The following is a 44143-nucleotide window of genomic DNA, read 5'->3' as shown; positions in this document are numbered from 1 at the left end:
GTACCCGCCCTAAGACCTGCCCCCTCCCCCAAACCCCCTCCACAGACCCCCAAGAGACTGGCAGAAAACAAAAAAAGAGGGCCGCTGGGCCGGGGGAGACCCTCCCCCCCCCTCCCCCGCTGTCGGTCACGCCGTGGCACGTGCAGGTCGGGGACGGGTACGCCGCCACCTACGCCGTGTGCGGGTATCCCGCCGAAGTCGGCCCGGCCTGGCTGGACCCGCTGCTGTCCTACCCCGGCCGCGTAGACGTCGCCGTGCACTTGGACCCGGTCGCTGCGCAGCTGGCCGCGCCGATGCTCAAACGGCAACGCGCCCGCCTCGAATCGACCCGGCGGCTCGACGCCAACCAGGGCCGGTTGGGTGACCCGACGGTGGACGCGGCGGCGGCCGACGCCGCCGACCTCGCCGAACGCGTCGCCCGGGGCGCGGCGAAGCTGTTCGACACCGGCATCTACGTCACCGTCCACGGACGCGACCTCGAGGAGCTGCGGACCGTCACCGCGGGCGTGAAGTCCGCCGCAGCCAGCGTGCTGCTCGACCTGCAACCGGCGACGTTCCGCCACCAGCAGGGCTGGGTCTCCACCCTGCCGATCGGTGTGGACCCGCTGAGAATGCGCCGCATCCTGGACACCACCGCCCTCGCTGCGGCGTTCCCGCTCGCCTCAGCCGACCTCGCCGCCGCCGCGCCGGGCGTCGTCGCCCCACCCGAGGGGGTGCTGTACGGGGTCAACACCACCTCCAACGGCGTGGTCGTCTGGAACCGGTGGGGTCAGGACAACCACAACTCGGTCGTCCTGGCCCGGTCCGGGGCCGGCAAGAGCTACTTCGTCAAGTTGGAGGTCTTGCGCAACCTCTACCAGGGCACCGGCGTATCGGTCATCGACCCCGAGGACGAGTACGCGCCGCTGGCCGAGCACGTCGGCGGCACCGTCGTGCAGCTCGGTCAGCCGGGCGTGCGGGTCAACCCGCTCGACCTGCCCACCGACAACCGGGCCGACACCCTGACCCGGCGCGGCCTTTACCTGCACACGTTGATCGCGGTCATGGTCGGCGCGACACCGCCACCTGCCGAGAAGGCCGCCCTCGACCGGGCGATCACCGCCACCTACGCGGCGGCGGGGATCAACGGCGACCCGGCCACCTGGACCAAGCCCGCGCCGCTGCTGCGGGACCTCGCCGACACCCTCGCCGCCGACGATGACCCGGCCGCCGTGCAGCTGGCCGCGCGTCTGGCCCCGTGGACCCGGGGTAACTTCGCCAGCCTGTTCGATGGGCCGACCACCACGAGTCCGCGCGGACACCTCGTGGTCTGGTCGCTGCGGCATCTGCCCGACGAGCTGCGCACGGTCGGGACGCTGCTGGCGCTCGACTCGATCTGGTCGGGCATCGACACTGCGTCCACCGGCGGCCGCCGGCGGCGGCAGCTCGTCGTCGTCGACGAAGCCTGGCTGCTCATGCGCGACGGTGAGGGCGCACGGTTCCTGTTCCGGATGGCGAAGGCCGCCAGGAAGCGGTCGGCCGGGCTGTGCGTCATCACGCAGGACGCCGCCGACGTGCTGTCCACCGATCTCGGCCTCGCCGTGGTCGCCAACGCCGCGACTCAAGTCCTGATGCGGCAGAGCACCCAGTCCATCGACGCGGTGTCCGAGGCGTTCTCCCTGACCGCCGGTGAGTCGCGGCTGCTGCTGTCAGCACCGCGCGGCGAGGGCCTGCTCGTCGCAGGCCGTTCCCGCATCCCCTTCCGCAGCGTCGGGTCGGCGGCCGAACACAAGATCGCCGTCACCGGGATCGGTGAGACCGAATGACAACCACACCGACCTGGCCCGGTGACCTCTGGCACTGGATCACCGCACGACCGTGGCTCGGGCTCATCGCCGCCGCCGCGATCGTGGCTGCCGTCTTCGGACATGACCAGCTCCTCGCCTGGCGGCACAAGCGGTTCGCAGCCGGGGCACGGTGGCTGACCATCGCCGCCCCGCCCGAGGTCACGCCAGAATCGGCCGCCGCGTTCTGGACCACCCTCACCGGCGTCCTGACACCGTCCGTGTGGCGGCGGCGCATATATGGAACCCCGCACGTCGGCTGGGAGTACACCTGGACCGGCCGCGCCCTGACGATCCGCGTCTGGGTGCCCGGCACCGTACCGCCCGGCGCGATCGAGGCTGCCGTCCGCGCGGCCTGGCCTGCCGCGACCCTGACCACCGAGGACGCCACAGCGCCGATCCCGGCCGCCGTGGGCGACGAGGTCGGCGGTGCGCACTGGCCGCAGCAGACCGACGTGCTGCCGCTGCGCACCGAGCACGACGCCGACCCGCTGCGGGCGCTGCTCGCCGCCGGAGCAGAAGTGCACCACCGTGAACACGCCTGCGTCCAAGTCCTCGCCCGCCCGGCCTCCGCGCGTCGAGTGCGGGCGGCCCGGCGGGCGGCGGCGGCCAGTAGCCAGCCGAACGGTCGCCCCGACATGGCAGGCCGCGCGGCATCCGGCGCGGCACGGCTGGCCATCGAGCCGGTGCTGTGGATGCTGGAGGTGTTCACCCCCGGCCCGTCCCGCACCCGTACCACCGCGTCCAGTGCGGCGGCACGTACGGCCGAGCGCGATCCGGTCGCCACCGCTGATGCCCGGACGCTGGTCGACAAAGCGGTCAAGGTGCCGCACTACGAGATCGCCGTCCGGTTCGCGGTCGCCGCCGACGTCGACAAGAACCCGCCGGACGCCGATCGGGCCAAACAGATCCACGAGCGGCTCGTCGGGCTCGGGCACACCATCGCCTCGGCAGCCGCCGCCTACACCGGCCCGAACCGGCTACGGCGCATGAAGATGCCCGCCCCGGTCGCCACCGTGGCCGGGCGCAGGCTCCGGCGCGGGTTCCTGGCCACCGTGCCGGAGCTCGCGGCCCTCGCGGCACTGCCGCAGGATCTCGCCGTGCCGGGCCTCGACCGGGCTCGGGCCAAGGCGATGCCGGCGCCGGTGCAGGTACCCGCCGGTGGACGCGGCGTGAAGGTGCTGGGCCGCTCGCAGATCGGCCACCACAGCGTGGGCCTCAACGTCACCGACGCCCGCCAGCACGTACATGTGGTCGGCAAGACCGGTGTCGGCAAGTCCACGCTGCTGCTGAACATGATCCTCGGCGACATCAAGGCCGGGCGGGGCACGGTGGTCATCGACCCGCGCGGGGACCTGATCACCGACATCCTCGACCGGCTCCCCGCGTCCCACGCAAAACGGATCGTGATCATCGATCCGGATCAGGAGAACCCTGGTTGCTTCAACCCGCTCGATGACCGTGGCGATCCGCACCTGGCGGTGGACAACCTGGTCGGGATCTTCGCGAAGATCTTCCAGGGGCAGTGGGGTCCGCGTATGGACGACACCATGCGGGTGGCGTGCCTGACGCTGATGCGGCACGCGAAGCCGACGTTGAGCCTGGTGCCGTCGCTGTTGCAGGACCGGGAGTTCCGGGCCAGGTTCACTCACGGCTTGGATGATCCGGACGGGCTCGGCGGGTTCTGGCTCTGGTACGACGGCATCAACGAGCAGTTCCGCGGTCAGGTCATCGCCCCGGTGTTGGCGAGGCTGCGGGCGTTCCTGTTGCGCGACTTCGTGAAGTCCGTGATCGGCAACGCGCACAGCTCGTTCGACATGAGCAAGATCCTCGACGGTGGTGTGCTGCTGTGCCGGCTGCCGAAAGGCATCCTCGGCGAGGAGACCAGCCGCATCCTCGGCTCGCTGATCGTCGCGCAGGTCTGGCAGGCCGCCATCGCACGGGCGAACATCCCCGAGGACGAGCGTAAAGACGCCACGTTGTACGTGGACGAGTGCCAGAACTTCCTGACTCTGCCCGGCAGCGTCGGGGACATGCTGGCCGAGGCGCGAGGGTTCCGGCTCGGGCTCGTCCTGGCCCACCAGGACCTGGCGCAGCTGCCGAAGGACGTCGCCGCGGCGGTGTCGGCCAACGCGCGCAGCAAGCTCTACTTCAACGTCGACCCGGCCGACGCGCGAGAGCTGTCCCGGCACACCAAACCCGAGCTGGACGAGCACGACCTGTCCCACCTCGACATCTACACCGCCGCCGCCCGGCTGCTGGTCGGCAACCGGGAGCTGCCCAGCTTTACCTTCGTCACCAACCCGCCGGTCCCGGTCGTCGGTGAGGCCACCGCGATCCGGGTCGAGTGCGCCACGGCGCACACCACCGACACCACCGAGCCGCCGATGCAGCAGCTGGCCCGCACGGCGATGAAACGGCGGATGGCCGAACGCGAACGCTGACCGGCCGCCTCGTCCGGCGCTGTCTCGTACCGCTGGCCCGTTCGGCTGGCTCGTGCGGGGCCTCGGCCGGGTGCGGCATCGGGGGCTCGTCTGGGGGTGTCTGCGACACGAGACCTCAGACGAGCCCCATCCGCCTGCCCTGTCAGGTCCCTGACCTGCCCACACCCGGGCCGTCGGCGGACCGAAACCAAGATCAACCTATCCAGACTCCCTACTGGGACTCTCTCTCCAGGGGTGAACTCACCTATGCCGCAATCGCGTGCTACTGGCCTGCTGGCCATCTATCCCCACATCACCACCCGTGACCGTCGTCTGCTCCAGCTCCTCGACGACCATCAGGTCCTCACCACCGACCAAATCCACCGCATGCTGTTCCTCGCCCGTCGCACCTGCCAGATCCGCCTCACCGAGCTTCGCGCCCTCGGGCTGCTGGACCGGTTCCGGTTCTCCCGTGACGGAGGCGGCAGCCAGCCATGGCATTGGGTCCTCGGCCACAACGGACACCGGTTCCAGGCAGCCGCCCACGACCGGGCCGAGCCCACCAGCCGTTCGAGTCGCCAGCTCGTACAGCGCCTGTCGGCCAACCCGAACCTGACACACCTGCTCACGGCCAACGAGTTCTTCGTCCGGCTGACCACCCACGCTCGCCATCACGCCGCGACCCGGCTCGATCGGTGGTGGTCGGAGACGGCCACCACCAAGCAGTACCGGACCGTCACCGCTGACGGGCACGGGCTGTGGAGCGTCGGCGGCAGCACCGTGGGGTTCTTCCTGGAGGCGGACACCGGCAGCGAACCGCTCGGGCGGGTAGTCGCCAAGCTCGACCGGTACGCCGCGCTGATCCGCCGTGGCGGCCCCCGGTACCCGGTGCTGTTCTGGCTCCGCAGCCAGCAGCGCGAGGAACACCTCCACGAGCTCCTGCGCGGCCGGCGCGGCGAAGTGCCGACCGCGACCGCTACCCACGACGCCGAACCGGCCGCAGCGGTCTGGCTTGCCGCTGGCGACATCCGACGAGTCCGGCTCGTGGATCTGCCCAGCGACCACGGTCAGCCGGTGGCGGACAACCCGAACTACGACGACGACGGCGTCTTCGTCCTCTGACAGAGCCTGGCAGCCGCCGAGGCATTCCTGTCAGTGCAGGTCAGGGCATGATCGCGGTTCCTGACAGAGGTGGCGGTGTCAGGTCGCGAAGCTACGGTGCAGCTTCTTCTCTTTCTCTTTTGCTCGCACCGCCGCCCGTCTGTCCCCCCGGACCTGCCTCGCGCTGACGCGATCACCCATAGCCCACCTCTCGGTCGGCTCGTGATCCACGCCCGCGCCCTTTACGGCAGCCTCCCCGGCCCAGACGCCGCGATCCGGTGGCAACACCAGCAAACCCCAATGCCCACCCCCTTCGAAGGGAGCACCCCGTCATGCCCACCAACACGCCGCTCGCCAACCAGATCGTCACCGTCTGCTTCACCGCCGACTCCGACGCCGACTGGTTCACCGCCAGCGAAAAGGTCAACGACCTCCTCAACGCCAACGGCACCCCGGCGCGCCGCTTCCACGTTCGCCACCGCGCCATCATCGGCTGGCTCTCCCGCTTCTTCGGCTACTACCTGCTCGACGCCGCCCGCAAGTTCGGCGCGATCACCCTGGCCGCCGGAGGCCGCAAGAGTCGCCTCGACCTGACCGGCACCGCCGCCAAGGCCGCCCACCAGGCAAGCCAGCGCTGGCGTGCCTTCAACACCCACATCGCCACCACCACACAGCCCGCCCGCACCTGGGAGGACTTCCTCGCACAGCACCACGCCGCCCCCGCCAAGGTCAGCCTTGCCGAGGCCCGGCGCCGTTTCGAGCAGCAGCCTCGCATCCTCGCGATGCTCGCCTACGCCGACGGCCACACCTTCGACCCCTACGAGCTGGCCGCCTACCAGGCCGGAGAGGCCACCTATGCCGGTCTGCACTGGCGCATCGCCATCGTCGGCGACGCGCTGATCACCACCGAGGGTCGTGTCCTCAAGCCCGCCAGCGACTCGATGGCCGACAGGTTCCGCTTCCTCAACGAAGGGTGCTCCTACCTGCGCAGCCTGCGCTCCAGCGCACGCGTGTGCGCCATCACCATCGCCTAACCGGCACCCAACCGAACACCGAGGACCGGTCGCAGCCCAGCTGCGACCGGCCTTAGCCATGCCCACCCCTCAACGCGAAGGAGGAACCGTGCTGCACCTCGACGCCATCGGCCGCTGGATCGCCATCGTCACCGGCCGCACCCTCGACCAGCACGCCACCGACCCCGTCCCCGCCGCCGCCAACCTGCCCGAAGCCGCGCGCACCCTGCGCGACGCCCGAGCCGAGCTGCTGCTCACCGTCGACCGGCTGCGAACGCTGCTCATCAACGAGGAGGACCTGACCGGCTCGGTCGGCGCATTCGCCGGCGAACTCGACTCGGTCAACGAGCGCGCCAACGAATACCGGCACGCCCGCGAACGGGCCGACCTGCTCATCGATGACCAGGCCCGCGCCGAGTACGCCGACGCGAACCCGGCCCGGCCGCTGCGGCGGCGCTACGTCAACCCCGGCGACACCGTCCTCGTCGTGCTGCCCCACACCGACTCCTGCCGCGCCCGGCACCTCGCCGGACGGACCGCCCGCATCCAGGTCGGCGAATCCGACGCCGAAGTGAACCTGCCGGGCGGCGGTAAGCCGATGCGGGTGCCGCACACCGACGCCGGGGTCTACCACGACCCGGCCGAAGGCGGGATCTACATCCTGCAGTCCACCGAGGACGCGCCAGCCCAGGACGACACCCGCGCCGGGCGCGTCGCGGAGACCCTGCTCACCGAGGCCATCGCCCGCATCCACCGCCGCTACCCGACCGCCGTCATGGCCTACCTCAACCATCCCCATCTCGGCGAGATGGACGACGGCGACGACATCATCCTGTGGAACCTCACCTCCACCGACGAGCAGCTGTGGCCCGACGAGGACGGCGAGGTCTTCCAAGGCGCTAACGAGCCAGGCGAACGGTTCTGGGTCGACGACCGCGACGGCGATCCCTACGCCGAACTCGCCGAGATCAACCGCCTGCTCACCGCCGTCTACCGCGAACGCGGAACCGAGCTGTTCGAGCCCGGCGAACTCGGCGGCGGCTGGGAACTGCCCCTCGACCGGCCGTAAACCAGGCCACCACACCCCTCAGCGGCCCGGCCGCTGCCCTACTGGCGGCCACGCCGCCATCCATGCCCCCGGGCGACAAGCAGCCACACCAACGGCAGCGCACCAGCTCCACGCGCCTGCCGTCTTCCGGCTGCCCGCAGCCCGGTGCACCACAAGCCCGGCACCGCACGGTGCCGAGCTACCAACCAGTTCCCAAGGAGGGAACCCCATGGAACACCTGTCCCTGACGCCTGCCACGCAGGCGATCCTCGACGCTCTGACCGAACTCGGCCAGGGCAACGTCCACGAGCTGGCCGAGAAGTCCGGCAAGGCCCGGTCGACCACCGACAAGGCGATCCGGACCCTGGCAGACGCCGGAATCATCGTCGCGGTCGAGACCGACGCCGACCCGGCTGAAGGCACCCCCACCCGGTGGACGCTGGCGAACCCGGCCGACGACATCGAGGCACAGCCCGACTACCCGGCCGACGCCATCGACGCCGACCTCGGCGGCGAGGACCCCGCCGGCGGCGACGAGTTCACCGACGCCGACGCAACCGTGGACGCGGACTTCCCGGCAGACCAGCCGGACGCCGAGGACACCTTCGGCGACGACGCCAGCCAGGACGAGGCGGGCGAGCCCGGCGACGCCATCGACGGGACCAGCCCCGACGAGCCGGACGCCGTGGACAGCGACGACCAGGACGAGGCCGCCACCGACCAGTCCGACACCGACGACACCGAGGCGGACGGCGACGGCGATGAGGCCGACACCGACGACGAGGACGAGGACGACAGCACGGGCGGGGCGCCGGTCGTCGTCCAGCCGAGTCGGCCGGGCGACCGCAAGGTCATGGCGATCAAGGCAGTCCTGGGCGACTACGGCGACGACGGCGCGACCCTCGACGTCATCGTCCAGGAGAGCGGCATCGGCATCGCGACCGTCACCCGGCTGCTGGTCGCGATGGAGCAGGCCGACGCCGCCCGGCGTCTGCCGCAGGAGGCGGGTAACAGCACCCCGGAGCGGTGGATCGCCGGGCCGACCAAGGCCAGCGAGGTCGACCCGAACCCGGCACCGCCACGCTGCCCGCTGTGCTTCCAGGTCGTCCGTGGCCTGGCGGACGCGCCGAGCGCCGCAACGGCGGTGCTGCCCCTGGTCCGGGCTGACGGCACGCTGCACATCGTCGCCCCGGACGGCACCACCCACGTCGTCACCCTGCCCAAGCAGACGCCTCCGCGCCCGCAGGGCACCGCGACGACCGTCAACCGCCGCAGCGACTCGACCGCCAACGGCGACGGCAACCAGCCGTTCGGCCGCGGTGAGCTGGAGCGGCTGACGTTCGAGTACCTCGCCGCCCGACCGGGCGAGGCGCTGACCCCGCAGGACATCGCGACCGGGATCGGCGCGGCGCTCGGCCGCGCGGTCAGCTCCGGTGCGGTGCGCAACAACTGCACCAAGCTCGGCTCCGCCGGCCGCGTGGTCATGGTCTCCGACGCGCCGCTGAAGTTCGCCTTCCCGAAGCCGGACGACACCGAGCAGTCCTGATCCACCAGCACCAACCATCCATCCCTTGCGGGGGCCGAGCCCATGGCTCGGCCCCCGCGCCGTATTGAGAGGAGCACCCCGTGGCACACGAACTCGAGACGTTCGCCGACGGCACCACCGCCTTCGCCAGCGCCCGGCTGTCGGCCTGGCACCAGCTCGGCACCGTCACCCAGAACACCATGAAGGCCGAAGAGATCATGGCCGCCGCCAAGCTCGGCGACTGGGGCGTCCGCACCATCCGCACGGTCGGCATCGACATCGTCAACGGCGTCGAGGTTCAGATCCCCGCCGACGACAAGCGCATGACCGTACGCCGCAACCCGGTCACCGGCCAGACCGAGTATCTCGGCGTCGTCGGCACCGACTACACCGTGGTCCAGAACGAGCAGTGCGCGGCACTGCTCGACCAGCTCGTGGACCAGGTGGGCGGCGCCCACTTCGAGACGGCCGGCAGCCTGCGCAAGGGCAAGAGCGTGTTCGTGACCATGAAGCTGCCCGACGCGATGACCATCGCCGGGGTGGACCGCATGGACCTCTACCTGATCGGCACGACGTCTCACGACGGCACCAGCGCGCTGCGCGTGGACGCCAGCCCGATCCGCGTGGTGTGCGCCAACACCCAGCGCGCCGCCTTCGCCCACGCCGTTGGCCACTACACCTTCCGGCACACCAGCCAGATCAACTCCCAGATCAGCCAGGCCCGCGAGGCGCTCGGCCTGATGTGGAAGTACATGGACACGTTCGAGCAGGCCGCCGAGCGGATGCTCAACGAGACGCTGACTGCGGGCATGTTCGAGAAGGTCGTCGGCCAGCTGTGGCCGGTCAAGGACGACGCCTCGGACCTGACCAAGAACAACGCCAAGCAGCGCCTCGGCACGCTCAAGTACCTGATCCGCGAGGCCGACACCCAGAAGGCGATCCGCGGCACCCGGTGGGCCGGATACCAGGCCATCACCGAGTACCTCGACCATTACCAGCCCGCCAAGGACGACACGGCCCGCGCCAACCGGGTGCTGACCGGCAACGTCGGCGACCTCAAGCTGGCGGCCTTCGACCTGCTGACGGTCTGACCATCCCCATCCCTCCGCCGGGGCGGCGGCCTGCCCGCCGCCCCGGCCCGTCAGAACGGAGGAACCCTCGCCGATGGACCGGCACATCCACCATCCACGCGACACCAGGCAGTCGGTGTGCGGCATTCCCGCCGCCGACGTCGGCCGATGGGAGACCGAGCATCCGCCCCGCGTCGAGCACACCTGCGAGGACTGCTACACCCTGCTGCCGGAGGCCGCCCGGCCCGACGACGCGAACCACCCGCCCGGCGACGCCAGCCTCATCGACACGCTGCGCCGCATCGTCACCGAGCGCCAGCACGCCAAGATCGACGGAGTGCTTGTCGACCTGTGGTCGGCCAGCGTCACCGTGCTCATCTGGGACCGGCTCAACGACAAGCACCGGCAGCGGCTGCTCACCCTGCCGTCGCACGAGCTGATCCTGCGATGCGTCGCGATCTACACCCACCTCACCTCCGCCGGAGGTGACCGGTGACCGCGCCGCAGTGGTTCCACTTCGGGCCGTGGACGTTCTCCATCGACGCCGCCGAGGCGCTGATCGCCGCGCGACCGCGCGGCATCCAGCACATCGACGTGGCGTCGTGGGCCACGGCGTACGGCCTGGCCCGCCTCGATGACCACGACAGCCGCACAGTCAGCCTCATCGGACCGGCCAGCGACGGCTTCGACCGCTCGTACGCCATGACCACCGACCTGGCCAAGCCCGTCATCGTCGCCACCCTGGCCATCAACGGTCAGACACCTTCGCCGCTCCTCATCGACGGGACGCACCGCCTCTACCGGGCCTGGCGCGAAAACGTCACTCAGCTGCCCGCCTACGTGCTCACCGCCGACGAGACCCGCCAGGTCCAACGCGATGCGCTCCTCGGACCTGGCCGCACCCGCATCACCCCGCCGACGAACTGACAACGGCCGAACCTCTCGCACGCCTCGCACCGCCCGCCCACAGCCGGCGGTCGGCGAGGCGTTTCTCATGTCCACCCCTCCAGGAGAGATCCCATGACCTACACCGCGCCCTGGCAGCGGCTCTGCGACTGTCGATGCCCGCTGCACTACCGCCAGACCCGCATCACCTACAACGAGTCCGGCTGCGCGTGCGCCATCACCTGCGCCACGCAGCCCATGACCCTACTCGCCGAGCAATGGGGATGCGCCCTGTTCCTCGACCAAGGCGGAGACCTCTGGTACGTCACCGCGATGCCCGGCGGCAACTGGGACTGGATCAACGCCGGAGAGATCGACTCACGGTCCGGCTACTACGACAGCAGCGTGCTCATCGAGCACCAGCTGCGGCAGTCCGCGCACGTGCTCCGCAAGACCATTCACTGACCCACCGCACAGCTTGAAGTGGGCCGCCCATGTGGGCGGCCCACGGCCTTTTCGTGTTTCACCACCCCCTGAGGAGACAGACATGTACCGCACCTACCGCAACGCCTACGAACGCGCCTGCGACTGCACCTGCCCGATCCACCACGGACAGCCCCGCACTGCCTACGCCGACCCCGGCTGCTTCTGCCTGGCCACCTGCGCCAGCCAGCCCATGACCGTCCTCGCTCCACAGATCGGCGGCGCCCTCTTCATCGACGCCCACGACGCGCTGTGGTTCGTCCCGGCGCTCGAACCGGGTCACTGGGACTGGCGCTACGCCACCGCCGTCGACTACGGCCACCCGCTGTCCGAGGCCAGCACTCGAATCGCGGAATTCCTCCACGACACCCACCTCATGCTGCTGCCGCTGACCCACCCGCTCTAGCCGCTTCCCGCCTCGCCCATGCCGGCCGCGCGCCCGCGCGGAGCACCGGCCCTTTTTTGTTTGCACCGAAAGGCATCGTTATGACCAAAGCCGTTATCGGCATCATCACCGTCGTCATCGTCGGCTGTCTCGGCCTGCCAGTGCTGCTGATGTCCTCCGTCATGGGCGGCGGCCCCGGCAGCACCTGCGATGTCGCCGCCGCGCCGACCGGTCCCTCCGGACAGGCACCGAACCCCGGCACCTGGGACACCGAACAACTGGAGATCGCCACAACCATCATCGAGGTCGGCGTCGCCAAAGGCGTCCCCCGCTGGGGCTGGGTCGTGGCCATCGCGACCGCCATGCAGGAATCCCGGCTCCGCAATCTGCCCTTCCTGGGCGACCGCAACGACCATGACTCGATCGGTGTCTTCCAGCAACGTCCGAGCCAGGGCTGGGGCACCGTCGAACAGTTGTCGAAACCCGAATATCAGGCAAGCAAGTTCTACGACAAACTTCTGACCGTCAACGGCTGGGAACACATGCAGCTCACGGAGGCCGCGCAAGCCGTCCAAGCGTCGGCGTTCCCCGACGCCTACGCCCAATGGTCCGACGACGCGCTCGCCCTGGTTGAACGTATCAGTGGCGAAGTCGGCTTCACCTGCTCCGACCTGGCGCTCGGCTCGGCTGAACCAGCCCCACGAAATCCTGACGGCTCCTGGCCGGACGAGGACTGCACCATCCACCCCGATCCGACCACCGGCACCGGCTGTGTGACACCCCGTCTGCTCCATCTCGTCCAGCAAGCCGACGCCGCCGGCTTCCCGAAGCCCGGCTGCTACCGCGTCGATGACCACGGGGAACATCCGAAGGGGCGTGCTTGCGACTGGATGGTGACGTCCGGAGGCGAAGCCTCCGGCGCGCAGAAGGCTCAGGGCGACGCTATGGCCGCCTGGGCGGTGGCCAACGCCGATCGCCTCGGAATCATGTACGTCATCTGGTTCCGCATGATCTGGACGCAAGACAAAGGCTGGCACGCCTACAACAACCCGTGGGGAGGCGACGACCCATCCGGCTGGCATACCAACCACGTGCACATCAGTGTCTACTGACGAGGCCGGACGGCCGTCCGAGAGCATCCTTGCCATCCAGTCTCGGGCCGCTGGCATCGTGTGCCGGGTTCCGGAACCGCCGGATATCCAATTTCACTGTACGCCCTGGTCAGACCGCATCGTCGCTACGTAGATGGTGCTTGGCTTGACCGTCCGCGTGGATGGAGCGGAAATCGGCCCCCATCCGACCTGAACGCGATCATGGACGTAGGGGCTGATCATGAACGACGCACACAATCAACATCAACAGATCATGGCGGCTGCGCTTGCGGAGGTGCGCGATGCCATGGAGCGCTGTCGCCCGCTGCTGGCCGATCCTGACCCGGAGCTCATCGCGGCCATGCTCGATACCGCATCGGCTACAAGCGAGTTCACTGTCACCCTGCTCCAGATGTCTGCGCCGCCCGCCGACGATGACGAGCCGGGAACGGGCGAGGCGTTGGAGCGGGCCGCCGAGCTCGCGGCCGACACTCGCCGTCATCTTGTGATCGGGCTGAACCTGATGGCGGGTGCCCGCGCCATCGCTGCCAACGTTGTGCAGACGCGGTAACCGGCAACTCCGTTCAGTTCCGTCGCCCGGTGTCCGTCTCTGTGAGCGACGCCGGGCGACCTCAGTTTCGGATCGGTGAGGTGCCCGGTCCTCGGGCCTACCGTCCCGCGCCCACCGTGGCCCTGAGGTGGTCGGGCAGCTCACCTTCCCACTCCCGCCGCTTGCGCCGACCGAGTCCGGTACTGGGTGGAACTCCAGCGGCGCGGGAGAGTTCGGCGCCAGTGGGGAGTCGCCCCTTGAGGATCTCGGCATCCCAGAACCGGCGCATCGCCACCACGGCGGAGACGTCGGTGTCGTCGTCGGTCTGCTGTTCATCGCCGTCTTCGTCGAACAGCTCATCCTCCGATGACTGACGGTCGTCACGGTGTGACGTTTCGCGTGCGAAGTCCTCACGCTCGTTGCGCCGGCCACCACCGAGACCGGCGTCGTTGTCCTCCGTGCCGCTGTATGTCGCGCCGCTGGTGAGCATGCTCGCCCCATCGGCGTGACCATTGACGTGCAGCGTCGTTTCCCCGGTCACATCTCCTGCACGGCCTGATGACTGGTCACCGGTGCGCGGGTTGTCTTGCCGAGCGTGCAGCGGTTCCGGCAAGGTCTCGGCGACTCGCCAGGCGTTGAGGTGCACCACGGCGTCAGGCGACGTCGCTTCCACGAAGCCGTACAGGGTGGCCATGTACATCTGGACGGCCTCGCGTTCGTCAGCGGCGTCGGGGAAGTCGGCCAGGCCGATGTGCTCGGCGGCGGCCATCGCCTGGCGCATCACTGCGCGGTGGGCGCGGCGGAGCCGCCATTGCGCGGTTTCCTCTCTGCTCTGCAACAGATACAGGTTGAGGCGGGCTCGGCCGAGCCGGGCGCGCCGGCGGGCACGGTCGACCTCGGTCACGTCCCGGCCGTGCGCCTCGGCCAGCCGCAGCCACACGAAGACCCGCTCCAATGTGAGGGTCCAGTGGATCCGGGCGGCGGTCCGGCCGAGGCGGGCGTTGCGTTCGGCCGCCAACGCCCGCTCCCACATCCATGCGGCTACCAGCGGAGCGACAAGGCGCAGGCAGACCTCACGGAAGCTGTCGGCGTCCAGGGCGGACAGGCTGGCAGTGAGGGCAGCGAGGACCCACACGGCGACACCGTCGATGCCGGTGGAGCCCCTCTCCGGCTCGCGGAGCAGACGGACGCGGGCCAGCAGCGCCGACGCGAACAGGGCCACCTCGATGTAGGCGAAGAACGCGACGCGCAGCGGCGACGCACCGAGGATATCGGTGAAGAATTTCCACATGCCCGATGCCGACACCATGGTCGCGAGGGCCGCCGCGACGACGGTGAGGATGTTCGCAACGACCAGCGTGGCCCGATGCTCGGTCATCTTCCGCAGCCGGTTGGCGAACACCAGCACCACGGCGAGCCCGGCCAAGGCGGCAAGACTGAGTTGGAGCGTCTGGTTGATTCCGGCCAGGGCGCGAAGATCATCGAGGTTCACGACCGGCTCCTCGTGTACCGATCCGGCGTGCCGGTCATGACCACACCGCCTGGACCCATGGCCAGACCGCGATGACGACACCGGCGGCGGCGATGAGCAACGGGCCGATGGGCAGTTGCGCGCCGAGAGCGAGACGCCCCGTCCGGCGCAGGGTGACGGCGGCGACGACGTTGGCCCCCAGGCCGAGCAGAACACCGGCGTAGAAAGCGGTCCAGCTGTGCCAGCCGAGGACGGCGGCCAGCGGCACGGCGATGGCCACGTCACCCCAGCCAAGCCGTCCCTGTGACGCGACAGCGAGGACGGCAAAGAATCCAGCGAGCACGGCCGCGGCCGTGCCCGCGCGCAGAAGCGCGTCCGCGTCACCGGTTGCCGCCAGCAGCGGCAGAAGGCCCGCTGCGGTGAGAGCCGTGAGCCGGTGCGGCAGCCGCAGTACGGCGAGGTCAACGAAGGCCAGCACGATCATCCCGGCGGCCCACCACGCGAACGCGGCCACCGCCCAGCCGCCTCGGCCCGACGACGCCAGGGCGACCGCCATGACTACGGCGGCGGCCTCGACGGCGTACGGCGGTGCCCCGATCGGCTCGCCGCACCCGGCACACCGACCGGATGGCCGCACAGCGTTGGGCCACAGCGGTCGGCCACACGCACACGCCGAGCGCCACGGCTGGTCATCGGCGACCACGTGCACGGCAACGGCCCATCGCAGGATCGGTACGACGGCCAGCGCGGGCAGCAGGCCGCGTGCGCGTGCTCGGGGCGTCAGGGTGCTCGTCATGTCTCGTCCAGGCTGTTGCGCAGGCGCGTTGCGAGCGTGATCGTGTCTTCCTGGGGTTCGGCGTCCAGATCGGCCAGCGCCTTGGTGAGGGCGCGCAGCAGCGTCCGGATGCCGTCTGCGTCACCGAGGGCGTGGCGGGCGTGCATGGCCTTGACGTAGAGGGCCTCGTTGTAGCGGTCCAGGCCGATCGCCTTGTCGAGCAGGTCGGATGTGAGCTGCGGGTTGCTGTCGAGCAGGTCGTCAGCGAGCAGCAGGTGAGCTTCGGTGCCCCACCGTCGTACCGTCTCGCGGTGCGGCGCCAGCCACTCATAGTCCTGGCCCTCCGCGAGCGGCGCGGTGTAGAGGTCGCAGGCTTCGGTGAGCAGTTCGCGGCGGCGCGGCCCGGTGGCCAGGGTGGCGGTGCGCATCAAATCGCGCAGGTTCCACACGTCGACGTCCACCGTGGCAGGGTCGAGGCGGTAGCGACCGGCGGACTTGATGACGTAGGCGTTCTTGGCCTCTGCGGTGCCGGCGCGGCCGAGTACGTGCCGCAGGTTCGAGGCGTTGGTGTGCACGCGCTGGTCGGCCTGGTGGACGCGGGCGTCGGGTTCGAGGTATTCGCCGATCTGCCGGGTGGCGGCACCGTCCGGGTGGACCGCGAGGTACACCGCCATTTCGAGGGCCTTGGCTCGCAGCGGCCGGCCTTCCGCGGTGATGTTCTCGATGCGCGGCGGGCCGAGGACCCGCAGCTGCGCGCGTCCCGAGGTAGCGGCAGGGCCGATCGTCACCGGTGTGGGGATGTCGGTGGGTGCGAGTTCGGTGCGGCTGGCGTGCAGCGGCACGACCGTGACCGGGACGGCCGAGGACGCAATGGCGGGCGGCTCGCCGGTCTGCGCCTCGCGCAGCGTGGTCAGGATCTGCACGGCGGTGACCGGGTCCAGGACAGGTAGGCGCGGCGGCACCGGTGTGGCCGCCTGCCCGGACACGAGCTTGGTGTGCCCGTCCGGGGCGACCTCCACGGTGGCGCCGTGTGCCCATTCGCCCAGCAGCAGCGCAGACACGTGCAGTCCTTCGCCGAGGCCGAGGGCCACCTTGGCCCGCATGCGGGCACCGGCGGGCGGCGTGTCGGTGATGAGCATGATCTGCGGGAGCGCCTCCTCGTCGGGCGCCACCTGCCGCAGCTCGTCCAGGTCAGTCAGGGCGTGCTCGTCGAGGATGCGGCTGCGGTACAGCAGCCGGGCCTCCACGACGGTCAGTGCGTCATCGATGTTGTCGGCCACGTGCAGGCGTGGCCACGGGCCGAGGGTGACGACCTCCGAGCCGAGCAGCGTGGCCAGGGTGGCGGCGTCGATGACGACCTCGCCGCGTGCGTCGGGATGTTGCGGGTCGCCGGAGGCCAGTACGGCGACGAGCGCGGCGCGGGCGGCAGCGGACGCGCCGTCCCCGACGATGCCGGTGCCGCCTGTCGGGAGGTCCGCCAGTTCGGGTACCTGCTCTGACATCTCGTTGTCCTCGGTCGCCGGGCCAGCGAGTTTCGGGTTGCGGTTCACGGCGCGGCGCAGCGCGACCACGGGCGGCGGCAATTCGGTCGGCGGGTCGTCGTCGGGTTCACCGGTGTAGCGGCGGCGGCGCTGGAGCCAAACCAGGACGGCGGCGGCGCTGATCGCGAATGCCAGTCCCCACGGCAGCCAGCTCGACGCGGACAGCTGGACACCGTGCTCGTCGGTGTTCACCGCTGGGCTCGAGCTGTCGTTGGCGGCTGGCGTTCCCTGGGGCGCTGCCGAGGCCGCCGGTCCGGAGGAAGGGACTTGCGAAGGTGACACCGACGTCGATGACGGCGACGGCGAATCGGTGGGCGGCCCCGCCGTGGGCGGACCGGGATTTTCTATGGCGACGCTGGGCGTGACGGTCGGGCTCGCTGTGACGGTCGGGCTCGGCGTGGCCGGCGCGGTGCTCGGCGACGCGGACGGTTCTGCCGAGGGGGGTGCGATGACCGGCGGCTGTGTCTGCCCGCCGGGCGTTGTGGCTGGTGCGATTCCGGGTGGCGGCTTGGCGTCGGCAGGCAGCCGCAGATCCCAGCCCGGATAGATGATGTTGCAGTCGCGGAGGACGCCTCCGACGCCCGCGAAATGCCGATGCTTATTGAGCCCGCAGATTTCCGGCCAGCGGTTGGCGTCGCCGAGCCATTCCTTCGAGATCTTCGATAGGTAGTCGCCGCGTTTGACGACGTACACGTATTGCTCGTCGCCGACGTGGACGATCGTCGTGCCTTCGGCCGCCTTCGTAAGGGCCGGCGCGGACTGAGTGACCGCAGGGGGTGCTTCGGCGACGGCGCGGCCGGGCTGCGGGGTGGCCGCCGCCGCAGTCGCGGCGAGGATGCTGCCGAGCAGCATCGAGCTGACCAGGACCGACGCTGCGGGCCGCATCGGGTTGCGGTAGCGACGAGGGTGGGGGTCTTTGATGCCTCGTGCGGTGTCGCGCAGCTCGGCGAGGACGGCTTGGGTGAACAGCGCCCAGACGAGCCAGATCGCCACGGCGAGCAGGTTGACCACCATGCGGTCGGTGACCCCGCCGTTGAAGAACGCGACGAGGACGGCCTGATCGGGCAGGGCGCGCGGCAGCGGCCAACCGATGGCGAGAGTCAGCCAGGCCGGGATCCCGGCGGTCGCGGCCAGCAGGACGCTGCCCGCGCTGGCGCGCACCAGCCAGCGGCCGAGCCATGCCAGCATGCCGTGCCTCCTTACCGGGTCAGGGTGTGATCGCGTCGGCGGTCGCCGTGGCGTGCACCGGGATGCTGCCGACACCAGCGAGGTTGAGCAGCTGGGTGGGCTGAGACGTGGTCACGCTGACGGTCACAGTGTTCACTGTGACCGTGACCATGCCGGACAGCCCGGCACGCGTGACCCAGCTGGCGGCGGCGGCACGGGCAGCAGCCGGATTGAGCCGCACGACCCCGCTGGTGCGCAATGCGGCCACGTCCAGCTCGCGGGCTCCGGCGCGGGCGGCGGCGTTGGCCACCGACCGGGCGTTGACTTTCGTGGACACGGCGAGCCCGGCATCCAGGACGAGCCCACCGAGCAGGAGAGCGGTGATCAGCCAGACGACCGTGAACGCGGTCGCCGCTCCTTTGTCCCGCCCGGTCCGCCGGGGTCGAGGTCGCGTGGTGACGGTCGTGGTCATGTCCCCGCCCGGTAGATGTCGATCGGCTCGGTCGCCGAGGCGTGTGCGGTCTTGGACGTGCCGATTCCCGGCAGCCCGAGGTCGTCCATGCGCATGACGCACGCCACCCTGACGGTGACCGCCCCGCCGCGCCGGAATGCCGACGTGTCGGTGCTCGCGGTACAGCTGAACCGGCTCCCTGACGCCATCGCGTTCGCGGCGTTGGTCGCTGCGGTCCGCGCGGTCGCAGCCGTGGGCGCGTCGGCGGCGGCGCGGGCGGCTGCTGCCGCCACCGCGTGCGCGTCAATGCTCACCGACGCGGCCCGGCCGCAGAACACGACGAACATCGCCACGATGATGAGGAACGGCACGACGAAGATCGCCAGTTCACTCGTCATCGATCCGCGGTCGTTGACGGCGCGGAGGCGGCGAAGGCTGCACGCGACGGCCATGCCGACGCCGCTTCCGAACCTGGACATTGGAGACCTCCTCGGGCTGCTGTGGTTCCGGCGTTAATCTCTGGCACGGTCAGGTTCCGGGCACCCGCTCCACGGGGGCGGTGACGCTGACGCGGACCGGGAAGGTCAGGCCGGGAATCACCGAGCCAGCGTGCCCGGTGATCGTGATGGTCGCCTCGGTCGCGGTGCGGCTGGCGGTCACCGACGTGACCGACAACGCGCCACCCGACAGGTCCCGCAGCAACGCCTCAGTGTCGGCCTGCCCGGCGGCGGCACTGCTGCGGTACGCCCGCGCCGTTTGCACGCCCTCGTTGGCGGCGGCCTGGGCCATGTGGCTGGCATGTTGCCAGATCGCGAACTGCACGGCCGCCATCAGCAGCAGGCCGAGCAGAGGGGTGGCCAGCACCAGCTCGACGCTGGCCGCCCCTCTGTCCCGCCGGCGTCTGGGCGCCCGGGATGTCACAGCGAGACGCCCCGGATCTTCTCCAGCACCTTCGGCCCGAGGATCGCCAGCGCCGCCAGGGCGAGGGCGACCAGGAACGCGGTCACGGCGATGGCCTCGGTGCTGTAGCCGCCATCTGGCGTGCGCCGCTGCGACCGGTCCCGGGTTTGCAGGCCGAGGACCGTCACGTACGCGGCCAACTGGTTGAGCATGGTGTACCTCCCGTTGGGTTGGGCCTGCCCAGACGTTGTGGACGGGCCGAGGGGTTGTCGAGACTGCCGTGAGGTCCGGCGTCAGGTCACGGCGTAGATCACAAGAACGACGAGGATGAGCACCCCGATCGCCGCGAATGCCAGGGTGTGGCGTTCGTCCATGGCTCCGGGTCTCCTTCGGCGTGATGGGTGCGAGTCATAAGATGCGGTTCTGCCGTTGCTGCCGTGCGTTCAGAGCACCCGGAACACGTAGACGAGGGCGATGACTCCAAGGACGACGCTGATCGCGAGCAATGCCGCGGCGGTACCTTCGTGTCCCATGCTGCGAAGCTCCTTCGGTGTGGCGTTTACAGGTCGTGATTTGCGGCTTTTAGAACGCGCTGAGGATCGTCGCGAACGCGGGGAACATCAGGAAGATCATGAATCCGCCGAGCAGACAGACCAGGGGTAGCACCATGCGTTCGGTGGCCGACGCGGCGGCGGCTTCGGCCTCGGCGAGCTGATGGGTCATCAGGGCCGCCGACCGGGCCGACAGGGTGGATTTGATGCGGGCTCCTTCGCTGCCAGCCATCGACAGCGCCGCCGACAGTTCGGCCAGCGCGGTCATGCCCGCGGTTTCGCCGAGTTCGCCGAGGGTCTGCCATGGTGGGCGCCGTCGCAGGTGTGCGGCCTCGACCGCCTGGCGGAGGGCGGCTTGCGCCCAGCCTTCGGTGTCGTCGGTCGCGTCGCGTAGGGCTTGTTCGACGCCGGCGCCACCGGCCAGGGAGATGACGACGAGGTCCAGCATCTCCGACACGGCGTTGCGCAGCTCGGCCCGCCGTTTGACCGCTTCGGAGGCGAGGGCGAGGTCGGGAACGAACAAGCCCAGCCCGGCGAGGATCAGCGATGCCCAGACGGGCAGCTGCCAGCCGATCGGCGTGCCACCGAGGTTGGCCAGCCCGACGATCGCGGGTGGGAGCAGGAATCCCAGCAGTGCCATGGCCGCCTGTTCGGCCAGGTGCCGGGCGGGATCCCGGCCGCAGATGCCGAGGTCGGCGCGGACGCTGGCGCGGGGTAGGCCGAGCCGCATCAGCAGGGGCACGAACGGCCGCCCGGCGGTTGCCAGCGCGCCGCCCGCCTCCACGGCGATGGCCGGGCGTGCCGTCATGGACATGCCTGAGGTGGGTGGGTGCAGGACGGCGAACGCCTGCGTGAGCGTGAGCCGGGGCGGGAACGCGAACGCTCCGACGAGCGCCAGCCCGAGGCCGGTGCCCAGGCCCAGCAGGATCGCGGTCATCATCGGGCTGCCTCGCTGACCCCGACCTTGGCCAGCCGGGAGATGCCGAGGAACCCGACCGCGAACACCGCGCCGACGACGACCAGCGCGAGCTGACCGGCGAACGAGCCGTACGGCCGCAGGAAGATGGGATTGAGCACGATCAGGCCCACTGCCATCGCGATCGTGAACCCGGTGATGACCCTGGCGTTGGTGCGGATCTTCGCGTGCCCGGGTGCGATCTTCAGTCGCAGCGCGGCGCGGGCGCGGGCGCGGGTCGCCAGTTCCGACAGCAGCTCGGTCAGGTTCCGCGACTGCCGGGTGGACGCCAGGATGAGTGCCCGGACGACGAGGCGGCCGGTCCGGTCATCGAGTCGCTGCCGCAGTTCGGCCAGGGCCAACGGGAGTCGCTGTCCGAGCCTGACGGAGGCGGCGAGTTCGGCGATCTCGTCCTTGACGGCGGCCGGCGCGTACGGGGCGGTGACGAGGATTGCTTGCTCCAGACCGGCTGCGGCGGCGAGGTTGTCGCGCAGCATCTCGGTCCAGGTGGCGATGGCTTCGGTGCGGGCGAGTGCGCGGGCTGCGAACTTGTCCGTGCCGAGCGCGATCGGCAGCGCGTAGCTGGCGAGCCCGGCCAGGATCGCGCCGACCGGCCACCGGGTAAGCAGCCCCACCATCGCGGCGGCGACCAGCGCGACCGCGACCCTGATCACCTGTTCGCGGGTGAGGCGGACCCCGGCCGTGCGTGGCCGGTCGGTGACCGCCGGGCGGCGCAGCCCGGCGACGATGGCCAGCAGGCCGAGCCCGACACCCGCGCCGAGCAGCGCGGCCAGTGCGGTCATCGCTACCACCCGACCCGGTCGATGACGTGCGGGTCGAGCCCGGCGGCCTCCAGCCGGTCCAGGGTCTCGGTGCGCAGCGGCGTGTTCGGCACCGCGCGCTGGTCGCGGCCGGGCCGCCACACCTCGTTGGAGATCACGTCGCGGCCGTCGAACCCGACGACCTCCCGGACGCTGGATACGACGCGGGACTTGTCCGACGTCCAGTTCAGGTGCACGACCAGGTTGAGCGACTCGGCGATGAGCATGGCGGACGCCTCGAACGTCAGGTGCTCCGGGGCCTGGACCGCGTACATCATCAGGCGGGTAAACGCCTGGACGCTGGAACTCGCGTGGACGGTCGCGAAGCTGCCGTCGTTACCTTGACTCATCGCCTTAAGCAGATCGATCACTTCGTCGCCGCGGGCCTCACCGACGATCACGCGATCCGGATCCATGCGCAGCGCGGTGCGCACGAGCGCCGCCACCGGCACGGCCCCGACGCCTTCGAGGTTGGGGCGGCGGGCCTGCATCTTCACCACGTTCGGGTGCGCCACCGAATCCTTGAGTTCCAGTTCGTAGCTGTCCTCGATCGTGATCAGCCGCTCGTTCGGCGGGATCGCACGTGCAGCGGCGCGGGCGAAGGTCGTCTTTCCGGTGTTGGTGCCGCCCGCAAAAATGATGTTGAGCTTCGCGCGCATGGCGGCCTGGATCACCCGGCACAGCGGTTCGTCGAGAGTGCCCTTGGCGACCAGGTCATCGAGATCGGCGTTGATCATCGTCGGTCGGCGGATCGACAGCGCCGGACGGCGGGACACCGACATGACCGCGCACAGCCGAGACCCGTCGCGCATCCGCATGTCCAGCACTGGGCTGGTCCGGTCGAACGTCCGCTCCTCACCGAGGCCGGACAGATCGTCGCCGAATGCCGCTTCCGTGGCCAGGGACCGGATCATCTCGATCAACGCGTCGTCGGATTCGGCGATCGGCGGGCCGACCTCCGTTTTGCCGCCGACGTAGCGGATGAAGACCTCGTCGGCGCCGTTGGCGTGGACGTTCTCGATATCGGGGTTGTCGAGCAGCTGCTGCAGTCCGCCCGCGCCGACGATGTGGTCGATAACCGCACGGGCCACCCTTGCCTCCGAAGCGGCCGACAGTGGTGCCCGTCCGGCGTCGAGCGCCTGCCGGGCGTGCGTGTCGAGTGCCTCACCGGTGTACTGCTCGGCCAGTCTGCGCCGTTCGGCGGCGGGCACGGGTCCGCCCCCGGCGTGCCCGGCGAGGGCCTGCGCGACCTGGGCGCGCAGCTCGGCGACGAGGTCGGTCTCGGTGAGGGCAGCGGTCGATGGCATGGTCATCGGTTTTCACCTCCTGCGGGATTGCCTTGTTTGGCGAGGGACGCGGCCAGGCCGCGCGCGGTGGCGAGGAGACCGACGCGGGTCCACGCCTTGCGGGCGCGGCGGGTACCCGCGATGACCTGTGCGCCGTGGCGGTCCCAGGGCATCTCGGCGGCCAGCGGCAGCGGCAGCAGCCCGGCGAGTTCGTCGCGCGGGTGGGCGAGCTGCCCGACCGTGACCAGCTGTGCGCGTTCGACCGGGATCTCGGCGAGCGAGACCCGTAGCAGCGATAGGACGTCGCCGCCGGCGACGACGAGGACGGCGTCGGCCAGCTCCAGCAGCGGCAGTGCCGGGGAGCCGGGCTCCAGGCGGCCGAGGTCGAGGATGGTCGGGCGTTCCTTGGCCCACCGGGCAGGCTCGGTGTCGGCGAGCAGTCCGATCGCCGCGCTGGCCTGTGGTCGGCCAGCGGCGGCGAGGACCGCGTCGACGCCGAAGGGGAGCTGGGTGGTGTGCTCAGCCAGCTCGACGTGACTGCTGCGGCAGGCGTTCGCCAGTGACGCGAGGCCGGGACTGTCCGGCAGCCGGTGCCAGCCGCCGAGATCACCGCCTGCGGGGTCGGCTTCGATCAGCAGCGCGGGATCATCGGGCCACACGGCGGCGAGCGCGGCGGCAACGGTGGTGGCGCCGCGTGACTTCACGGACGTGACGGCGACCAGCATGTCAGCCCGCCACCAGGACGAGGGCGAGCTCAGCGCCAGCCCCGGCCAGCTTCGTCGCGTCATCGCGGGCCAGCAGCAGCGACACGACCGTGGTCCCGGAACCGTCCACACCGGGAACGACATCGACCACGATGGCCGATACCGATACCGGTGCCGGAGGCAGTCCCGTCACCTCCGGGGTGCCCTCCTTCGCGACCGTCACCACCAGTGCATGGCTTCCCGGCGCGACACCCGCCGGTACCCGGCCCGGCTTCAACGCTGTGGCGACCACGGCCTGACCGGCGTCGGGCCAGGTCGCCGGTCCGAGCTGCGACTCCGACAGCAACGCGCCGGACGCCAACGGCACCGCCGCGCTCCGGCCGATCACCTGCTGTGCTTGCGCGGCGCGCACCAGCGGCACGCTCGGGTCGGGAACCACCCCGACGACGCGCAGATCCTCGGCGCTGATAAGTTGCCCGGCAGCCACGGGGCGTGCGACCGCGAGCACCTGCACGCGGGCGTCACCACCCAGCTGCACCACAGCGAAGATGCCAGCGCACAGCAACACCAGCAATAAACCGCCGACCAGTAGCGACCAGCGCCGCTTCGGCTGCGCCGCCCCGTTCAGGCTCGGCCGTGCCGGCGCAGTCCTGCGCGCCTCGGCAACCGTGGTCATGGTGCATCACCCCCGTAGCGAAAGTTCCGAGTCTTCGTCGTACCTGAACGCGAAGACGAACCGCCACGGACAAGTGGGTACGTAAACGTCCTACGTACACTGTGTACGTTCGTCGTGCGAGTGCGCGAAGCGAGCACGAGGCGCAAGTTCGCAGGTCAGGACATGTCAGGATCCGGCCTCGCCCGAAGGGTCTATGGCAACAAGGCCAAGCAGCGCAAACGCATCGACTCTCTTGCCAATCGATCTCATTCCGTTTGCTCCCTCGATCGACCGGTGGCACGGTTGATAGCTCATCTGCAACTTGCACCAACGGGGGGAACAAAGATTGATATCGAGGCACTAGTCCGGATAGCCGACCTGTTCCGGTTTCGGTGGGATCCACCGATCCTCGCAGTGCTGGCCGAAAGGCCGTTCAGGTTCCGGGCGCTCCACACGCGGCTTGAATCGCACGTCGGTGAGCACGTGGACGACAACGCCCTAACGCGTAGCCTCCACAGGCTTACTCGCCTGGAGTTGATCCGGGCGGACAGCAAACACTTCGGTAACCGTGTCATCAACACGTACAGCCTCAGCGAACAGGGCCGCGAGCACCTGGCTGCCTACGAGGCGCTCGCCACCGTCTACCTGCACCTGCATGAACCCCATGGCAAGTGCGACGGACGGTGCCCCGTGCACGAGGCGCAGGACGACGAACGCGCCGCATAGCGCACGGACAGCATGTACGTGCACAAGTGTCGGTAGCGCGCCGCCGAGCCGTGAGGTACCAAAGAACCTCGGGGCCTCGCGCGTTGGAGGACAGATGAAACGCACAGCACCATGGCCGCAACTACTCACGGTCGCAGCGCTCACAGTCCTGCTCGGCGCGTGCACCGGCAACTCTGATCCACCAGTGGCGCTTCCTAGTGCGGGAGCGCCGGCATCGACCTCGGCATCGCCGTCCGCTTCGCCGTCCGCGTCGGTGGCGGCCGAGTCACCGGAACAGGCCAGGCAACGCGTGATCGACGCTTACGTCGGCATGCAGAACGCGTTCCTCAAGGCCAGTGAACTCGGCGACCCGGCCTACCCGGAGTTGCCGAAGTTCGCGGACGGCGCCGCGCTGACGACGCTCACTGACGGGCTGAAAGCCAGCAAGGCCAAGGGACTCCTCGGTCGCGGGCAAGCGGTCTACCACCCTGAGGTTCAGTCACTCGCGCCGCCGAACTCGCCCACGAAGGCGTCGCTGCGCGACTGCCTGGACACCAGCAAGACTTCGCAGTACAAGGCCAACGGCGACGCCTACCAAGACAGTCCCGGCGGTCTACGGCTCGTCCTGGCCGATGTCGAACGAGTCGGTGGCGTCTGGAAGGTGACCTCCTTCGGCGTGCGGGCGGTGGGCTCATGCACCGTCTAGTTCGCGCAATCGCCGCGCTCGCGGCGACGGCAGCCATGCTGCTCGCCGCACCGTCTCCCGCCCGCGCGGACGGCTGGGGTGACGTCAACTGCTCCAACAATCCCAGCAATCCAAAGTGCACAGTTGAGGTCGGCTACATCGGCGGCGGAGGCGGCAACAACGGCGGAGGCGGCGGCAACGTCGTCTGCAAGATCGGCGGCGAGGTCGTCGAATGCCAGAACGGATTCGGCTGGCTCGGCAGCGACGGCTGCTACTACGGCAAAGACGGCGGCGGTTTCCTCCCGGCCAACCAATGGATCAAAACCTGCTTCGACCCAGTCACCGGCGACTCGAACGGCTGGGGCATCGTCACCCTCCTTCAGCCGCCCGCCGCGCTCGCCATCCTGACCCAGCGCGCGGTGGACAGCCTGACCATTCCCAAGCCGGTCATCGCCGCCAGCCCGAACCTCACCACCCAGCAGTTCGTGCACGTCCCCGTCTGGTGGTGGGTGCAACCCGGCTGGTGGAACACCCAGACGGCAACCGCCTCAGCAGGCGGCCTGACCATCACCGCCCGAGCCGTACCAAAGAAGATCACCTGGCACGCGGGCGACGGCACGAGTACGGTGTGCACCGGCCCCGGCACCCCGTGGACGTCATCGGCCAACCCGACCTCGCCGTCTCCGACCTGCGGGCACACCTACACCAAGACCTCGGACAGCGCCGGAGGAACGTTCACCGTCCGAGCCGTTGCGACATGGGACATCTCGTGGAGCGGGGGCGGACTCTCGGGCACAGAGCCAGACGTCACCACCGCCACGTCCGCCGACATCACCGTCACCGAACTCCGAGCAGTCATCACCAGCTAGCCGGCGCACAACGGCCGGACGAAGACGAAGGCCCTGCCGGGATCCCCCGTTCTCGGCAGGGCCTTCCCACCTATCAGACCCGCATGGCCCGTAGAGCACCCGCTCTGCGGGCCATTGTCATTTCCGCCCTATCGAAGGAGGACAACATGATCCCGCAGCCTTCCCGCATCGCACGGCACGTGATCCCGGCCCGGATCGCCTATGGCTGAGCCGGACCAGCCGATCCCACGTAATCGAGTTGCCAGGAAACAGGCGAAGCCGATCAAGGTCCGCCCCGCGCGAACCGCACCGCTCACCGAAGAGGACCGCCAGCAGGCCGTCACCGCACTATCGATGATGATCGCCGCTTGGTGGGCCGGACAACAGGACACCTAACCAGCACCAAGAACGAGGGGGCGACCGCAAGCGGTCGCCCCCTCGTCGCGTCCGTCGACTGGCTTGACACCGCCGACAGATCGACCGACGTTCACCCACCACCCACCCAACGATGATCTTGAAAGGGCGCACATGACACACGAACGTGAGGCGCTCACGCGTGTCGGCCTGTATACCCGCAGAGGTTATCGGCCGTCATCAGCCGATGAGCAGGAGCGAGCGGCGCGAACGTTCCTCAGCAAACATGACCCCGGCTGGACCCTGGCAGCGGCCTTCCACGACACCACAAACAGCGCCGAACCGCTGTCGCGAAGGCCCGGACTGCGCGCCGCACTCGAAGCAGCCACCCGCGGCGAGATCGACATCCTCGTCACCGCAAGCCTGACCGAGCTGCACCGGCGCATGGACCACCTCAGCGACCTGCTGCGCGCATTCGAGGCGGCCTCGGTAGCGGTGATCACCGGCGACGGGGCGCTCGACACGTCACGCCCACTCGGCCGTCTCATGGCGACCGCGCTGGGCATCATGACCGACCACTGGCGCACCGAACAGCAGGAACGGGCCACCCAGCAGCACGCAAGGCGAGGCGGCCAGAACGCACCGACGCCAGACCTCCCAGCAAGGCACGGCCGCCCGCACCGGATCGGCAGGCGGCTGCGCTCCATCTAGCGACCACCACACGACGAAGCAGACAGAGGGGCCGGGACGGCGCGCAGACGCCGTCCCGGCCCTTTGTGTTTCCGCAGCTCAAGCGGCCTCGACCGGCTTGACACGCCGTCCGGATGGACTGACGTTCGACGGTCAGCCAACCCCTTAAATGATCATGAAAGGCATTGATCTATGGCTAAGAAAACCCGCACGCCGCATCGCATACGACAGATCGAGGAGTCCACCACCCGCCGAGTGGCGATCTACCTCCGCCGGTCCACCGACGAGGACAACCAGCCCTACAGCCTGGAAGCGCAGGAGACCAAACTGCGCGCGTTCGTGGAGTCACAACCGGGCGACTGGCAGATCGTCAAGGTCTACTCCGATGACGCCTCCGGCGCGACCACCGACCGCAAGGATCTTCAGAACATGCTGCGCGCCGCCCGCGCGGGACTGTTCGACACCCTGCTCGTCTACCGCGTGGACCGGTTCTCCCGTCGACTGCGTGACCTCGTGTCACTGCTGGACGAGCTGACCGATGCCGACGTCGTCTTCCGCTCCGCTACCGAGCCCTTCGACACGTCCACCCCGATCGGCCGCATGCTCGTGCAGATGCTCGGCGTGTTCGCGGAGTTCGAGCGCGAGGTCATCATCGACCGCGTCATCGCGGGCATGGAACGCAAGGCGGCCAAGGGCCTGTGGAACGGCGGCTCCACCCCATTCGGGTACACCATCGATCCGGCGACTCACAACTACGTCGTGGTCGAGGCTGAGGCGGGGACCGTCCGCCGCATCTTCGACCTCTACACCAAAGATCGCCTCGGTACCCGCGCCATTGCCACCGTTCTCAACGACCGCGGGCTACGGACCAAGCGAGGCAAACCTTGGTCACAGCGCTCGGTGGAAACCGTGATCAACAACCGCCAGTACCTCGGCGAAAAGAGCTTCCGGGACATCACCGCCACCAACGCTCACACGGCGATCATCACCGCCGAGCAATTCAAGTACGCCCAGCACATCCTCACCAAGCGCAGCGAAGACATCGGCCGGCGCGCAGCCAACGCCTCCGAGTACACGCTCACCGGCAAGATCCCCTGCCCGCAGTGCGGCAGCAAGTACATCGGCACCGTCGCACACGGCAGGAACAGTCGCTACCGCTACTACATGTGTTGGAGCCGCAATCGATACGGCGCCGAGAAGGGCTGCGACATCCACCGATTCAACGCCGACGAACTGGAGCAGGCGATCGGGCAAGCCCTCCTCGACTTCTACACCACCGGCCACGACGTCATTGAGCAGGCCATCAGCGACTTCATGAACACCTACGCGCAAGCCACTAGCAGCCACCATGACGAACTCGCCTCCGTCGCACGCCAGTTGCGCGACAATGCCGCTGCCGTTGACCGCTATCTCACGGCCTTCGAACGGGGAACGCTCGATGACGAGGACCCCGAGATCCAGGCTCGACTCGCAAAACTCAAGATCCACTCGAAGCAGCTGCGCACACGAAAGGCCCAAATCGAGTTTGACCTCGACCAGCCGCCGACAGGACCGTCCGCCGACGACCTGACCAAGATCAGGGACCACGTCGCGGACATCATCACGAACGGTGACCACAAGGCCAGGAAGGCACTGTTCGAAGCGCTGATCGAGGAAGTCGAGATCCAGGCCGACGACAGCGTCATACCGCGCTTCCGCATCCTGACCCCGGACACAGAAGAAGGGCTGACCCTAGAGCCAGCCCTTGATCAACTACCTGTTGACAGTACGGTTCGCGTACTGCCACATGTAGTGGAGACGAGGGGACTCGAACCCCTGACCCCCACACTGCCAGGACTGGTCTCGACCTTGCGGTTGACATGCGCGCAGGCCACAGAGCTACGCGGCGCGCTATTCCCCGCCAGTCCCCGCGAGTCTCCATGGTCAACTTCGGCGAGTGGCACGAGTGTGGCACGACGGTCGACGGCGTCCCGAGCGGCCCTTACACACGGGCAGATACTTTCGGCCACAGCCATGTCGTGTGGCACGAATGCGGCACACGAACCGATGGCAAAGTCGACGCCACTACTGTTCGAGTAGTTCTTTGGTGTGCCACATCATGCGTTATCGACACATCAAGTTTTTCCGGCAGGCGAGATTCCAAGCAAGGCGCGACATTAGCAAGGGCGGATCATGATAAACCAACCCGCAGGCCACGATCCCGGTACGCCTTGATCATTATAACCCCTCGCCTGGATATAGGCTCCCGTGTACTCCTGTGAAACAACGCCGATCTGCCAGATTGACGCAGATCCGCCAGTATAATCCTGATTAAAATCCATACTGTACATGCCGCCGTAAAACGGAAAGATCGCAGACGACGAGAAGCTGCCACTGACACTCGAAATATACGACTGGCCAATAACGTTCACGCAAAGCGCTGCTGCGGATGCCGGGCGTGAAACGACCAGCATTCCCGCCATCGCGACGAATGCGAGAATGGAACTTACTAGGACACGCGATCGATTGTACAAATGGCCATCCTTACACTAAGAAATGAACAGCACCAAATTGTCGCAAGCTGTGGACGTGTCAACAATGGCGCTGAATTCAAAGAACTTGGCGTCGCCTACCTGGACAATCTGCGGCTTCACATCCCCCGCTAGTCGCACTGCGCCTTCGAAGTCTGGAGGCGGCATCATGTTGAACCCTTCGGGCGATTTTGGATAGTCAAACTCGGTAGCCAATGGCCCGAAAGTGAACACATACTGACCAGCCTTCGCAATTTGAATCGGTTTGGAACCATAAGCCCATGCGCCAGAGTTGGCCACCTTCGCCCCATTTGGAGCAGTGGCAGGCATTGCGCGTTTTTGAACAATAAGGTCTTCAAGTTGCTTCGAGAGGTCTAGCCGGGAACACGGCGTGCCGACCGGACTGGCCGCGTCCTGCTGGCCGGCGACGCCATTTGATTGCCCTGGACCTCGCTGGGCGCAGCCCATGGTTGACGTTCCTACCGAAATTAGAACCAAAGCGCCAAACCATGACAAGCGGAATCTTGACACTGCGCTCCCCTCCCGAAGGGTAATTGAACTTCACTAATGCAAGACGGCAAGCCGAGTGTAGCGAACGGCTTCTACATTTTGATCAGTCGAGCGTCCATAACCATCGGGTGACTAGGGGACCCGGGCGGCCGGCGGGACACCAAGCTAGCACCTGTGTCTCCGACCATAGCGACCCCACATAGAGATCATGTAGCGTCGATCTTGTGACGGGGCGGACACGAAACGCGATCATTGAGGGCGGGTCATCGCCGAGCCGGTCGACGCTCCCCCACCACCGAAGCCGCGCAAGCGGTGGCCATGGCTGGTCGGCGGGATCGCGGCAGGTGTCACGCTGTGCTTAACCGTGCCGGTCGCCGCGGTTGTCCTGCCGCTCGTACGCGGCACGATCGAGGCGGGCCAAGGCGCCTCAACTCCTGGCGAGGCATTGGTGCGCTATCAGATGTCGTTCAACGAACCTGGCAAGAACGGCGAGATGCTGGCCGCGCGGATAGTGACGGGCAAGAAGGCCAAGGACATCCTCAAGGCGCGCGCTGACTTCCTAGCGGACAGGCAGCGCGACATCGGCCGGCATCCGGAGTGGACGTGGGGCGAGGTCAAGACGGGATGGGCACAAGAGGGACAGGAGGCGTACGACGTCGAGTGGTACGACGATCGGGCCGAGATGACTCTCTGGTTCATGGTCGGCGGGCACCCCAGTGACGGTCGAGACGTCTGGTACAACAGCACGCTCCCGTGGCACGCCAAGGCGGTGCAGCAACGGGACGGCTGGCGACTGACCGAAGTGGAGGTCCCCGCGTGGTGCGGCACGCAGCGACCGGACGGGACGTATACCGGCTACTCCAAGTGCTGAGGATCTCCAAGCGGTCGCCCGGCTACCGCTCCACCTCGGCAATCTCGATTCCGCATTGCTCGCCATTACGGTGCGTGAACACGTACTCTGTGCCACTCACCAGCGACATACCCCCGGTGTCGACGATGCGGCCCTCGTTGACCCAAGACCTTCCCGGGTGGGCGTCGTACTCGAATGACCAGGCACCATCGACCTCGCGCACGCGATAGCGGTGGCCGCTTACGAAGAGCGCAGGCCGAACGGCAGACAGCGCTTCGTAATCCACAGTGAGGCCCACGGCCTGGTGCATGTGGTGCGGAACGTAGCTGCCGGACTCGTTCGCACCCTCAACGCCGCTGCTGGCGAGGGTCGTCGGAAGCACTTTCACGATGGTTGCCTCCTGCAGTGGGCGCGGTGATGTGTCGGCATGAGCTACGACCTGGAACAGTGCGCCGGAGAAGCGCTCTGCGTTCGCCACGGTGCGTAGATGGGTCCAGCCCCGGGCGCGGTAGTACGCGTGCAACGCGTCGTTGGTCTTCCAGGCGTCAAGCCTGAGCCACCGGCAGCCATGACGCCATGCGTGCTCACCGGCCCACACCCGCCTACACCACCCAGCCCGAGGCCACCGGCGGGCTGGACGTATGGCGCTGCGCCTGCCTCGCGGATGGCAGCCACACCCAGCAGCGCACCGGCGTCCGAGCGGTCATCGATCCGGACACCGTCACCGACGAGCGGCTGAGCACCGGCCAGGGCTTCACGGTGCGGCCCGGCGACTTCCACCGGCTGGCGATCAGCGCCGACCCCGCCGAGCCGACCGTCACTCTGTGCCTGTTCGAGTGGGCCGACCCCGACGCGCCAGACGCGTTCGTCCTGACCAACCGGCCCACCCCGGTCGTCGCCGACCGGGACATGACCACCGACGCGGCCCGCATCGCGGTGCGGCGGCTGCTGGACACCGGCACGAACAACTGAGCCCACACGCGATGCATCCCTGACAAAGCCCAGAGAGACGCCAAGTTGCCGTCCGGACGCGATTTGGGTGAAGAGTCCAGTCCTGTTTTAGCTGACCGTCCACAAAGGAGAGAGACGATGCCCGGAGCGTTGAAGAACAAGGTAATCGGGGGGCTGCTGGCACTGCTGGCCGCGTACTTCGTCATCACCGACCCGGTCGGTTCGGCCCACACCGTCACGGCGGTTGTGCGCGGCATCGGCGCTTTCCTGCACGCCCTGAACGGCTGACCAATCCCATCGTTCTTTGCCCGGTGCGCGGCCACTCGGCCTAGGAAACCTCGGCCGCGCACCGGCCCCTCACATGGAGGAGCCCCCATCATGTCATCCCCCGCGCCGATGTTCTCCCGTCACCCGCTGCTGCGGATGCTCGGCGGTCTCAACCTGCCCGCCGACGACTTCGTGGTGTTCGGGTCCGGGCCGATGCTCGCCCACGGCCTGCGCCGGGAGCTGGGCGACCTGGACGTGGTCGCCCGGGGCGAGGCGTGGCGCCGCCTGACCCGCTGGTGCCAGCCGACCCCGGCCCCCTCGGGGCACGGCCTGACGATCCGCCTGCAGATCGAGGTGGCGGACCGCTGGTTGCCCGGCTGGGACACCGACCGGCTGATCAGCGCCGCCGAACACCACGCCGGTATCCCGTTCGCGCCGCTGCACGCCGTGCGGGAGAGCAAGACCAGCACCGACCGGCCCAAAGACCACGCCGACATCGCCCTCATCGACGCCATCACCACCCAGAAGGACGCGGCATGACCACATCGACCGGCGCTGACCCGAGTCGGAGCGGGAGCCCGCGTAGACCGTTCTAGATCCGCCCGGTGCGCGGCCTCTGGCCCTGGAAAGCTCGGCCGCGCACCGGTCTCCCATCCCCAGCACGTGAGTCAGGAGACCCTCAGCATGACGAGCAACGAACCGGACCGCGAGCACCCGAACGGGTTCGACTGGTCCAAGTACGAGTCCGAGGTCGCCGACGTCGCTGACGTGGTCGACCTCGGCGCCGCCCGCGCCCGCCGCGACGGCAACGGTAGTGAGAGCCACTTCGACATCGCACTCGACGACGAGCCGCAGCCCGGTGGCGTGCTGGTCGACGCTCCGCCGGCCGACCGCAAGGGCCGCCGCCCGATCATCCCGGGCAGGCTGCTGGGCTGGCAGAACTTCAAGGCCACCGTCCGAGACATCGCCGAGGACGCGTTGCACCGCGCGGGCTATCACGCCGTGCGAGCGCCCTGGTACGCGGCACAGGCCGGGTTCTGGGCCACCGTCGGCCTGTTCAAGCTGGTCGGCCGCCAGTTGCGGTGGTGGTGGCTGTCGGAACAGTACGGACTCCGGCAGGCCGCCGCCGACGCCAACGACCCGGCGACCTGGTACAAGCTGCACCGCGAGGTCAAGGCCACCCGCGCATGGCGCGGCATCATCCTCGCTGCCGAGGTCGCCGCCGCCGCGATCGGCGGGCCGGTCGCCTACGCCCTCGCGCCGTGGTGGGTGACCGGCCTGGCCACCGCCGGTGCGGTGTGCGGGCTGGCGCGGCTCGGCCGCCCGCAGGACAAGCCGATCCTGCGCCCCGCCGTGGTCGCCGGACGGTACCGGCGGGTCAACCCCGACATCATCCTGCGCGCCTACTACGCCGCCGGGCTCGGCCACTCGGACAAGCCCAACCAGCAGGTCACCTTCGGTTCCACGATGTCCCGCGACGCGACCGGCTCCGGCTCACAGGTGGTCATCGACCTGCCGTACGGCAAGACGTGGGAGCACGTCCTCAACGCCAAGGGCGCCATCGCGTCCGGGCTGGACGTCAGCGTCAACCAGGTGTTCCTCACCCGCGACCCCAGCTCGCACCGGCGGCACGTGCTGTTCGTCGCCGACCGCGACCCCCTCGCCATCCCGGCCGGGAAGACGCCGCTGCTGGACTGCAAGCCCCGCGACATCTGGACCGAGGCACCGTTCGGGCTGGACGAGCGTGGCCGGAAGGTGTCGCTGCTGCTGATGTGGATCAGCGTCCTGGTCGGTGCGCAGCCGCGCAAGGGCAAGACGTTCGCGACCCGGCTCCTGGCCCTGTTCGCCGCGCTCGACCCGTACGTGCGATTGATCGTCGTGGACGGCAAGATGTCGCCGGACTGGGACAAGTTCCGGCTCGTGGCGCACCGCATGGTGTTCGGGCCGGTGCCGAACCTGCGCGACGACAACCCCGTTGAGCACCTGCTGGAGGTGCTCCGCGAGGTCAAGGCGCACATCCTGGAGGTCAACGACTTCCTGTCCACGCTGTCCACCGCGGAGTGCCCGGAAGGGAAGATCACCCGGGAGCTGTCGCGGAAGTACCCGCAGCTCGCGGTGTGGATGCTCGTGATGGAGGAGTTCCAGGTCTACTACGAGCTGGACAGCCAGGAGCAGAACAAGGAGATCGCCGCGCTGCTGTCCTACATCATGGCCGTCGGCCCCTCGGCGGGCGTGATCCTGCTGTCCAGCTCGCAGAAGCCGTCCGGCGTCGGTGCCGGTGACGTCGGGCGCCTGTTCAACCGGTACCGCGACAACCACGCCGTCAGGTTCGCGCTCAAGTGCGGCAACCGCGTCGTCAGTGAGGCGATCCTCGGCGGTGAGGCGTACAGCGAAGGCTACGACGCGTCCGCCCTGCCCAACGGGCCGCAGTACCGGGGCGTCGGCTACATGTACGGCGCCACCGACGACACCCCGACGGTGCGGACGTACCTCGCCGACCACGGCGACGCGGAGAAGATCCTCACCGCCGCCCGCAAGCACCGGCAGGCCGCCGGGACGCTGTCCGGCGCCGCGATCGGCGAGCACATCACCCGCGACATGCGCGACACCCTCGCCGACGTCCGCAGCGTGTTCCTCGCCGGAGAGAAGGGCCTGCACTGGGCGACCATCGCCGCCCGGCTCGCCGACACGCTGCCGGAGCACTACGCCGACATCACCGCCGACGCGATCTCCGCGCAACTCCGCGATCGTGTACCGAGCGTGAACGTCAAAGTTCGCGGTGAGGTCCTCAAGGGCGCCCGCGTGTCCGATGTGGACACCGCGATCGACCGCCGCAAGAGCGCCTGACCGGTAGCGGCGGCGCCGCTACCTGGTAGCGCCGCCGCTACCCACCCCGCTACCAACCTGGCCAGCCGCTACCCATCGAGGTAGCGGGTAGCGCCAGCAGCCCCTCGCACCCGAAAACCGGCCCTGGAGGCATCCTCATGCCCACGCTCGCCGCTACCGCTACCAGCGACGCCGCCGCAAGCGGCCTGCTGATCCTCGCCCTGACCTTCGTTACGCTCGGTTACCTCGGCGCGTGCTGGCTCTGGCCGTTCGTCGCCTGCCGCCGCTGCACCGGCACCGGCAAACGCCGCGCCATCATCGGCCGCGCGTTCGGCCTCTGCCACCGCTGCGACGGCACCGGCCGCCAACTGCGCCCCGGCCGCCGGGCCATCAACTACCTGCGCACCGTGCGAGCCAACGACCGCAGCAACCGCAAGCCGGGCCGATGAACGTCCTCAACCGCCGCCGCGCTGCGCTGCGCGGCGGCGGGCACCCCCACTGGTGTGCGGGTGGTTACCGCTGCAACCTCGGCGAGCACCGCGCCGACCCCCTCACCGTCGACGTCCCCGGCCTCGGCCGCGCGCTGCTCACCCGTGTACGCGCCGCCGATGGTCGGGAGCACGCCGAGGTGACGCTGACCGTCGCCCTGGCCGCCGCCGAGCAGGTCGCTCGCTGGCAGCTTCTCCGCCTCGCCTGCGACCTGGCGACCGTCATCGGCCGCGCCACCCGCGTCAGCGCCCGGCGGGCCGCCTGATGACCGCAACCGACCGGTGCCGGTTCTGGTTCGGCGCCGACCAGCGGTACTGCGACGCCATCGACGGCGTTCGCCGCTACATGCCCGGCCTGCGCTGCCCGACGCACACCCCGGCCGCGCTCGCCGGGCGCCCCGAAGCACCGTCCATGTCACCCACGGGAGGAACCGATATGGAGCTTCGCCCTGACCGCAAAGCGTTGCTGCGCAACGCGATTGAATACGCCGAACGTGACTGGCCAGTGTTCCTGCTCGGCCGCACCAAGCGACCTCTGGCCAACTGCGGCGCCTGCAAAGACGCTGACCGCGAGCACGACCCGGCCGCCTGCGACTGCCTCACCTGCCATGGGTTCTACGCCGCCACGACCGACCCTGACCGGCTCACCGCGATGTGCGCGGCTCACCCGCGGGGCGTGCTCGCCATCCGCACCGGCACGGTCGCCGACCTGGCCGTGGTCGACATCGACCCGCGCAACGGCGGCGCCCTCGACCCCGCCATCATGCCGCGCACCGCGTGTGTGGCGACCGGCGGAGGTGGGTGGCACCTGTACTACCGTCACCCGGGCGGGCGCCTCGCCCCCGAGGTCGCCGACCACCCCGGCGTGGATCTCAAGGCCGATGGCGGCTACGTCGTGGCGCCGCCGTCGATCCACCCGCGCACCGGACGGCCGTACCGGTGGATCGGCAGTCACCCGGTGATTGAGATGGCCCCCGCGCTGGTCGCGCTCTGCCGGCCGCGCGAGACGCTCACCGTCGCCGCCCCGACCGGCCCGACCCCAACCCGTCGCGCGGGGGCCATCTCATCCCCTGACGCCCTGCTCGCCTCGATACTCGCCAGTGTCGGCCGAGCTTCGAAAGGCGGGCACCGCCGCGCCATGTACGGCGCCGCCCGAGGCATCGCCCGCATGGTCAAGGCCGGAGCCATCGACCAGGCCGCCGCGGTCGCCGCGCTCACCGCGACCGGCCGTGAGCACGGCCAGACCGACCGGGAGATCCGCGAGGCGATCAAAGGCGGATTCCGCGCAGAGGGCGTGTCCGTAGCGATCGAGAGGCGGGCGGCGTGACCGGCATCCGCGACAACCGCAGTTGTCACGCGGCGGCCGAGCTCCACCCGATGACCGCCCATCTTGCCGACCTCGCCACGCAGGTGCCCACAGCCCGCACGCCCTCGGCGGCGCTGGCCGCGCTCGCCGCGCTGGAGGACGCGTGCCGGGAGGCGCGCGAGTGGCTCGCCGTCGACCTGGTCCTCACCGACGGCTGGTCGTTCGCCGAGCTGGGCCGCGCCCTGGGCGTCACCCGGCAGGCCGCGAGCAAGGCCTACGCCGCCCCGGTGGAGCAGCGCATGCGGCACAACATCCGCAGCCGCGATTCCGCCGTGGTCGTCGTGGCGTGCGGCGGCGCCAAGCTCGACCGGCCCGCCCCGGCCGCCGACATGTACGTCGGCAGCTACCACCAGGCGTGCCGCCGCGCGGCCGACCGGCTCGGCGGGCGGCTGGTCATCCTCTCCGCCCGCTACGGGCTCCTCATGCCGCACACCGTGATCGGCCCGTACGAGCAGCGCATGGGGCAGCCCGGCGCGGTCACCGTGCCCACGCTGCGCGCTCAAGCGCGGCGCCTCGGCCTCGACACCGCTGGGGACGTGACGGTGCTGGGCGGGCGGGAGTACGCCGACGCCGCGTCGGGAGTGTGGCCGCACGCCCGCCGCCCCCTCGATGACGCCCGGGGCATCGGCCCGCAGATGCGCGCGCTGGCCGAGCTGGCGCGCACGGCGACAACCACGGTTGCGCCTCAACCGGAAGGACTGGCCGCATGACCGCGCCACGGCTCCAACTCGTCACCGGCGACGCGCCACCGCCGCCGGAGCTGTCCACGGCCCTGTGGGACGTCCCCGTGCCGCTCGGCGGGCGGGCCGCGCCGCCGCCGTTCCCGGTCGACGTGTACCCCGGATGGCTGGCCGACATGGTGTCCGGCGTCGCGGAGTTCACCCAGACCGACACCGCGATGGCCGGGACCGTCGCCCTGGCCGTGCTGTCCGCGTGCGTGGGCGGGCGCCTCGACGTGGAGGCCAAACCCGGATGGCGGGAACCGGTCAACGTGTTCGTCGCGGTCATCGCCGAACCCGGCGAACGCAAGAGCCCCGTGCACGGGGCGCTGACCCGGCCGCTGTTCACCGCTCAGCAAACCCTTGCGGAGAAGGCCCGCCCGCGCATCGAGGAAGCGGCGACCCTCAAGGACGTGGCGGCCCGCACAGCGGAGCAGGCCAAGGCCACCGCCGCGAAGGCCGACGCCGCCAAACGCGACGACGCCAAGGCCGAGGCGGTCGCCGCCGCCCTGGCCGCCGAGGCCATCACCGTGCCGTCACTGCCCCGGCTCATCGCCGATGACGTACTGCCCGAGAAGCTCACCGGACTGATGGCGGCCAACGGCGGCCGGATGGCGCTCATCTCCGACGAAGGCGGCATCTTCGACACCCTCGCCGGGCGCTACTCCGGCAACCCCAACCTTGACCCGTTCCTCAAGGGCCACGCTGGCACACCGATGCTCGTAGACCGCATGGGCCGGGAAGGGGAGTACATCCTGCGGCCGGCACTCACCGTGGGCGTCATGGCGCAGCCCTCCGTCCTGCGCAAGTTCGGCGCCAACGGCGACCTCGCCGGACGAGGCGTCGTCGCCCGGTTCCTGTTCGCCCTACCCCGCAGCCTCGCCGGGTACCGCAACGACGACGCCGCCCCGCTGCCCGAACACACCGGGGAGCACTACGCCCGCCAAGTCCACGATCTGGCCGCCACATTCGCCGAATGGGAAGACCCGGCCGTGGTCACCCTCACCGACGACGCCAAGAAGATCCGATCCGAGGCAACCAACCGCATCGAGCGGCAGCTACGGCCCGGCGGGTCGCTGCGCGACATCCGGGAGTGGGCCAACAAGCTGTCCGGCGCGATGCTCCGCATGGCCGGGCTGCTGCACGTCGCGCACCATCCGACGGACGGGTGGCGCCAGCCGATCGACGCTGACCGGATGGCCGACGCGGTCCGACTGACCGCGTTCTTCATCGCGCACTACCAGGCCGCGCAGCACGTCATCGGCGGAGACCCGGCGATCGACAAGGCCCGGTCCGTGCTCGCCACGCTCATCGACCGGGAGATGTCCACCTTCACCCGGCGCGAGCTCCACCGCCGCGTGCAACGGCACGTTCCCACGGCCGCGCACGTCGGCGCCGTCCTCGACACCCTCGCCGCGCACGGCTGGGTCCGCGCCATCGACGCGGGGTACGAGCTGCACCCGCGCGCCGCCGAGTACGCCGCCGCCCCGCCAGACGGGGCAGGAAGCGGTGACACGGTGACAGACGCCCTCAGCGACGACGTTTCCGCAGGTGAAGACACGTCCGAGGCTGTCACCGGGTCGCGGTGACAGCCGGTGACGGCGGTGACAGTTCGACCGATTGTCACCGCTGTCACCACCTGTCACCACAGACCGGTGACAGCAACGCAGTAGTGCTGAGCAGGGAAAACGCGACTATTCAGCGCCATTGTCACCGTGTCACCGCGCCTGCCCCCTCGCGCCGACGAGGTGGCCCCCGGCCCGACAGCGCGGGGGCCACCTCAGAGGCTCTCAGCCGGATTGACGGTAAGGAAGACATCGACGTGCGCAAGATCTTGCATCAGCGAGCCTCTCAGGGCGCCGCGAGAGCTACGCGGCCGACCGGCGACCCCCACCCAGCACACGAACCGCCCCGCTCCGGAAAGGCACTCACGATGCCGCACAAGCCACGGGAGCACGCGCCCCGAGAGAAGTATCTCAGCGTTGCGGAGGTCGCCGACATCCTCGGCACAACCGAACGCTTCCCGCGCCGCCTGATCGAGGAGCGGCGCATCGAGTTCAAGCGGTTCGGACGGCACGTGCGCATCGCGGCGTCCGTGCTGGACGCCTACATCGAGTCGTGCACCGTCGCGCCGTACGGACGGAGGGCTGCCTAGTGGCCGGCAAAGACCAGCGCCGCCGGTTCGGCAGCGTCCGCGCACTGCCCTCCGGCCGCTTCCAGGCTCGCTACACCGGCCCGGACGGCATGAAGCGCCCCGCCCCGCACTCGTTCGCCACGGAGCGCGACGCAGAGCGCTGGCTGGTGAAGACCGAGGCCGACATCCTGCGCGGCGACTGGCTGAACCCCGACGCGGGCAATATCAAGCTGGGTGACTACGTGGCCGATTGGATGCGCGACCGCGACCTCAAGCCGCGCACCCGGGAGGAGTACGAACGGCTCCTGCGGCTCCATGCCCTGCCCCACCTGGGCGACGCCATGCTCAGCCAGATCGGCGCACCGAAGATTCGCGCCTGGCGCACCGGGCGACTCGACGCTCCCGTCGGCAAACCGACGGTGGCCAAGACCTACCGCATCCTGCACGCAATCTTCGCCACCGCCGTTGACGATGACCTAATCCGGCGCAACCCGTGCCGGATCAAGGGCGCGGCAACCGCTAAGGCCGACGAGCGGCCGACTGCGACCCTCGACCAGGTGTTCGCCATCGCCGCCGCCATCCAGCCGCGCTACCGGCTGCTGGTGCTGCTGGCGACGTTCGCGCAGATGCGGTTCGGCGAGCTGGTCGCGCTGCGCCGCCGCAGCGTCGACCTGGACGAGATGGTCGCGTGGGTGCGGAAGTCGACGGCCGAGATGGAAGACGGCACACAGTTCGACGACGACCCGAAGTCCGAGGCAGGCAAGCGGCCGATCAGCCTGCCGCAAGGACTCAAAGCGGACATCGAGTACCACCTGAAGGAGTACGCGCAGGCCGGGCCGCACGGCCGCCTGTTCATCGGTCCGCAGGGCGGCATCCCCCGCCGCCGCAACTTCAACCGCATCTGGCGCAAGGCATGTAAGGAGGCAGGCATCCCGGCAGACCTCGACCTCCACCTTCACGACCTGCGACACACCGGGAGCACGTGGTCAGCACAGAGCGGTGCGACCTTGAAGGAACTCATGGCACGGATCGGCCACTCCAGCACGCGCGCCGCCATGATCTACCAACACGCGACCAGTGATCGGGATCACGCCATCGCCAAGGCCCTCGACGCGCTGATCATGGAGGCAAGAGACAAGACCAACGCATGATGTGGCACGTGGGTGGCACGCGGCCCGGCTAAGCCCTGAAACGATTGACGCCCTGGCGTTGCGGCGATCCCGCGACGACCAGGGCGTTTGTCATTAGACACGATGGAGTGGAGACGAGGGGACTCGAACCCCTGACCCCCACACTGCCAGTGTGGTGCGCTACCAGCTGCGCCACGTCCCCATCTTCGCGCCCCTGTCTTGCGGGCACTCACGGAATAGTACACACCTTGGCGGGGGGTCTCACAGCGGGTGTCTAGTTCTGGGTCGGGTCCGCCGGGTAGTGGGCGACGGCGGCCATCAGGCCGCCCTGGCGGCGCAGGACCATGTGCCAGAGGTCGTCCGGGCGGGGGGCGAAGGCGTCGCTGGGGAGGGCGTCGAAGACGAACCAGGAGCCGCTCTCGATCTCGCGCTCGAGCTGGCCGGGCGACCAGCCCGCGTAGCCGGCGAAGACGCGGACGCCGACGACGCCGGCGACGAGGAGGTCCGGGTCGCCGGAGAGGTCGACGGTGCCGACGGCGCCGGAGACGCGGTTGAAGCCGGCGAGGTCTTCCACGCCGGGGCGGGTGCGGGCGAGGCAGATGGCGGCCTCGGGCTGCACGGGGCCGCCCTCGAAGACGACCGGGGGTTCGCCGGCGAGGGCGCCCCAGCCGCCGAGGACGTCGGCGACCTGGACCTCGGTGGCGCGGTTGAGGACGACGCCGAGGGCGCCGCCCTCCTCGTGGGCCACGACGAGGACGACGGTGCGTTCGAAGTTGGGGTCGCGGAGCGCGGGCGTCGCCACCAGCAGCCGGCCGGTCAACGACTCCATCGCCCTCCCTCGACGCTGTTTCGACGTGCCCCGCCCGGTGCTGGAGCTACCGGGTCTTGGTGATCCCCGTCCGGTCGGCGCTCCGAACATTCCACCGGACATCCCACCCGTTGGATCGGGGCGGTCGGGCCGGCCGGAGGAGTTCTGCTCCATCCCGCCGAGGTCGCCGTATGAAGACATCAGCTCCACCAGCCAACTTGACCGGCCGCGCGGTTGCGAACCGCGATCGTCGCGAGGCGGGGTGCGAGCGTCATGTCTCGCACATTAGCCTGACCCGCCGCTCGCGGTTAGGGTCTGTCGCGTGACCTCACTCGCGGACGTTGCCGTCATTGGTGGTTCCGGGCTGTATGCCCTGCTGGACGACGCCGAGGAACATGTGCTCGACACGCCGTACGGCGCGCCGTCAGATCCGGTGACGGTGGCGACGGTCGGCGGGCGGCGCACCGCCTTCCTGCCCCGGCACGGGCGGGACCACCGTTTCCCGCCGCACAAAATTCCTTACCGGGCCAATCTCTGGGCGTTGCGGGAGATCGGGGTGCGGCAGGTCCTGGCGCCGTGCGCGGTCGGCGGGCTGCGGCCCGAGCTGGGGCCGGGCACGTTCGTGGTGCCGGACCAGCTGATCGACAGGACGTCGGGGCGGATCCAGACGTTCTACGACGAGGGCGGCGTCCACGTGAACTTCGCGGACCCTTACTGCGCGACGGGCCGGGCAACTGTGCAGAAGATCGCGGCCGGGCACGGGATCGAGGCCGGGGACGGCACGATGGTCGTCGTGGAGGGGCCGCGGTTCTCGACGCGGGCGGAGTCGCGGTGGTACACGGCGATGGGTGGTGCCGTCGTGAACATGACCGGGCACCCCGAGGCGGTCCTGGCCCGGGAGCTGGCGCTGTGCTACACGTCGATCGCGCTGGTCACGGACCTCGACGCGGGTGTCGAGGGTGATCATGGGGTGACGATGGAGGAGGTGTTCGAGGTGTTCGCGGCCAACACGGCACGCCTGCGGACGGTGCTGCTGGACGTGATCCCGGCACTGCCCGGGCGCCCGGACGACTCGTGCCAGCACGCTCTGGACGGCATCACGCACTAGCCGGCAGGCGCACGACGAAGCGGCAGCCGTCACCGTCGTTGGTGACGGCCACGTCGCCGTGGTGCGCCTCGACCAGGCCGCGGACGATCGCGAGCCCGAGTCCCCCTCCGGCGTCCCGGGTCGGTGTCCTCGCGGGTGCACCGCGGAACGCCACGTCGAACACGCGCGGCAGGTCCGGCTCGGGGATGCCGCCGCACGTGTCGGTGACCGCGAGCCAGCCGCCGGCGGCGTCCTGACCGCCGGAGACGACGACGGTGCCGTCCGGCGGTGTGAACCGGATGGCGTTGCGGATGAGGTTGCCGACCACTCGGGAGAGCTCCGGGACGGAGCCCTGCACGGTCGGCCATCCGCCGGACGAGGCCACGAGCTGAATCCCGGCGGCGTCGGCCAGCGGCGCCGCGGAGGCGATCGCGTCGGACACCACGTCGCCGAGGGGGACGTCGGACAGGGTCAGCCGCAGCGCCCCGGCGTTGATCCGGGACAGCTCGAAGAGGTCGTCGACGAGGGCCGCCATCCGGTC

Annotated in this window: 48 protein-coding genes, 1 tRNA gene and 1 pseudogene (1 of these 50 running past the window's edge); 33 read left to right on the top strand and 17 right to left on the bottom strand. The window is 69.5% G+C overall.

Annotated features, from left to right (window positions below; translation table 11 throughout):
* The first annotated feature begins 140 nt into the window (after positions 1 to 140).
* The 13 genes from ACZ6TV_RS35460 (at position 141) to ACZ6TV_RS35400 (ending at position 13418) form a co-directional block, all read left to right on the top strand.
* Positions 141 to 1805 carry a VirB4 family type IV secretion system protein gene (locus ACZ6TV_RS35460; protein WP_465302251.1) on the top strand — a complete coding sequence of 555 codons (1665 nt, stop codon included), beginning with the start codon at positions 141 to 143 and terminating at the stop codon, positions 1803 to 1805.
* Positions 1802 to 4267: a type IV secretory system conjugative DNA transfer family protein gene (locus ACZ6TV_RS35455; protein WP_465302249.1), complete on the top strand. Its 2466-nt coding sequence runs from the start codon at positions 1802 to 1804 to the stop codon at positions 4265 to 4267. The genes ACZ6TV_RS35460 and ACZ6TV_RS35455 overlap by 4 nt, the downstream gene beginning before the upstream one ends.
* Before the next feature lie 246 nt (positions 4268 to 4513).
* The gene (locus ACZ6TV_RS35450) at positions 4514 to 5368 is read left to right on the top strand and encodes a replication-relaxation family protein (protein ID WP_465302247.1); all 855 of its coding nucleotides are present in this window, start codon (positions 4514 to 4516) and stop codon (positions 5366 to 5368) included.
* Between the two features lie 311 nt (positions 5369 to 5679).
* The gene (locus ACZ6TV_RS35445) at positions 5680 to 6381 is read left to right on the top strand and encodes a hypothetical protein (protein ID WP_465302245.1); all 702 of its coding nucleotides are present in this window, start codon (positions 5680 to 5682) and stop codon (positions 6379 to 6381) included.
* An 88-nt stretch (positions 6382 to 6469) separates the two neighbouring features.
* Positions 6470 to 7429, top strand: coding sequence for a hypothetical protein (locus tag ACZ6TV_RS35440; protein ID WP_465302243.1), 960 nt, complete (start codon positions 6470 to 6472; stop codon positions 7427 to 7429).
* A 208-nt stretch (positions 7430 to 7637) separates the two neighbouring features.
* The gene (locus ACZ6TV_RS35435) at positions 7638 to 8954 is read left to right on the top strand and encodes a helix-turn-helix domain-containing protein (protein ID WP_465302241.1); all 1317 of its coding nucleotides are present in this window, start codon (positions 7638 to 7640) and stop codon (positions 8952 to 8954) included.
* An 80-nt stretch (positions 8955 to 9034) separates the two neighbouring features.
* Entirely contained in the window at positions 9035 to 10024 is a 990-nt protein-coding gene (locus ACZ6TV_RS35430) for a DUF932 domain-containing protein (protein WP_465302239.1), read from the top strand.
* Positions 10025 to 10097: 73 nt separating this feature from the next.
* Positions 10098 to 10499, top strand: coding sequence for a hypothetical protein (locus ACZ6TV_RS35425; protein ID WP_465302237.1), 402 nt, complete (start codon positions 10098 to 10100; stop codon positions 10497 to 10499).
* Positions 10496 to 10930 (top strand): hypothetical protein, encoded by a 435-nt coding sequence (locus ACZ6TV_RS35420; RefSeq protein ID WP_465302235.1) that lies wholly within the window; start codon positions 10496 to 10498, stop codon positions 10928 to 10930. Before ACZ6TV_RS35425 ends, ACZ6TV_RS35420 begins: the two co-directional genes overlap by 4 nt.
* Positions 10931 to 11023: 93 nt before the next feature.
* Positions 11024 to 11353, top strand: coding sequence for a hypothetical protein (locus tag ACZ6TV_RS35415; RefSeq protein ID WP_465302233.1), 330 nt, complete (start codon positions 11024 to 11026; stop codon positions 11351 to 11353).
* A gap of 82 nt (positions 11354 to 11435) precedes the next feature.
* Positions 11436 to 11777, top strand: a complete 342-nt coding sequence (locus tag ACZ6TV_RS35410) for a hypothetical protein (RefSeq protein WP_465302231.1) — start codon at positions 11436 to 11438, stop codon at positions 11775 to 11777.
* Positions 11778 to 11857: 80 nt separating this feature from the next.
* Positions 11858 to 12868 carry a VldE C-terminal domain-containing protein gene (locus ACZ6TV_RS35405; RefSeq protein ID WP_465302229.1) on the top strand — a complete coding sequence of 337 codons (1011 nt, stop codon included), beginning with the start codon at positions 11858 to 11860 and terminating at the stop codon, positions 12866 to 12868.
* Between the two features lie 220 nt (positions 12869 to 13088).
* Positions 13089 to 13418, top strand: a complete 330-nt coding sequence (locus ACZ6TV_RS35400; RefSeq protein ID WP_465302227.1) for a hypothetical protein — start codon at positions 13089 to 13091, stop codon at positions 13416 to 13418.
* 97 nt (positions 13419 to 13515) lie between these two features.
* Here ACZ6TV_RS35400 and ACZ6TV_RS35395 read toward each other — a convergent pair whose 3' ends face one another.
* The 7 genes from ACZ6TV_RS35395 to ACZ6TV_RS35365 are packed head-to-tail and all read right to left on the bottom strand — an operon-like array spanning position 13516 to position 19914.
* Positions 13516 to 14889, bottom strand: coding sequence for a hypothetical protein (locus ACZ6TV_RS35395; RefSeq protein WP_465302225.1), 1374 nt, complete (start codon positions 14887 to 14889; stop codon positions 13516 to 13518).
* A 34-nt stretch (positions 14890 to 14923) separates the two neighbouring features.
* Entirely contained in the window at positions 14924 to 15664 is a 741-nt protein-coding gene (locus tag ACZ6TV_RS35390; protein ID WP_465302223.1) for a prepilin peptidase, read from the bottom strand.
* Positions 15661 to 18372: a transcriptional regulator gene (locus tag ACZ6TV_RS35385; RefSeq protein WP_465302221.1), complete on the bottom strand. Its 2712-nt coding sequence runs from the start codon at positions 18370 to 18372 to the stop codon at positions 15661 to 15663. Before ACZ6TV_RS35385 ends, ACZ6TV_RS35390 begins: the two co-directional genes overlap by 4 nt.
* 19 nt (positions 18373 to 18391) lie before the next feature.
* Complete coding sequence (locus ACZ6TV_RS35380) at positions 18392 to 18823, bottom strand: pilus assembly protein TadG-related protein (RefSeq protein ID WP_465302219.1); 432 nt, start codon at positions 18821 to 18823, stop codon at positions 18392 to 18394.
* A complete protein-coding gene (locus ACZ6TV_RS35375; protein ID WP_465302217.1) occupies positions 18820 to 19281 on the bottom strand; it encodes a pilus assembly protein in 462 nt (153 codons plus the stop codon). Before ACZ6TV_RS35375 ends, ACZ6TV_RS35380 begins: the two co-directional genes overlap by 4 nt.
* A gap of 49 nt (positions 19282 to 19330) precedes the next feature.
* On the bottom strand, positions 19331 to 19723 hold the full coding sequence (locus ACZ6TV_RS35370; protein ID WP_465302215.1) for a TadE/TadG family type IV pilus assembly protein: 393 nt from the start codon (positions 19721 to 19723) through the stop codon (positions 19331 to 19333).
* On the bottom strand, positions 19720 to 19914 hold the full coding sequence (locus tag ACZ6TV_RS35365; RefSeq protein ID WP_465302213.1) for a hypothetical protein: 195 nt from the start codon (positions 19912 to 19914) through the stop codon (positions 19720 to 19722). The genes ACZ6TV_RS35370 and ACZ6TV_RS35365 overlap by 4 nt, the downstream gene beginning before the upstream one ends.
* A 2-nt stretch (positions 19915 to 19916) precedes the next feature.
* On the opposite strand from ACZ6TV_RS35365, the pseudogene ACZ6TV_RS35360 reads away from it, so the two are divergent.
* Positions 19917 to 20033: pseudogene (locus tag ACZ6TV_RS35360) on the top strand (hypothetical protein); the annotation flags it as partial.
* Positions 20034 to 20284: 251 nt separating this feature from the next.
* Here the strand turns inward: ACZ6TV_RS35360 and ACZ6TV_RS35355 are convergent.
* From ACZ6TV_RS35355 to ACZ6TV_RS35335, 5 genes are all read right to left on the bottom strand, one after another.
* Positions 20285 to 21193, bottom strand: coding sequence for a type II secretion system F family protein (locus ACZ6TV_RS35355; RefSeq protein WP_465302212.1), 909 nt, complete (start codon positions 21191 to 21193; stop codon positions 20285 to 20287).
* Complete coding sequence (locus ACZ6TV_RS35350) at positions 21190 to 22011, bottom strand: type II secretion system F family protein (protein WP_465302210.1); 822 nt, start codon at positions 22009 to 22011, stop codon at positions 21190 to 21192. Before ACZ6TV_RS35350 ends, ACZ6TV_RS35355 begins: the two co-directional genes overlap by 4 nt.
* A gap of 2 nt (positions 22012 to 22013) precedes the next feature.
* Positions 22014 to 23240: a CpaF family protein gene (locus tag ACZ6TV_RS35345; protein ID WP_465302208.1), complete on the bottom strand. Its 1227-nt coding sequence runs from the start codon at positions 23238 to 23240 to the stop codon at positions 22014 to 22016.
* Positions 23241 to 23338: 98 nt separating this feature from the next.
* Positions 23339 to 24040: a hypothetical protein gene (locus ACZ6TV_RS35340; protein ID WP_465302206.1), complete on the bottom strand. Its 702-nt coding sequence runs from the start codon at positions 24038 to 24040 to the stop codon at positions 23339 to 23341.
* Position 24041: 1 nt separating this feature from the next.
* Entirely contained in the window at positions 24042 to 24695 is a 654-nt protein-coding gene (locus ACZ6TV_RS35335; RefSeq protein WP_465302204.1) for an SAF domain-containing protein, read from the bottom strand.
* Positions 24696 to 24809: 114 nt separating this feature from the next.
* Here ACZ6TV_RS35335 and ACZ6TV_RS35330 point away from each other — a divergent pair, with 114 nt between their 5' ends.
* The 6 genes from ACZ6TV_RS35330 to ACZ6TV_RS35305 all read left to right on the top strand — a co-directional run bounded on the left by ACZ6TV_RS35330 (position 24810) and on the right by ACZ6TV_RS35305 (position 30035).
* Positions 24810 to 25400: a hypothetical protein gene (locus ACZ6TV_RS35330; protein ID WP_465302202.1), complete on the top strand. Its 591-nt coding sequence runs from the start codon at positions 24810 to 24812 to the stop codon at positions 25398 to 25400.
* A gap of 94 nt (positions 25401 to 25494) precedes the next feature.
* Positions 25495 to 26085: a hypothetical protein gene (locus ACZ6TV_RS35325; RefSeq protein ID WP_465302200.1), complete on the top strand. Its 591-nt coding sequence runs from the start codon at positions 25495 to 25497 to the stop codon at positions 26083 to 26085.
* Positions 26073 to 26933, top strand: coding sequence for a hypothetical protein (locus ACZ6TV_RS35320; protein ID WP_465302198.1), 861 nt, complete (start codon positions 26073 to 26075; stop codon positions 26931 to 26933). Before ACZ6TV_RS35325 ends, ACZ6TV_RS35320 begins: the two co-directional genes overlap by 13 nt.
* 201 nt (positions 26934 to 27134) lie before the next feature.
* On the top strand, positions 27135 to 27308 hold the full coding sequence (locus tag ACZ6TV_RS35315; protein WP_465302196.1) for a hypothetical protein: 174 nt from the start codon (positions 27135 to 27137) through the stop codon (positions 27306 to 27308).
* Between the two features lie 132 nt (positions 27309 to 27440).
* The gene (locus tag ACZ6TV_RS35310; RefSeq protein WP_465302194.1) at positions 27441 to 27977 is read left to right on the top strand and encodes a recombinase family protein; all 537 of its coding nucleotides are present in this window, start codon (positions 27441 to 27443) and stop codon (positions 27975 to 27977) included.
* Positions 27978 to 28148: 171 nt separating this feature from the next.
* Complete coding sequence (locus tag ACZ6TV_RS35305; protein WP_465302192.1) at positions 28149 to 30035, top strand: recombinase family protein; 1887 nt, start codon at positions 28149 to 28151, stop codon at positions 30033 to 30035.
* Positions 30036 to 30484: 449 nt separating this feature from the next.
* Here ACZ6TV_RS35305 and ACZ6TV_RS35300 read toward each other — a convergent pair whose 3' ends face one another.
* The gene (locus ACZ6TV_RS35300; RefSeq protein ID WP_465302190.1) at positions 30485 to 30997 is read right to left on the bottom strand and encodes a hypothetical protein; all 513 of its coding nucleotides are present in this window, start codon (positions 30995 to 30997) and stop codon (positions 30485 to 30487) included.
* Positions 30998 to 31340: 343 nt separating this feature from the next.
* Between ACZ6TV_RS35300 and ACZ6TV_RS35295 the strand changes: the two genes are divergently transcribed.
* Positions 31341 to 31847, top strand: a complete 507-nt coding sequence (locus tag ACZ6TV_RS35295) for a hypothetical protein (RefSeq protein ID WP_465302188.1) — start codon at positions 31341 to 31343, stop codon at positions 31845 to 31847.
* A gap of 22 nt (positions 31848 to 31869) precedes the next feature.
* On the opposite strand, the gene ACZ6TV_RS35290 is transcribed toward ACZ6TV_RS35295, so the two are convergent.
* Positions 31870 to 32349: a hypothetical protein gene (locus ACZ6TV_RS35290; RefSeq protein ID WP_465302186.1), complete on the bottom strand. Its 480-nt coding sequence runs from the start codon at positions 32347 to 32349 to the stop codon at positions 31870 to 31872.
* Positions 32350 to 32402: 53 nt separating this feature from the next.
* Here ACZ6TV_RS35290 and ACZ6TV_RS35285 point away from each other — a divergent pair, with 53 nt between their 5' ends.
* The 11 genes from ACZ6TV_RS35285 (at position 32403) to ACZ6TV_RS35235 (ending at position 41728) form a co-directional block, all read left to right on the top strand.
* Positions 32403 to 32798, top strand: coding sequence for a hypothetical protein (locus ACZ6TV_RS35285; protein ID WP_465302184.1), 396 nt, complete (start codon positions 32403 to 32405; stop codon positions 32796 to 32798).
* Positions 32799 to 32915: 117 nt separating this feature from the next.
* On the top strand, positions 32916 to 33065 hold the full coding sequence (locus ACZ6TV_RS35280; protein ID WP_465302182.1) for a hypothetical protein: 150 nt from the start codon (positions 32916 to 32918) through the stop codon (positions 33063 to 33065).
* Positions 33066 to 33155: 90 nt separating this feature from the next.
* Positions 33156 to 33584 carry a hypothetical protein gene (locus ACZ6TV_RS35275; protein ID WP_465302180.1) on the top strand — a complete coding sequence of 143 codons (429 nt, stop codon included), beginning with the start codon at positions 33156 to 33158 and terminating at the stop codon, positions 33582 to 33584.
* A 144-nt stretch (positions 33585 to 33728) separates the two neighbouring features.
* The gene (locus tag ACZ6TV_RS35270; RefSeq protein ID WP_465302178.1) at positions 33729 to 35891 is read left to right on the top strand and encodes a cell division protein FtsK; all 2163 of its coding nucleotides are present in this window, start codon (positions 33729 to 33731) and stop codon (positions 35889 to 35891) included.
* Positions 35892 to 36028: 137 nt separating this feature from the next.
* Positions 36029 to 36319: a hypothetical protein gene (locus ACZ6TV_RS35265; RefSeq protein ID WP_465302176.1), complete on the top strand. Its 291-nt coding sequence runs from the start codon at positions 36029 to 36031 to the stop codon at positions 36317 to 36319.
* Positions 36316 to 36624 (top strand): hypothetical protein, encoded by a 309-nt coding sequence (locus tag ACZ6TV_RS35260; protein ID WP_465302174.1) that lies wholly within the window; start codon positions 36316 to 36318, stop codon positions 36622 to 36624. Before ACZ6TV_RS35265 ends, ACZ6TV_RS35260 begins: the two co-directional genes overlap by 4 nt.
* Before the next feature lie 170 nt (positions 36625 to 36794).
* Positions 36795 to 37685 carry a bifunctional DNA primase/polymerase gene (locus tag ACZ6TV_RS35255; RefSeq protein ID WP_465302522.1) on the top strand — a complete coding sequence of 297 codons (891 nt, stop codon included), beginning with the start codon at positions 36795 to 36797 and terminating at the stop codon, positions 37683 to 37685.
* Positions 37686 to 37735: 50 nt separating this feature from the next.
* Positions 37736 to 38434 (top strand): DUF6884 domain-containing protein, encoded by a 699-nt coding sequence (locus tag ACZ6TV_RS35250; protein ID WP_465302172.1) that lies wholly within the window; start codon positions 37736 to 37738, stop codon positions 38432 to 38434.
* Positions 38431 to 40032: a YfjI family protein gene (locus ACZ6TV_RS35245; RefSeq protein WP_465302170.1), complete on the top strand. Its 1602-nt coding sequence runs from the start codon at positions 38431 to 38433 to the stop codon at positions 40030 to 40032. Before ACZ6TV_RS35250 ends, ACZ6TV_RS35245 begins: the two co-directional genes overlap by 4 nt.
* A gap of 344 nt (positions 40033 to 40376) precedes the next feature.
* The gene (locus tag ACZ6TV_RS35240) at positions 40377 to 40598 is read left to right on the top strand and encodes an excisionase family DNA-binding protein (RefSeq protein ID WP_465302168.1); all 222 of its coding nucleotides are present in this window, start codon (positions 40377 to 40379) and stop codon (positions 40596 to 40598) included.
* Positions 40598 to 41728 (top strand): tyrosine-type recombinase/integrase, encoded by a 1131-nt coding sequence (locus ACZ6TV_RS35235; protein ID WP_465302166.1) that lies wholly within the window; start codon positions 40598 to 40600, stop codon positions 41726 to 41728. The genes ACZ6TV_RS35240 and ACZ6TV_RS35235 overlap by 1 nt, the downstream gene beginning before the upstream one ends.
* A 108-nt stretch (positions 41729 to 41836) precedes the next feature.
* On the opposite strand, the gene ACZ6TV_RS35230 is transcribed toward ACZ6TV_RS35235, so the two are convergent.
* Together ACZ6TV_RS35230 and ACZ6TV_RS35225 are read right to left on the bottom strand one after the other, a co-directional pair.
* Positions 41837 to 41909 (bottom strand) — tRNA-Ala (locus tag ACZ6TV_RS35230).
* Between the two features lie 72 nt (positions 41910 to 41981).
* Positions 41982 to 42536 carry a YqgE/AlgH family protein gene (locus tag ACZ6TV_RS35225; RefSeq protein WP_344501559.1) on the bottom strand — a complete coding sequence of 185 codons (555 nt, stop codon included), beginning with the start codon at positions 42534 to 42536 and terminating at the stop codon, positions 41982 to 41984.
* A gap of 301 nt (positions 42537 to 42837) precedes the next feature.
* Here ACZ6TV_RS35225 and ACZ6TV_RS35220 point away from each other — a divergent pair, with 301 nt between their 5' ends.
* Positions 42838 to 43623 carry an S-methyl-5'-thioadenosine phosphorylase gene (locus tag ACZ6TV_RS35220; RefSeq protein ID WP_465302164.1) on the top strand — a complete coding sequence of 262 codons (786 nt, stop codon included), beginning with the start codon at positions 42838 to 42840 and terminating at the stop codon, positions 43621 to 43623.
* On the opposite strand, the gene ACZ6TV_RS35215 is transcribed toward ACZ6TV_RS35220, so the two are convergent.
* On the bottom strand, positions 43613 to 44143 hold the 3' portion of the coding sequence (locus ACZ6TV_RS35215; RefSeq protein WP_465302162.1) for a sensor histidine kinase. It continues 483 nt past the right edge of the window; 531 of the gene's 1014 nt are visible here — the last part of the coding sequence; its start codon lies beyond the right edge, outside the window — the gene reads right to left on this strand; its stop codon occupies positions 43613 to 43615. The genes ACZ6TV_RS35220 and ACZ6TV_RS35215 overlap by 11 nt on opposite strands.

The sequence above is a fragment of the Dactylosporangium sp. NPDC051087 genome, from assembly GCF_055586325.1.
The sequence above is the reverse complement of the archived record's forward strand: the minus strand, read 5'-3'. Positions and strand labels throughout refer to the sequence as shown.

What these genes read in the sequence shown, in the direction of transcription:
- ACZ6TV_RS35310 (WP_465302194.1), top strand. Translation starts at nt 27,441, where the DNA reads ATGACACACGAACGTGAGGCGCTCACGCGTGTCGGCCTGTATACCCGC.
- ACZ6TV_RS35415 (WP_465302233.1), top strand. Translation starts at nt 11,024, where the DNA reads ATGACCTACACCGCGCCCTGGCAGCGGCTCTGCGACTGTCGATGCCCG.
- ACZ6TV_RS35260 (WP_465302174.1), top strand. Translation starts at nt 36,316, where the DNA reads ATGAACGTCCTCAACCGCCGCCGCGCTGCGCTGCGCGGCGGCGGGCAC.
- ACZ6TV_RS35445 (WP_465302245.1), top strand. Translation starts at nt 5,680, where the DNA reads ATGCCCACCAACACGCCGCTCGCCAACCAGATCGTCACCGTCTGCTTC.
- ACZ6TV_RS35355 (WP_465302212.1), bottom strand. Translation starts at nt 21,193, where the DNA reads ATGATGACCGCGATCCTGCTGGGCCTGGGCACCGGCCTCGGGCTGGCG.
- ACZ6TV_RS35435 (WP_465302241.1), top strand. Translation starts at nt 7,638, where the DNA reads ATGGAACACCTGTCCCTGACGCCTGCCACGCAGGCGATCCTCGACGCT.
- ACZ6TV_RS35270 (WP_465302178.1), top strand. Translation starts at nt 33,729, where the DNA reads ATGACGAGCAACGAACCGGACCGCGAGCACCCGAACGGGTTCGACTGG.
- ACZ6TV_RS35265 (WP_465302176.1), top strand. Translation starts at nt 36,029, where the DNA reads ATGCCCACGCTCGCCGCTACCGCTACCAGCGACGCCGCCGCAAGCGGC.
- ACZ6TV_RS35410 (WP_465302231.1), top strand. Translation starts at nt 11,436, where the DNA reads ATGTACCGCACCTACCGCAACGCCTACGAACGCGCCTGCGACTGCACC.
- ACZ6TV_RS35240 (WP_465302168.1), top strand. Translation starts at nt 40,377, where the DNA reads ATGCCGCACAAGCCACGGGAGCACGCGCCCCGAGAGAAGTATCTCAGC.
- ACZ6TV_RS35390 (WP_465302223.1), bottom strand. Translation starts at nt 15,664, where the DNA reads ATGACGAGCACCCTGACGCCCCGAGCACGCGCACGCGGCCTGCTGCCC.
- ACZ6TV_RS35455 (WP_465302249.1), top strand. Translation starts at nt 1,802, where the DNA reads ATGACAACCACACCGACCTGGCCCGGTGACCTCTGGCACTGGATCACC.
- ACZ6TV_RS35225 (WP_344501559.1), bottom strand. Translation starts at nt 42,536, where the DNA reads ATGGAGTCGTTGACCGGCCGGCTGCTGGTGGCGACGCCCGCGCTCCGC.
- ACZ6TV_RS35425 (WP_465302237.1), top strand. Translation starts at nt 10,098, where the DNA reads ATGGACCGGCACATCCACCATCCACGCGACACCAGGCAGTCGGTGTGC.
- ACZ6TV_RS35335 (WP_465302204.1), bottom strand. Translation starts at nt 24,695, where the DNA reads ATGACCACGGTTGCCGAGGCGCGCAGGACTGCGCCGGCACGGCCGAGC.
- ACZ6TV_RS35350 (WP_465302210.1), bottom strand. Translation starts at nt 22,011, where the DNA reads ATGACCGCACTGGCCGCGCTGCTCGGCGCGGGTGTCGGGCTCGGCCTG.
- ACZ6TV_RS35325 (WP_465302200.1), top strand. Translation starts at nt 25,495, where the DNA reads ATGAAACGCACAGCACCATGGCCGCAACTACTCACGGTCGCAGCGCTC.
- ACZ6TV_RS35405 (WP_465302229.1), top strand. Translation starts at nt 11,858, where the DNA reads ATGACCAAAGCCGTTATCGGCATCATCACCGTCGTCATCGTCGGCTGT.
- ACZ6TV_RS35365 (WP_465302213.1), bottom strand. Translation starts at nt 19,914, where the DNA reads ATGCTCAACCAGTTGGCCGCGTACGTGACGGTCCTCGGCCTGCAAACC.
- ACZ6TV_RS35250 (WP_465302172.1), top strand. Translation starts at nt 37,736, where the DNA reads ATGACCGCCCATCTTGCCGACCTCGCCACGCAGGTGCCCACAGCCCGC.
- ACZ6TV_RS35340 (WP_465302206.1), bottom strand. Translation starts at nt 24,040, where the DNA reads ATGCTGGTCGCCGTCACGTCCGTGAAGTCACGCGGCGCCACCACCGTT.
- ACZ6TV_RS35275 (WP_465302180.1), top strand. Translation starts at nt 33,156, where the DNA reads ATGTCATCCCCCGCGCCGATGTTCTCCCGTCACCCGCTGCTGCGGATG.
- ACZ6TV_RS35375 (WP_465302217.1), bottom strand. Translation starts at nt 19,281, where the DNA reads ATGTCCAGGTTCGGAAGCGGCGTCGGCATGGCCGTCGCGTGCAGCCTT.
- ACZ6TV_RS35285 (WP_465302184.1), top strand. Translation starts at nt 32,403, where the DNA reads ATGCGTGCTCACCGGCCCACACCCGCCTACACCACCCAGCCCGAGGCC.
- ACZ6TV_RS35400 (WP_465302227.1), top strand. Translation starts at nt 13,089, where the DNA reads ATGAACGACGCACACAATCAACATCAACAGATCATGGCGGCTGCGCTT.
- ACZ6TV_RS35380 (WP_465302219.1), bottom strand. Translation starts at nt 18,823, where the DNA reads ATGACCACGACCGTCACCACGCGACCTCGACCCCGGCGGACCGGGCGG.
- ACZ6TV_RS35255 (WP_465302522.1), top strand. Translation starts at nt 36,795, where the DNA reads ATGGAGCTTCGCCCTGACCGCAAAGCGTTGCTGCGCAACGCGATTGAA.
- ACZ6TV_RS35450 (WP_465302247.1), top strand. Translation starts at nt 4,514, where the DNA reads ATGCCGCAATCGCGTGCTACTGGCCTGCTGGCCATCTATCCCCACATC.
- ACZ6TV_RS35315 (WP_465302196.1), top strand. Translation starts at nt 27,135, where the DNA reads ATGGCTGAGCCGGACCAGCCGATCCCACGTAATCGAGTTGCCAGGAAA.
- ACZ6TV_RS35245 (WP_465302170.1), top strand. Translation starts at nt 38,431, where the DNA reads ATGACCGCGCCACGGCTCCAACTCGTCACCGGCGACGCGCCACCGCCG.
- ACZ6TV_RS35280 (WP_465302182.1), top strand. Translation starts at nt 32,916, where the DNA reads ATGCCCGGAGCGTTGAAGAACAAGGTAATCGGGGGGCTGCTGGCACTG.
- ACZ6TV_RS35320 (WP_465302198.1), top strand. Translation starts at nt 26,073, where the DNA reads ATGCACCGTCTAGTTCGCGCAATCGCCGCGCTCGCGGCGACGGCAGCC.
- ACZ6TV_RS35385 (WP_465302221.1), bottom strand. Translation starts at nt 18,372, where the DNA reads ATGCTGGCATGGCTCGGCCGCTGGCTGGTGCGCGCCAGCGCGGGCAGC.
- ACZ6TV_RS35305 (WP_465302192.1), top strand. Translation starts at nt 28,149, where the DNA reads ATGGCTAAGAAAACCCGCACGCCGCATCGCATACGACAGATCGAGGAG.